Annotated in this window: 42 protein-coding genes and 3 tRNA genes; 19 read left to right on the plus strand and 26 right to left on the minus strand. The window is 66.2% G+C overall.

The window, feature by feature from the left end:
* Positions 1-264 precede the first annotated feature (264 nt).
* Positions 265-3,030 (minus strand): formate dehydrogenase subunit alpha, encoded by a 2,766-nt coding sequence (gene fdhF / locus PVW49_RS21050; protein ID WP_274591511.1) that lies wholly within the window; start codon positions 3,028-3,030, stop codon positions 265-267.
* Between the two features lie 192 nt (positions 3,031-3,222).
* Here fdhF and PVW49_RS21055 point away from each other — a divergent pair, with 192 nt between their 5' ends.
* The 3 genes from PVW49_RS21055 to PVW49_RS21065 are packed head-to-tail and all read left to right on the plus strand — an operon-like array spanning position 3,223 to position 6,070.
* Positions 3,223-3,873: a histidine phosphatase family protein gene (locus tag PVW49_RS21055; protein ID WP_048529038.1), complete on the plus strand. Its 651-nt coding sequence runs from the start codon at positions 3,223-3,225 to the stop codon at positions 3,871-3,873.
* A gap of 10 nt (positions 3,874-3,883) precedes the next feature.
* Positions 3,884-4,939 (plus strand): saccharopine dehydrogenase, encoded by a 1,056-nt coding sequence (locus PVW49_RS21060; RefSeq protein ID WP_274591512.1) that lies wholly within the window; start codon positions 3,884-3,886, stop codon positions 4,937-4,939.
* A gap of 3 nt (positions 4,940-4,942) precedes the next feature.
* On the plus strand, positions 4,943-6,070 hold the full coding sequence (locus PVW49_RS21065; protein WP_274591513.1) for a saccharopine dehydrogenase family protein: 1,128 nt from the start codon (positions 4,943-4,945) through the stop codon (positions 6,068-6,070).
* A gap of 13 nt (positions 6,071-6,083) precedes the next feature.
* Here PVW49_RS21065 and PVW49_RS21070 read toward each other — a convergent pair whose 3' ends face one another.
* The 5 genes from PVW49_RS21070 to PVW49_RS21090 all read right to left on the minus strand — a co-directional run bounded on the left by PVW49_RS21070 (position 6,084) and on the right by PVW49_RS21090 (position 10,924).
* Positions 6,084-6,806 (minus strand): metallophosphoesterase family protein, encoded by a 723-nt coding sequence (locus PVW49_RS21070; protein WP_274591514.1) that lies wholly within the window; start codon positions 6,804-6,806, stop codon positions 6,084-6,086.
* A gap of 58 nt (positions 6,807-6,864) precedes the next feature.
* Positions 6,865-7,509, minus strand: coding sequence for a hypothetical protein (locus PVW49_RS21075; protein ID WP_274591515.1), 645 nt, complete (start codon positions 7,507-7,509; stop codon positions 6,865-6,867).
* A 92-nt stretch (positions 7,510-7,601) separates the two neighbouring features.
* Complete coding sequence (gene serA / locus PVW49_RS21080) at positions 7,602-9,200, minus strand: phosphoglycerate dehydrogenase (RefSeq protein ID WP_048529046.1); 1,599 nt, start codon at positions 9,198-9,200, stop codon at positions 7,602-7,604.
* Positions 9,201-9,284: 84 nt separating this feature from the next.
* Positions 9,285-9,767, minus strand: a complete 483-nt coding sequence (locus tag PVW49_RS21085; RefSeq protein WP_274591516.1) for a hypothetical protein — start codon at positions 9,765-9,767, stop codon at positions 9,285-9,287.
* A 2-nt stretch (positions 9,768-9,769) separates the two neighbouring features.
* Complete coding sequence (locus PVW49_RS21090; RefSeq protein WP_274591517.1) at positions 9,770-10,924, minus strand: phosphoserine transaminase; 1,155 nt, start codon at positions 10,922-10,924, stop codon at positions 9,770-9,772.
* Between the two features lie 299 nt (positions 10,925-11,223).
* On the opposite strand from PVW49_RS21090, the gene PVW49_RS21095 reads away from it, so the two are divergent.
* On the plus strand, positions 11,224-12,843 hold the full coding sequence (locus tag PVW49_RS21095) for an FAD-dependent oxidoreductase (RefSeq protein WP_274591518.1): 1,620 nt from the start codon (positions 11,224-11,226) through the stop codon (positions 12,841-12,843).
* 68 nt (positions 12,844-12,911) lie between these two features.
* On the plus strand, positions 12,912-13,781 hold the full coding sequence (serB, locus tag PVW49_RS21100; RefSeq protein WP_048529053.1) for a phosphoserine phosphatase SerB: 870 nt from the start codon (positions 12,912-12,914) through the stop codon (positions 13,779-13,781).
* A 30-nt stretch (positions 13,782-13,811) separates the two neighbouring features.
* Here serB and PVW49_RS21105 read toward each other — a convergent pair whose 3' ends face one another.
* Together PVW49_RS21105 and PVW49_RS21110 are read right to left on the minus strand one after the other, a co-directional pair.
* On the minus strand, positions 13,812-14,945 hold the full coding sequence (locus tag PVW49_RS21105; RefSeq protein WP_274591519.1) for an alkane 1-monooxygenase: 1,134 nt from the start codon (positions 14,943-14,945) through the stop codon (positions 13,812-13,814).
* Between the two features lie 110 nt (positions 14,946-15,055).
* Positions 15,056-15,733, minus strand: a complete 678-nt coding sequence (locus PVW49_RS21110; RefSeq protein WP_074837463.1) for a GntR family transcriptional regulator — start codon at positions 15,731-15,733, stop codon at positions 15,056-15,058.
* A gap of 202 nt (positions 15,734-15,935) precedes the next feature.
* Here PVW49_RS21110 and PVW49_RS21115 point away from each other — a divergent pair, with 202 nt between their 5' ends.
* Positions 15,936-17,345: an NCS1 family nucleobase:cation symporter-1 gene (locus PVW49_RS21115; protein WP_274591520.1), complete on the plus strand. Its 1,410-nt coding sequence runs from the start codon at positions 15,936-15,938 to the stop codon at positions 17,343-17,345.
* A 161-nt stretch (positions 17,346-17,506) separates the two neighbouring features.
* On the opposite strand, the gene mutY is transcribed toward PVW49_RS21115, so the two are convergent.
* A complete protein-coding gene (mutY, locus tag PVW49_RS21120; RefSeq protein ID WP_274591521.1) occupies positions 17,507-18,547 on the minus strand; it encodes an A/G-specific adenine glycosylase in 1,041 nt (346 codons plus the stop codon).
* A gap of 282 nt (positions 18,548-18,829) precedes the next feature.
* Between mutY and PVW49_RS21125 the strand changes: the two genes are divergently transcribed.
* Genes PVW49_RS21125 through PVW49_RS21135 form a run of 3 tightly spaced genes read left to right on the plus strand, consistent with a single transcriptional unit; the run spans position 18,830 to position 21,140 of the window.
* The gene (locus tag PVW49_RS21125; protein ID WP_274591522.1) at positions 18,830-19,339 is read left to right on the plus strand and encodes a DUF721 domain-containing protein; all 510 of its coding nucleotides are present in this window, start codon (positions 18,830-18,832) and stop codon (positions 19,337-19,339) included.
* Positions 19,340-19,362: 23 nt separating this feature from the next.
* Entirely contained in the window at positions 19,363-20,037 is a 675-nt protein-coding gene (locus PVW49_RS21130; protein ID WP_074837466.1) for a DsbA family protein, read from the plus strand.
* Positions 20,034-21,140 carry a CaiB/BaiF CoA transferase family protein gene (locus PVW49_RS21135; protein WP_274591523.1) on the plus strand — a complete coding sequence of 369 codons (1,107 nt, stop codon included), beginning with the start codon at positions 20,034-20,036 and terminating at the stop codon, positions 21,138-21,140. The genes PVW49_RS21130 and PVW49_RS21135 overlap by 4 nt, the downstream gene beginning before the upstream one ends.
* Here the strand turns inward: PVW49_RS21135 and PVW49_RS21140 are convergent.
* From PVW49_RS21140 to PVW49_RS21160, 5 genes are all read right to left on the minus strand, one after another.
* Positions 21,137-22,030, minus strand: coding sequence for a DUF2189 domain-containing protein (locus tag PVW49_RS21140; RefSeq protein ID WP_274591524.1), 894 nt, complete (start codon positions 22,028-22,030; stop codon positions 21,137-21,139). The genes PVW49_RS21135 and PVW49_RS21140 overlap by 4 nt on opposite strands.
* 190 nt (positions 22,031-22,220) lie before the next feature.
* On the minus strand, positions 22,221-25,118 hold the full coding sequence (locus tag PVW49_RS21145; RefSeq protein WP_274591525.1) for an error-prone DNA polymerase: 2,898 nt from the start codon (positions 25,116-25,118) through the stop codon (positions 22,221-22,223).
* 272 nt (positions 25,119-25,390) lie between these two features.
* On the minus strand, positions 25,391-27,025 hold the full coding sequence (locus PVW49_RS21150; RefSeq protein ID WP_274591526.1) for a thiamine pyrophosphate-binding protein: 1,635 nt from the start codon (positions 27,023-27,025) through the stop codon (positions 25,391-25,393).
* Positions 27,026-27,089: 64 nt separating this feature from the next.
* The gene (locus tag PVW49_RS21155) at positions 27,090-28,328 is read right to left on the minus strand and encodes an aminotransferase class V-fold PLP-dependent enzyme (protein ID WP_274591527.1); all 1,239 of its coding nucleotides are present in this window, start codon (positions 28,326-28,328) and stop codon (positions 27,090-27,092) included.
* 26 nt (positions 28,329-28,354) lie between these two features.
* Positions 28,355-29,782 carry a pyridoxal phosphate-dependent decarboxylase family protein gene (locus PVW49_RS21160; protein WP_274566260.1) on the minus strand — a complete coding sequence of 476 codons (1,428 nt, stop codon included), beginning with the start codon at positions 29,780-29,782 and terminating at the stop codon, positions 28,355-28,357.
* 250 nt (positions 29,783-30,032) lie between these two features.
* On the opposite strand from PVW49_RS21160, the gene PVW49_RS21165 reads away from it, so the two are divergent.
* From PVW49_RS21165 to PVW49_RS21180, 4 genes are read left to right on the plus strand one after another with little or no spacing between them, the layout of a single operon-like run.
* Positions 30,033-30,911, plus strand: a complete 879-nt coding sequence (locus PVW49_RS21165) for a metal ABC transporter substrate-binding protein (RefSeq protein ID WP_048529077.1) — start codon at positions 30,033-30,035, stop codon at positions 30,909-30,911.
* Positions 30,904-31,794, plus strand: a complete 891-nt coding sequence (locus PVW49_RS21170) for a manganese/iron ABC transporter ATP-binding protein (RefSeq protein WP_274566261.1) — start codon at positions 30,904-30,906, stop codon at positions 31,792-31,794. Before PVW49_RS21165 ends, PVW49_RS21170 begins: the two co-directional genes overlap by 8 nt.
* Positions 31,791-32,645, plus strand: a complete 855-nt coding sequence (locus PVW49_RS21175; RefSeq protein WP_048529078.1) for a metal ABC transporter permease — start codon at positions 31,791-31,793, stop codon at positions 32,643-32,645. The genes PVW49_RS21170 and PVW49_RS21175 overlap by 4 nt, the downstream gene beginning before the upstream one ends.
* The gene (locus PVW49_RS21180) at positions 32,642-33,475 is read left to right on the plus strand and encodes a metal ABC transporter permease (RefSeq protein WP_048529080.1); all 834 of its coding nucleotides are present in this window, start codon (positions 32,642-32,644) and stop codon (positions 33,473-33,475) included. Before PVW49_RS21175 ends, PVW49_RS21180 begins: the two co-directional genes overlap by 4 nt.
* Positions 33,476-33,525: 50 nt before the next feature.
* Here PVW49_RS21180 and PVW49_RS21185 read toward each other — a convergent pair whose 3' ends face one another.
* The 4 genes from PVW49_RS21185 to hisA form a co-directional block, all read right to left on the minus strand.
* Positions 33,526-34,854 carry a CoA transferase gene (locus tag PVW49_RS21185; RefSeq protein WP_074837473.1) on the minus strand — a complete coding sequence of 443 codons (1,329 nt, stop codon included), beginning with the start codon at positions 34,852-34,854 and terminating at the stop codon, positions 33,526-33,528.
* A gap of 62 nt (positions 34,855-34,916) precedes the next feature.
* Positions 34,917-35,228, minus strand: a complete 312-nt coding sequence (locus PVW49_RS21190) for a phosphoribosyl-ATP diphosphatase (RefSeq protein ID WP_074837474.1) — start codon at positions 35,226-35,228, stop codon at positions 34,917-34,919.
* Entirely contained in the window at positions 35,225-35,986 is a 762-nt protein-coding gene (hisF, locus tag PVW49_RS21195; RefSeq protein WP_074837475.1) for an imidazole glycerol phosphate synthase subunit HisF, read from the minus strand. Before hisF ends, PVW49_RS21190 begins: the two co-directional genes overlap by 4 nt.
* Positions 35,987-36,160: 174 nt before the next feature.
* Positions 36,161-36,883 (minus strand): 1-(5-phosphoribosyl)-5-[(5-phosphoribosylamino)methylideneamino]imidazole-4-carboxamide isomerase, encoded by a 723-nt coding sequence (gene hisA, locus PVW49_RS21200; RefSeq protein ID WP_274591528.1) that lies wholly within the window; start codon positions 36,881-36,883, stop codon positions 36,161-36,163.
* A 135-nt stretch (positions 36,884-37,018) separates the two neighbouring features.
* Here hisA and PVW49_RS21205 point away from each other — a divergent pair, with 135 nt between their 5' ends.
* Positions 37,019-37,405 carry a DUF2147 domain-containing protein gene (locus tag PVW49_RS21205; protein WP_048529092.1) on the plus strand — a complete coding sequence of 129 codons (387 nt, stop codon included), beginning with the start codon at positions 37,019-37,021 and terminating at the stop codon, positions 37,403-37,405.
* A gap of 60 nt (positions 37,406-37,465) precedes the next feature.
* The gene (locus PVW49_RS21210) at positions 37,466-37,867 is read left to right on the plus strand and encodes a DUF2147 domain-containing protein (protein ID WP_053083300.1); all 402 of its coding nucleotides are present in this window, start codon (positions 37,466-37,468) and stop codon (positions 37,865-37,867) included.
* A gap of 3 nt (positions 37,868-37,870) precedes the next feature.
* Here PVW49_RS21210 and hisH read toward each other — a convergent pair whose 3' ends face one another.
* Positions 37,871-38,509: an imidazole glycerol phosphate synthase subunit HisH gene (hisH, locus tag PVW49_RS21215; protein WP_274566264.1), complete on the minus strand. Its 639-nt coding sequence runs from the start codon at positions 38,507-38,509 to the stop codon at positions 37,871-37,873.
* A 66-nt stretch (positions 38,510-38,575) separates the two neighbouring features.
* Complete coding sequence (locus PVW49_RS21220; RefSeq protein ID WP_048529095.1) at positions 38,576-39,175, minus strand: TetR/AcrR family transcriptional regulator; 600 nt, start codon at positions 39,173-39,175, stop codon at positions 38,576-38,578.
* Between the two features lie 108 nt (positions 39,176-39,283).
* Between PVW49_RS21220 and PVW49_RS21225 the strand changes: the two genes are divergently transcribed.
* A complete protein-coding gene (locus PVW49_RS21225; protein WP_274591529.1) occupies positions 39,284-39,901 on the plus strand; it encodes a DUF2306 domain-containing protein in 618 nt (205 codons plus the stop codon).
* A 9-nt stretch (positions 39,902-39,910) separates the two neighbouring features.
* Here the strand turns inward: PVW49_RS21225 and PVW49_RS21230 are convergent, their stop codons facing one another.
* Positions 39,911-40,393, minus strand: a complete 483-nt coding sequence (locus PVW49_RS21230) for a GFA family protein (RefSeq protein ID WP_274591530.1) — start codon at positions 40,391-40,393, stop codon at positions 39,911-39,913.
* A gap of 141 nt (positions 40,394-40,534) precedes the next feature.
* Positions 40,535-41,122 carry an imidazoleglycerol-phosphate dehydratase HisB gene (gene hisB, locus PVW49_RS21235; RefSeq protein ID WP_074837479.1) on the minus strand — a complete coding sequence of 196 codons (588 nt, stop codon included), beginning with the start codon at positions 41,120-41,122 and terminating at the stop codon, positions 40,535-40,537.
* Between the two features lie 148 nt (positions 41,123-41,270).
* Here hisB and PVW49_RS21240 point away from each other — a divergent pair, with 148 nt between their 5' ends.
* Positions 41,271-41,510, plus strand: a complete 240-nt coding sequence (locus PVW49_RS21240; RefSeq protein WP_048529100.1) for an Lrp/AsnC ligand binding domain-containing protein — start codon at positions 41,271-41,273, stop codon at positions 41,508-41,510.
* 82 nt (positions 41,511-41,592) lie between these two features.
* On the opposite strand, the gene PVW49_RS21245 is transcribed toward PVW49_RS21240, so the two are convergent.
* Both PVW49_RS21245 and PVW49_RS21250 read right to left on the minus strand, forming a co-directional pair.
* Positions 41,593-41,667: transfer RNA gene (locus PVW49_RS21245), tRNA-Gly, on the minus strand.
* A 34-nt stretch (positions 41,668-41,701) separates the two neighbouring features.
* Positions 41,702-41,776: transfer RNA gene (locus PVW49_RS21250), tRNA-Gly, on the minus strand.
* A 221-nt stretch (positions 41,777-41,997) separates the two neighbouring features.
* Here PVW49_RS21250 and PVW49_RS21255 point away from each other — a divergent pair.
* A complete protein-coding gene (locus PVW49_RS21255) occupies positions 41,998-42,885 on the plus strand; it encodes a cation diffusion facilitator family transporter (protein ID WP_274564452.1) in 888 nt (295 codons plus the stop codon).
* Between the two features lie 73 nt (positions 42,886-42,958).
* Here the strand turns inward: PVW49_RS21255 and PVW49_RS21260 are convergent, their stop codons facing one another.
* Positions 42,959-46,405, minus strand: coding sequence for a pyruvate carboxylase (locus tag PVW49_RS21260; RefSeq protein ID WP_048529104.1), 3,447 nt, complete (start codon positions 46,403-46,405; stop codon positions 42,959-42,961).
* 104 nt (positions 46,406-46,509) lie between these two features.
* Positions 46,510-47,391 (minus strand): hypothetical protein, encoded by an 882-nt coding sequence (locus PVW49_RS21265; RefSeq protein ID WP_274591531.1) that lies wholly within the window; start codon positions 47,389-47,391, stop codon positions 46,510-46,512.
* 136 nt (positions 47,392-47,527) lie between these two features.
* On the opposite strand from PVW49_RS21265, the gene PVW49_RS21270 reads away from it, so the two are divergent.
* A tRNA-Thr gene (locus tag PVW49_RS21270) sits at positions 47,528-47,603 on the plus strand.
* Positions 47,604-48,083: the final 480 nt, after the last annotated feature.

The raw sequence follows: 48,083 nt of genomic DNA on the forward strand, positions 1-48,083 counted from the left end.
GGGCTCCGGTCGCGGTTGGATGAAAGTTCCGTGGCAGGTCAAAATGATAGGCTTCTCCCGGGCGATCTTTGTAAATACTTTGTGGGTTTTGAATGAAAACAGCATTTACCATGGCGGCAATAAAGACTGTGTTTCTTCGGTTAGGCAAGAGAAACTCGCGGACTGAGTTTGGAGTTCAAAAACCTCCAGCCTTCACCGTCTGTAGAGACGCGTTAGACAATCCATAGTTTGCCTAACGCATGCGTTCAATGGACGGTACAGCGGCTATTCCGCCGCCAGCGCATCCCCGGCCTTTTCCACCCGCACCGCCGAGAACTTGAACTCGGGGATCTTGCCGTAGGGATCGAGCGCCGGGTTGGTCAGGATATTCGCCGCCGCCTCGACATAGGCGAAGGGCAGGAACACCATGTCCGGCGCGATCGCCCGGTCGGCCCGCGCCATGACGGTGATCGCGCCGCGCTTGGTGGTCAGCCGCACCATGCCGCCGGGCTCCACCCCCAGCTTGCGCAGGGTCGCGGGATGCAGCGAGCAATTCGCCTCCGGCTCCACTGCGTCCAGCACGAGGCTGCGCCGGGTCATCGAACCGGTGTGCCAATGCTCGAGCTGCCGCCCGGTCGTCAGGATCATCGGATAGTCCGCATCGGGCACATCATCCGGCGCCACGATGCTGGCCGGGGTGAACTTGGCCCGGCCCTCGGCGCGCGGGAAGCCGTCGCCAAAGACCACGGGCTGGCCGGGATCGGTTTCGGACAGGGCCGGATACATCACGACATTCTCGGCCTCGAGCCGCTCCCAGGTGATATTGGCCAGCGAGTTCATGTTGAGCTTCATCTCGTCGAACACGTCGCGCGGGCTCTCGTAGTGCCAGTTCAACCCGCAACGTTTCGCCAGCGCGACAGTAATCTCCCAATCCTCGCGGGCCTCACCCGGCGGGGTGACGGCAGGGCGGCCCATCTGCACCTGGCGGTTGGTGTTGGTCACGGTGCCGGTCTTTTCGTAAAACGCCGAGGACGGCAGGATCACATCGGCGTAATTCGCCGTCTCGGTCAGGAAAATATCCTGCACCACCAGATGATCGAGCTTGGCCAGGGCATCGCGGGCATGTTCCACATCCGGGTCCGACATCGCCGGGTTTTCGCCGAGGATGTACATCGCCTTGATCTGGCCGTCGTGCACCGCGTCCATGATCTCGACCACGGTCAGCCCCTTCTGGCCGGAAATCTCGCCATCGCGCCAGACCTCGTGGAAGGCCGAGCGCACGCCGTCATCCTCGACGCTCTGGTAATCCGGCAGGAACATCGGGATCAGCCCTGCATCCGAGGCGCCCTGCACGTTGTTCTGGCCGCGCAGGGGGTGCAGCCCGGTGCCGGGACGGCCGATATGTCCGGTCATCAGCGCCAGCGAAATCAGGCAGCGCGAATTGTCGGTGCCGTGGATGTGCTGGCTGATGCCCATGCCCCAGAAGATCATTGCCGCCTTGGCCCTGGCAAAGGTCCGGGCCACGTCGCGCAGCACCTCGGCCTCGATGCCGCAGACCTCGGCCATCTTCTCGGGCGGGAAATTCGCCAGATGCGCCTTCTCGGCGTCCCAGTTCTCGGTGAAGGCCTCGATATACTGTCGGTCGTAGAGCTCTTCCTGGACGATCACATGCATGATCGCATTCAGCATCGAGACATCGGTGCCGGGGCGGAACTGCAAGCGATGGCTGGCGTGGCGTTTCAGCCCGACGCCACGTGGATCCATCACGATCAGCTTGCCGCCGCGTTTGGTGAACTGCTTGAAGAAGGTGGCGGCGACGGGGTGGTTCTCGACCGGGTTGGCGCCGATGACGATGGCGACATCGGCGTTCTCGATCTCGTTGAACGTGGCCGTCACCGCGCCGGAGCCGACGTTCTCCATCAGCGCCGCGACCGAGGAGGCATGGCAAAGCCGGGTGCAATGGTCGACATTGTTATGGCCGAACCCCTGGCGGATGAACTTCTGGAACAGATAGGCCTCTTCGTTGGTGCATTTGGCCGAGCCGAAGCCCGCCACCTCGCGGCCGCGGCCCTTGAGGCCGTTGGCCGCCGCGTCCAGAGCCTCATCCCAGGTCGCCTCGCGGAAATGCGACGCGAGATCGCCGGGGTCGACATTCAGCCCCTTCGCCGGTGCATCCTCGCGCCGGATCAGCGGCTTGGTCAGCCGGTGGGGATGGTGGATATAGTCGAAGCCGAAGCGGCCCTTGACGCAGAGCCGCCCTTCGTTGGCCGGGCCGTTCACCCCGTCAACGTATTTGACCTTGTTGTCCTTGACCTTGAGCGAGACCTGACAGCCGACGCCGCAGAACGGGCAGACCGAGCGCACCTCTTCGTCGAAATCCTTGCTGTCGCCGACCTGCGCTGCATCGACGACCGAGGCCTCGATCAATGCCCCGGTGGGGCAGGCCTGCACGCATTCGCCGCAGGCGACGCAGGTGCTTTCGCCCATCGGATCGTCGAAATCGAACACCGGATAGGCATCATGGCCGCGCCCGGCCATGCCGATCACGTCATTGACCTGCACTTCGCGGCAGGCGCGGACGCAAAGGTTGCACTGGATGCAGGCATCGAGGTTGACCCGCATCGCCACATGGCTGTCGTCGAGCAGCGGAATGCGCCCGGCCTCCAGCGTGGGCAGGCGGCTTTCGCGGACGCCGGCCTGGTCGGCCATGTCCCAGAGATGCGACGCGCTGTCATGCGCGACATCGCGTTCGGGCTGATCGGCGACCAGCATCTCGATCACCATCTTGCGGGCCGATTTGGCGCGGGCGCTGTCGGTGGTGACCTTCATGCCCTCGGAAGGTTCGCGGATGCAGGAGGCGACCAGCGTGCGCTCGCCCTCGACCTCGACCATGCAGGCGCGGCAATTGCCGTCGGGGCGATAGCCCGGCGCCGGCTTGTGGCACAGGTGCGGAATCACCAGCCCACGGCCATGGGCCACCTCCCAGATGGTTTCGCCGGGCTGCGCCTCGACCTCGCGGCCATCCAGCGTGAATCGGATCGTGTCGGACATGCGTATTCCTCCCGTGTCAGGGTGGAATACACCATGATCGCTGCCTGGGGTCAGGGTCAATCCCGACACCTGCACGGGAATATGCGGCGCCGAGGTTTCCGATAGCGGACGCCTGCCGCCTTTTGCCTCCGGCCGCACTTTCCACCCGCGCCAAGGCTCGGTAACTAGGGGAAAACCGCGAAAAGGCCCCGCATGACCCATATCACCCTCATTCGCCATGGACAGGCCAACACCCACGCCACCACGGCCGAGGATTACGACCGGCTCTCTGAGCTTGGCCAGCAGCAGGCGGCCTGGCTCGGCCAGTACCTGCACGAGACGCAGGCGCAGTTCGATCACGTCTGGGCCGGCGACATGTCGCGCCATCTGGCGACCGCGCGCGGCATGGGCCACGACGCGCCGCAGATCGACGCGCGGCTGAACGAGTTCGACTATTTCACCATCGCCCGGCTGGCCGAGCTGGAAAAGGACCTGCCGGCACCGCAAAGCCCCGAGGAGTTTGCCCGCAACATCCCGCAGCTGATGGAATTCTGGCGCGAGGATGCCTTTGCCGACGCGCCGGAGCGGTTTGCCGATTTCGAGGACCGGGCGCAGGGCGCGGTGGATGACATCCTGCGCGCCGGCGGCCGGTCACTGGTGATCACCTCGGGCGGGCTGATCTCGATGGTGCTGCGTCAGGTGCTGCGGCTGGACATCCCGGAAATGACCCGGCTGATGTTCCTGCTGCGCAATTCATCGGTGACCGAGATCGAATATGTGCACGGCCACCTGATGCTTTCGGTCTACAATGCGGTGCCGCATCTGGCGGCTCCCGACCGCGCCCATGCGCGGACATTCATCTGAGGAAAGCGGCATGACACATCTCTGGGTCCGCGCCGAACAGCGCGCCAACGAGGAACGGGTGGGCCTCACCCCCGACGGCGCGGCGGCATTGCTGGCGGCGGGGGTGCGGGTGACGGTCGAGCAAAGCTCGGTCCGGGCCATTGGCCTCGACGGCTACCGCGCGGCGGGCTGCGAGATCGCGGCCGAAAACAGCTGGGCCGAGGCGCCGGACGACGCCGTGATCTTCGGTCTGAAGGAGCTGCCCGAGGATGGCACGCCGCTGCATCATCATCACATCCTGTTCGGCCATGCCTACAAGGGCCAGCCGGCGGGCCAGGTGCTCTTGCGGCGGTTCAGGGCCGGCGGCGGCACGCTCTATGATCTCGAATACCTGGTTGATGACGCCGGCCGGCGGGTCGCGGCCTTTGGCTATTGGGCGGGCTTTGCCGGAGCGGCGGTGGCGCTGCGCTGCTGGGCGGCGCAGCAGGACGGCGGCATTTGCGGTCCGGTCGCAACCCACCCCTCGGCCGCGCGTCTCAGGGCCGAGTTGGAAGAGAGGCTTTCGGCCACCGGCAGGCCGCGCCCCGATGCCATGGTGATCGGCGCGCTGGGCCGGGTCGGGTCCGGCGCGGCGGATCTCTGCGATGCCATGGGCGTGCGGGTCACCACCTGGGACATGGCGGAAACCGCCCATGGCGGGCCGTTTCCCGAGGTGCTCGACCATGACATCTTTCTCAACTGCATCCTGGCCCGCCCCGGCACGCCGGTCTTTGTACCCGCCAGCGCCCGGACCGCGCCGCGCCGGTTGCGGGTGATCGGCGATATCGCCTGCGATCCCGACAGCGATTTTTCCCCGATCAAGGTCTATGACCGCACCACGACCTGGGACAGACCGGCGCTGCGGGTGCAGGACGCCCCGCCGCTGGATGTCACCGCGATCGACAATCTGCCGTCGATGCTGCCGGTGGAAAGTTCGCAGGATTACGCGGCGCAACTGCTGCCCTCGCTGCTGACGCTGGGCGATCTCGAGGCTGGTGTCTGGGGCCGTGCCAAGGCAGAGTTCGACCGGCATATCAGCGAGGTGTAAGGCATGACGATCCATTGGTGCGGCACCGGCCTCTCGGCCATTCCGGGCCTGCGGCGGCTGATCGAGGCCGGACACGAAGTCACCGTCTGGAACCGCACGGCGGACAAGGCGCAGGATGCGGTGGGCGACCTGACCGACCGGATCAAGACCTTCGATCAGCAGGCTCTCGACGCCGAGGTTCAGCCCGAGGATGTGATCGTCTCGATGCTCCCCGTCGACTGGCATGTGCCGCTGGCCGAGCTGGCGCTGGCCCGGGGCGCGCATTTCGTCTCGTCGAGCTATATTTCGCCGCAGATGCGGGCGCTGCATGCCAAGGCGCAGATCAAGGGGGTGAGCCTTGTGGGCGAGGTCGGCCTCGATCCCGGGATCGATCACCTGATGGCCCATGCGTTGGTTGCCGACTACCGCGCCAGCCCGCGCTGCGACGCCTCCAATGCGCTGAATTTCCACAGCTATTGCGGCGGCGTTCCGAAGCATCCGAACCCCTTCCGCTACAAGTTTTCCTGGTCGCCGCTGGGCGTGCTCAAGGCGCTGAAAAGCCCGTCGAAATCGATCCGCAATTATCGGCCCTACGAGGTCGCGCGGCCCTGGGACGCGCTGGGCCATTACCAGGCGCCGCTGCCCAGCCCCGAGACCTTCGAGGTCTATCCCAACCGCGATTCGCTGCCCTTTGTCGAGGAATACCGGTTTGATCCGACCTGGCGGCTCGAAACCTTCGTGCGCGGCACCCTGCGGCTCAACGGCTGGGCCGACGCTTGGGCGCCGGTGTTCGACGAGATCGAAAGTGCGAGCGAGGCGCGGCTGCGCGAGATGTCGGATGCCTTCTGGGCCGAGAATGCCTATGGCGAGGATGAGCCCGACCGGGTGGTCATGTGCGTCTCGCTCTCGGCCTCGGACAGCTCCGGGTCGGTCTGGCACAAGACCTATGTGATGGACGCCTGGGGCGACGCGCGCGGCAGCGCCATGGCGCGACTGGTCTCGGTGCCGGTGTCACTGGCTGTCGAAGCGGCGCAGGCGGGAGTCTTGCCGGCCGGGGTGCAGGCCGCGCCCTCCGACCCGGTGACCGTGGCGCAATGGTTGGGCGAGATCGACCGGCTGGCGCAGCATCTGGCGGTGGTCGATCACAGCTGATCCTCCCGGGTGGTCAGCTCAGGGCGGCGCGGCCGAATTCGGACAGCGTATAGACCGTATCGCCTTCGAAAACGCCCACGGTGAGCGGCCGGCCATAGCCGGCCCCGGTGTCGAGGTTGACCCGGTTGCCGTAATGCGTGGCGGCCTCGATGGCGGTGTGGCCATGCACCACCAACGCCTCGAAAGGCCGGGTCTCGTTGAGAAAGGTCTCTCGGATCCAGACCAGATCATCCTCGTCCTGCTGATCGACCGGCACCCCGGGGCGCAGGCCGGCATGGACAAAGATCAGCCCGGGCTCGCGGTGCAGCGTCTTGCGGTCGTTCAGAAAGCGGCAGTGAGCCTCCGGTACGCGGGCGCGGGCGTCGGCCAGAATCGCGTCATCCGGCCGGTCCTCGCCGGTCTCGACGCCGTAGGACGCCAGCGTCATCGGCCCGCCAAGGGCCGGATGCAGCCAGCCCCGGCCCGACAGGATGCGGGTGTCATGCCGGGTGCCGTCCTCGAGAAAGCGGCGGAACATGCGGTCGTGATTGCCCAGGAGCGGCACCCAGTCGCGGCCTTCCTCCATGCCCCGGATCAGAAGTTCGATGACGCCAAAGGAATCCGGCCCCCGGTCGACCAGATCGCCGAGAAACACCACGCGGGCCTCGGGCCCGCCATCGGCATCGATCCATTCGAGCGCCTGGCAGAGCATGTCGAATTGTCCGTGTATATCGCCAATGGCATAGATCGGTTTCATCGCGCGCCCCCTTTTCCACGAGGCTTAACAGCTTGCCGGGGGCGCTGCATCCGGCTTTTCAATTGCCGCCGAACCAGGCTATGGCGAGCGGCACCGGGGCAACCGCCAGCATTGTCATGAGCAAAAAGAGCGGCGGCGAGAAAACCCGGCTGAGCCCGGCCATCATGGCGATGCCGCCACCGCCGCCGAGGACGAAATTGCCCGGCATGTTGAGCAACAACGCCAGCGCCAGGTAGCGCTGGCGCAGCAGGACGGCCGCGAAACGGTTGGGCGCGGCCGCCACCAGGGTGGGAAAGACTTCGTCTCGTGGCAGCGCCGCGAAGCGGGTGAGAAACGCCTCGGCGCGGCGCAGGCCGAATTCTCCGGCCAGGCGCGCCAGCACCAGAGGCGGCACAAGCCGACCGGCAACGAAGGCGATGCAGAGGCCGATGACGGTGCAGAGAGAGACCAGATAGCCCATTTCGGGTCCGGCGGCCGCCATCAGCATCAGCCCGATCTCGACGCCCGGAACGAAGGGCAGGGCAAGAGACAGCGCATAAAGCAGTAGCGCGGTGATCGCCAGCCGGCGCAGCATGCGCGGATCGGCCGAGGCGAAATCCTCCTCGAGCATGGCGAAGAAACCTTGCAGGTAGCGGTTGGCCAGTACCAGCAGGGCGATCAGGACAACGAGTCGGATGATCGTGGCAGGACGTGGACGCGGCAAGTGGCCCCCTTTACGGCACCAGAGTAGCAGAGCCCAATGCAAAACGCCGCCCGGAAAGGGCGGCGTCGCGATTTTTTTGCTCGGGTGCCGGCTCAGGCGACGTCGAAGGCCAGCGGTTTGACCTGCCGGAACATGCCGGTGGCGGTCAGCTTGTCGAGCACCGGGCCCGGAACCGCATCATCGACATAGAGCAGCGCGATGGCTTCGCCGCCCTTGTCGTGACGGCCAAGGGTGAAGTTGGCGATGTTGACGCCGTTCTCGCCCATGGTAGCGCCCAGGGTGCCGATGATGCCCGGCATGTCCTCGTTCGAGGTATAGAGCATGTGCTCGCCGATCTCGGCGTCGATGTTGATGCCCTTGATCTGGATGAACCGCGGCTTGCCGTCCGAGAAGACGGTGCCGGCGATCGAGCGCTCGCGCTTGTCGGTCACCACGGTCACCTTGACATAGCCGTCGAAGGCGCCCGACTTGTGCTGGTTGGTGGTCGAGATCTTGACGCCGCGCTCTTCGGCGATCACCGGCGCCGAAACCATGTTCACCTCGGGGTTGGCGCGTTTCATGATGCCGGCGATGGTGGCGCAGTTCAGCGCCGCCAGGTTCATCTCGGCGACCGAGCCGTCGTAGAGGATGTTGATCGCCTTGATCGGCTCGTCCGTCATCTGGCCGATGAACGAACCCAGGTGGCCGGCCAGCTTGACCCAGGGGCCCATGACCTTGGCTTCCTCGGCGGTCACCGACGGCATGTTGAGCGCATTCTCGACCGCGCCGGTCAGCAGATAGTTCGACATCTGCTCGGCCACTTGCAGTGCCACGTTCTCCTGCGCTTCGGTGGTTGCCGCGCCAAGGTGCGGGGTGCAGACCACATTCGGCAGGTTGAACAGCGGGTTTTCCTTGGCCGGCTCTTCCGAAAAGACGTCAAAGGCCGCGCCGGCGACATGGCCGTCCTTGAGCGCATCAGCCAGCGCCTCTTCGTCGACCAGGCCGCCACGGGCACAATTGATGATCCGCACGCCCTTCTTGGTCTTGGCGAGGTTTTCGCGGCTCAGGATGTTGCGGGTGCCATCGGTCAGCGGCACGTGCAGGGTGATGAAATCGGCGCGCTTGAGAAGCTCGTCCAGTTCCACCTTCTCGACACCCATCTTGTCGGCCTTTTCCTGGCTCAGATAGGGGTCGAAGGCCACGACCTTCATTTTCAGGCCGCGGGCGCGGTCGCAGACGATGCCGCCGATGTTGCCGGCGCCGATCACGCCCAGGGTCTTGTTGGTTAGCTCGACACCCATGAACTTGGACTTTTCCCATTTGCCGGCATGGGTCGAATCGCTGGCCTCGGGGATCTGGCGGGCGACGGCGAACATCATCGCAATGGCATGTTCGGCGGTGGTGATCATGTTGCCGAAAGGCGTGTTCATCACGATCACGCCCTTTTTCGAGGCGGCGGGCTTGTCGATATTGTCGGTGCCGATACCGGCGCGGCCGATCACCTTGAGGTTGGTGGCGTTCTCGAGGATTTTCTCGGTCACCTTGGTGGCCGAACGGATGGCGAGGCCGTCATACTGGCCGATCACCTCGGCGAGCTTGTCCTTGTCTTTGCCGAGATCGGGCTGGAAATCGACGTCGATGCCCCGGTCGCGGAAGATCTGGACGGCGGCTTCCGAGAGTTTGTCGGAGATGAGAACTTTGGGTGCGGTCATGGTGTAAACCCTTCTAGGAACCGGCGCTGCCGGTATGTGAGCTGTGTGGTGAAAAGGCCGCCCGGCGGGGCGGGCCGTGATGTCTCAGCGCAACCAGCGATCCATTAGCGGATAGGGCTGCGTGGCGGTGCCGGGTTGCTGGCCATGCGGGTGGGCGGTGACGCCGAACCAGATCAGCAGGGGCAGTCCGGGGCCGGTGCCGTTCGAGAAGGCGGTGATCAGCGCCTCGGCGCCGTCCTGATAGCCATGCTCGTGAAACACCACCTCGACCGGCAGGTTCAGGTGGCGCGCCGCGGCAAAGGACCATGCGGCAGCCGCCATCTCCTCGGCCTTGGTGGGCCTCAGGACCGGCTGCATGCGGCGCTCTTCATCGGCGACTGCGATATGACCGGCCTCGTGGAGAATGTCTCCGGGATAGGCCAGGCGATCGAGATCGACGAGTAATGCGCCGCCCTGGATGTCGAGACCGGGAAGAAAGGTCTCGTGCTCCAGGGTGCAGGTCCGAACCTCGATCCCGATGCTGCGCACGAACTCGAGGAGCCGTGGAACAACGGGACCGACGCCCATGGTCAGGCCGCCTCGGTCTGCGCGGCGAGCGTGTCCTCGTAGGCCCAGGCCAGCCAGGGCAGCATCGCCTCGATGTCCGCTGTCTCGACCGTGCCACCGCACCAGATGCGCAGCCCGGCCGGGGCATCGCGATAGGCGCCGACGTCAAGCGCCACGCCTTCGGCCTCGAGCCGCTTGGCCACGGCCTTGGCGAAGGCCGCGCCGTCGGTGATGCGGTCATCGGTGAACTTCAGGCAGACCGAGGTGTTCGAGCGGGTGGCCGCATCCTCTGCCAGATTGGCGATCCAGTCGTTGGCGTCGCAGAAATCGAAGATCGCCCGGGCATTGGCATCCGCCCGCGCGATGAGCCCCTTGAGCCCGCCGACCGAGCGCGCCCAGTCGAGCGCCACCAGGTAATCTTCGACTGCCAGCATCGACGGGGTGTTGATCGTGGCGCCCTCGAAGATGCCGTCGATCAGCTTGCCGCTCTTGGTCAGGCGGAAAATCTTGGGAAGGGGCCAGGCCGGGGTGTAGCTTTCCAGCCGTTCGACGGCGCGGGGAGACAGGATCAGCATGCCATGCGCCGCTTCGCCGCCCAGTACCTTCTGCCATGAGAAGGTGGTCACATCCAGCTTGTCCCAGGGCAGGTCCTGGGCAAAGGCGGCCGAGGTGGCGTCGCAGATGGTCAGGCCTTCGCGGTCGGCCGGGATCGCATCGCCCGAGGGCATGCGCACGCCCGAGGTGGTGCCGTTCCAGGTAAAGACGACGTCGGTGTCGTAATCCACTGCGGCCATGTCGACGATCTCGCCATAGTCGGCGGTCTTCACCTCGGCGTCGATCTTGAGCTGCTTGACCACATCGGTGACCCAGCCGGCGCCAAAGCTTTCCCAGGCGCACATGGTGGCCTTGCGTGCGCCCAAGAGCGACCACAACGCCATTTCGACGGCGCCGGTGTCAGAGGCGGGCACGATGCCGATCTTGTAGTCGGCCGGAATGCCAAGAATGTCGCGGGTTTCCTCGATGGCGGCTTTCAGCTTCGCCTTGCCCACGGCGGCCCGGTGCGAGCGGCCCAGAGGCGCGTCGGACAGGTTTGCCAGATCGAATGTGGGGATTTTGGCGCAGGGGCCCGAGGAGAAACGCGGATTCGTCGGCCGCGCGGCCGGTTTTTGCATAGCCATGTAGCTACCCTTCCAGATAAGCGCCCCTCGTTGGGGAGGGGTGTCCCGCCGCCGGACATACGGCCAGAAAGATCATCCGGCAACAGGTATTTTGCGCGCATGCGACGGATTCGGTGCCGGAAGCGGCGCGCGGGCGTTCCGATCGGAAACGCGGACCAATGGCATTTAGTTTACGCGCGTAAAAAATTTGTTTTACGAATCGCTGCGGTGCCTGTACATCACGTTAGCGCTATCAATACGTGGCCACGGCCCGGCACCCGGGCCCGGCGCGACCGGCCCCTGACGTGGAGAACGCCCCAATGGCACCGTCCCCGACCCAACGCATTCTCATTCTCGGCGGTGGATTCGCCGGTATGTTCGCGGCACGAGAGCTGTCGCGCAGCCTTGGCAAGGGTGCCGAGATCGAGCTTATCAACGAGGTGAATTTCTTTACCTTTCAGCCGCTTCTGCCAGAGGTGGCGGCCGGCAGCATTTCGGTCAGGGATGCGGTGGCGCCGTTGCGCCGGCTCTTGCCGGGCGTGCGGGTGCGGCAGGCGCAGATCCACGACATCGACACCGCGCGCAAGGTGGTGATCATCTTCCAGGGCTTGCAGCGGCGTTACACCGAGGTGCCCTACGATCACCTCGTACTGGCGCTGGGGCAGGTGTCGGATCTGTCGCGGGTGCCCGGCCTCGCGGCGCATGCGCTGACGATGAAGACGCTGAGCGACGCGCTGACCCTGCGCAACCACGTGATCGACAAGCTCGAGCATGCCGACATCACCGCGTTGCCCGAGGTGAAGAAGGAACTTTTGACCTTTACCGTGATCGGCGGCGGTTTTTCCGGTGTCGAAACCGCAGGCGAGATGCTGGAGCTGATCCACAAGTCGCTGGTGTTCTATCCGAATATCGACAAGCGCGAGATCAACGTGCAGGTCGTCGAATTCGCCGACCGACTGCTGGGCGAATTGCCGGCGTCGCTGGCCGCCTATGCGACGAAACAGCTGCAAAAGCGCGGTGCTCGGGTCCTGCTGAACACCGGCATCACCGAGGCCACGGGCACCGCCATGGTCACCACCTCGGGCGAGGTGATCGGAACCCGCACCATCGTGGCCACCATCGGCAATGCGCCCTCGCCGCTGATCCGGGGGCTGGGCCTGCCGAATGACCGGGGCCGGCTGCGCGTCGACCGAAGGCTGCGCATCGAGGGCCATGAGAATATCTGGTCGCTGGGTGACGCGGCGCAGATTCCGCTGGTCGAGAATGCCCGCGACCGCGCCGATTTTGCCCCGCCCACCGCGCAATTCGCGGTGCGGGAAGCGCGAACGCTGGCACGCAATCTGAAGGCGGCGCTGCACGGCCGCGAGCTGGCGCCCTTTGTCTATCGCTCCAAAGGGGCGCTGGCCTCGCTCGGCGGCCATCGCGGGGTGGCCGAGGTATATGGCCTGCGTTTTGCTGGCCTGCCCGCCTGGCTGTTGTGGCGCGCCTATTACCTCGGTTTCCTGCCCGGGTTCGCCACCAAGGTGCGGGTCGGCATGCAGTGGCTTCTGGATTCCATGGTCGGCCGTTCGACGGTGCAGACCGGCATCCGCCAGGGGCCGGGCACGCGCTATCTGCGCTACCGCGCCGGGGACCGGGTGTTCGAAGAGGGCAACCGCGCGGATGGATTTTATGCCGTGCTCGAAGGCGCTTTCGAGCTTCGGTACCGCAACGACGACGGCACCGAGGCGCTGCACCATATCGCGCCGGGCGGGCATTTCGGCGACCGGGTGCTTTTTGGCAACGGGCTGCGCACCGGCACGGTGCGGGCGCTCGAGGATTCGCTGGTGTTGATGATCGGGGCCGAGGATTTCCGCCGCCTGCACGAAGCGATGCCGCCGGTGCGCGAGTATTTCGAACGCCGCCGGGCCGGGCCCGCACAAGAGGAATCCGCGGCCTGACAGGCGCAAGGGCAGTGGCGTTTCGCCGCGCGCTGGGGTAGGGGCAGGCGCAAGCAAGGAGTGCCGCCATGTATGTCACCACTTTGATCGCCAGACCCGGCCAGCTGGACCCCGCCGCCGCCGAGGCCCTGCGCAATGCCTGGGGGGGCGGCGCGCTGCAATGGCTCGCCCCCGACGAGGCGGCGGAATTCCCGCTCGAGACCCTGCCGGAGAACCGCTGGCAGGTCTGGGAGGACATGCAGGCGCTTGGCATCGACCTGGTGGTCCAGCCCGAAGCGGGGCGGCGCAAGAAGATGCTCCTGGCCGACATGGACAGCACCATGATCCAGCAGGAATGCATCGACGAGCTGGCCGACGAGGCCGGCGTCGGTGCGCGGGTCAAGGAGATCACCGCGCGGGCGATGAACGGCGAGCTGGATTTCGAAGGTGCGCTGACCGAACGGGTCGGCCTTCTGAAAGGTCTGCCCGAGGCGATTATCGCGCAGGTTCTGGACAGCCGGATCACCCTGATGCCCGGCGGCCCGGCGTTGATCGCGACGATGAAGGCCAATGGCGCCTATTGCGCGCTGGTCTCCGGCGGGTTCACCGCCTTCACCGCCCGGGTGGCCGAACAGCTCGGCTTTGATGAGAACCGCGCCAATACGCTGATCGTGGCCGATGCCGCGCTCTCCGGCGAGGTCGGTCGGCCGATCCTCGGCCGCGAGGCCAAGGTCCAGGCGCTGGAAGAGATCACCGCGCGGCTGGAGATTTCCGAGGCGGATGTGATCGCCGTGGGCGACGGCGCCAACGATCTGGGCATGCTGCATCGCGCCGGCGCCGGGGTGGCGCTGCATGCCAAGCCGGTGGTGGCGGCGGAATGCGACATTCGCATCAATCATGGCGATCTGACCGCGCTGCTTTTTGTGCAGGGCTATGCCAAGACAGAGTTTGCCGGCTGAATTGCATCGCCCCAGGAAGCGATCCGCGGCCTAACGCGGGGGCGGGTTGAGCGCCTTGTTGTAGGGGCGCCAGTCCTCGATTTCGGGATAGAAGGTCCGGCGCCAGAGGCGCACGCGGGGGTTCATCACCCGGCGCCAGAGCGGCGGGATCAGGGCGGCGATGGTCATCACCGGATAGCCGTAGGGCAGCTGCGGCGCCTCGTCTTCGCCATAGGTTTGTAGCAGCGGAAATCGCCGGTCGGGCTTGTAGTGGTGGTCCGAATGCCGTTGCAGGTTGATCAGCAGCCAGTTCGACGCCTTCTGCGCCGCGTTCCAGCTGTGGCGGGGCTGGACATGTTCGTATTTGCCCGCGCCCAGATGTTTGCGCGTCAGCCCGTAGTGTTCGACGTAGTTCACCAGTTCGAGCTGCCAGATCGCGGTGAAGGCCTGGAGCACGAAGAGGCCGAGGCCGACCCAGCCGGAGAGCAGCACGGCAAGACCCAGCATCAGCGCTTGCAGCGCCCAGTAGCGCCAGAACGGGTTGGCGCGGTCCTGCCAGGGCTTGCCCTTGCGGGCGAGCATGGCGGCCTCGGCCTTGAAGGCGGATTTCAGCGATTGCCGCAGCACGCGCGGAAAGAAGCGGTGGAAGTTCTCGTTGTAGCGCGCCGTCACCGGGTCGCGCGGGGTGCCGACATAGCGGTGGTGCACCAGCAGATGCTCCGAGCGGAAGTGCGAATAAAGCACCATGGCAAGAAGGATGTCGCCCAGCCAGCGCTCCAGCCGGCTGCGCTGGTGCATCAGTTCGTGGCTGTAGTTGATGCCGATGGTGCCGGTGAGCACGCCGACGCCGACAAAGAGCCCGATCAGCTCGAGCGTGCCCAGGTGGTCGGCGCGGGGGGCATACCAGATCAGCCCGTAGAGGGTGAGAAATTGCACCGGCACCCAGAGCAAGGTGAGGCGCTTGTACCAGCCCAGCGCCGCCTCCGGCGTGGCGGGATCGGCATTGTCGAGGTTCAGCCCGGTGAGCGCGTCGAGCGCCGAGAACAGATACCAGGTGCAGAGCGGCAACAAGAACACCGCCCATCCGCCCCAGAGGGCCGAGACCCAGGCCAGCGGGACCAGCAGAAAAGAGGCCCAGAAGGGCAGGGCGGCACGCAGGCCGGTTGGGGTCTTGGTCGGTGTCATCGGCGCGGTCATCACTGTCGGCGCGGTTCTGTCACGCCATTGCGGCAACTATAGGGCGCCGCCCCCCGCCGGGGCCAGAGCGGCGGGGCCGGCGGCCGGCTTTCGTTGCGTCACGGCTCCACCCCCCACCAGCGCATGGTCTGGTGCAGGTGTTGGCGGATCGCTTCTGTCGCCCGGCCGATGTCGCCGGCCTCGAGCGCGGCGATGATCCGCAGATGTTCCTCCATCGCCGGCACGATCCGGTCGGGCAGAAAGGGGCGGACGTTCTGGATGATGGCGATGCGGCTGCGGTTGTCGGCATAGAGCTGCGTCATCAGCGCCGAATCGAGCCAGCCCGACAGGCGGTCGTGCAACGACAGATCGACGGCGATGGCCTGGCGCGGCAGGCCGTTGGCCAGGCTCTGGCGGGCGCGGGCCAGCATCTCTTCATGCTGCCGGCGCAATTCGGTCAGGTCGGGCGGACCGGCGCACAGCAACCGCCGCCGCGCGCCCTCGGTCTCGAGCACGGCCCGCAGGTCGAGGCATTCGCGGGTGGTGTCGGCGTCGGCCTCCATCACCGCGATGCCGCGTTTCGGCACCACGGTCACCAGGCCCGCTGCCTCGGCTCGTTTGACCGCCTCGCGCACCGCCGCAAGCGGCAGCCCGAGGGTCTCGACCAGCATCGGCATCGACAGGAAGGCGCCGGCACGAAGCCGGCCATCGTGCAGATGCGCACGCAGCGTTTCATGGGCCGCGCGGGTGAGGGCGCCGCTGCCATTGCGGGCCGGGGTCGAAACTGCCGTTTTCATGGGCAGGAGGTCCAGATTCCGAGCGCCGCATTTTCAAACATAGGCTGAAAGTCCCTTCGTGATTGTCATGGTGCCCTTGGGGAAGCATTCTATCTAACATGTTATATGCGGTATTTGCTGAATCAACAGTTTTGCCGAAAGAAAAGTCCGAACAGGGCGACACGGGGTCTCCAGGCCCGGCACAGCAACAGGGAACACGCTGATGGACACAATCGCACACACCGAAATGATCGCCGACGAGGACGCACTGCGCCCGGTCACGGCAGAGGAAAAGAGCTGGGGCTGGTTCGCCATCTTCAACGTCTGGGCCAACGACATCCAGTCGCTGTTCGGCTATTCGCTGGTGGCCTCGCTGTTCATCTCATACGGGGTCAGCGGCTGGACCGCCTTTGCCGCGCTGATCACCGCCGGGCTGATGGTGATGTTCCTCGTCAACCTGTCGGGCGCGGCGGGCGAGAAATACGGCATCCCCTATCCGGTCTTTGCCCGCGCCAGCATGGGCACCCAGGGTGCCAAGCTGCCGGCGGTGCTGCGCGCCGTGGTGGCGGTGTTCTGGTACGGGGTGCAGGTCTATTTCGCCTCGACCGCCCTGGCGCTGCTGATCCGCTCGCTGACCGGGATCACCGGCGGGGCCGAGATGCTGGGGCTGACGGCCGTAGACTGGCTGTCCTTTGTGCTGGTCTGGGGGTTCCACATCGTCATCTTCTGGCGCGGTATGGGCTGGGTCGAAGGTTTCCTGAACATTGCCGGCCCCTTTGTCTATGCGGTGATGATCGGGCTTGTGGTGGTCCTCTGGATCAAGTCCGACGGCCAGCTGCTGAGCCAGGCGCAGACCATTTTCGCCAACCCCGAAGGCACCTGGGGCACCGAGTTCGCGGGCTTTGTCGCCATTGTCGGCACCATGGTGGCCTATTTCGCGGCGGTGATGATCAACTTCTCGGACTTTTCGCGCTATGCCAAGGACAAGCGCGCCATGGTCAAGGGCAACCTCGCCGGGCTGCCGTTCAACATGATCCTGTTTTCGGCGCTGGCCCTGCTGACGACCGCCGGTGCCGCCGTGGTCTATGGCGAGGCGATCATCAACCCGACCGAGATCGTCGGGCGTACCGATAGCGTGATTCTGGGGATCATCGCGGCGGTGACCTTCTTTGCCGCCACCGTGGGCATCAACCTCGTGGCCAACTTCATTCCGGCGGTGAACGGCATTGCCAACCTGGCGCCCGAGACCATCGGGTTCCGCAAGGCCGGGCTCATCACTTCGGGCTTTGCCCTGGTGATCGGCGGGCTCTGGACCGCAGTGATCAGCGAGATCGGCATCTCCGGCTTCGTCAACACCCTGGGCGCGACGCTGGCACCGCTCTATGGCATCCTGGTGGTCGACTACTACCTGATCCGCCGGCAGAAGCTGAACCGCGACGAACTCTACAACATGTCGGGTGGTGCCTATCACTACGGCAACGGCTGGCATGACAATGCGCTGGTGGCCTTTGGCATCGGCGCGGTGTTCTCGGTGGCCACGGTCTGGGTGCCGGCGCTGGGTGCGCTCACCGGCTATGCCTGGATCATCGGCGCGGCGCTGGGCGGTGCGATCTACTGGTGGCGCTGCAAGTAAGCCGCCTGACGTGAATTGAAATCCGGGCCCTCGCGAGGCATCGCGGGGGCCTTTTCGTTTCGGGTCCGAGCGGCCCTTTGCAGAGCTTCAAGCGCGCGAGCGCGGCCGAAGGCCGCCACGCATCGCCGCTCGAGGAGCATTTCACAGCTCTCCCGGATGCCTCACTTCTGCGCCAGATCAAAGGCCTTGCGCATGACGGTTGGCAGGTCGCCGGGCCGAAACTCTTCGTGAAACTCGCCGCGGGCCGGGGCGCGGTCCATCGGCACCAGCGCGGTCTTGACCGTCAGGCGCAGGTGGAAATGGGTGAAGGTATGGCGCGCCTCGGTGTTGAGCGCCTTCCACTCGGCGCGGATCGGCGGGTCTTCGCCCGGGGCTTCGTTCCAGTCCGATCCCGGCCAGCCGAGCATTCCGCCCAGAAGGCCGCTGTCGGGGCGGCGTTCGAGCAGATAGGCACCATCGACGCGGCGGGCGATATAGGCGATGCCGTGGCGGATGGGCTTGGGTTTTTTCGGGGTCTTTTTCGGCAGGTCGGTGGCGCTGCCCGCCAACCGCCCGGCGCAATCGTCGCGCCAGGGGCAGAGGCCGCAGGCCGGATTGCGCGGCGTGCAAATGGTGGCGCCGAGGTCCATGATCGCCTGCGCGTAATCGCCGGGCCGGGCCTGCGGCGTGAGGGTCCGGGCCAGCGCGGTGATCTCGAGCTTGGCCTGAGGCAGCGGCGTGTGAACGTCGTGCAGCCGCGTGATGACCCGCTCGACATTGCCGTCCACCACGGTTTCCGGCAGGTCAAAGGCGATGGCGGCGACGGCGGCGGCGGTATAGGGGCCGACGCCGGGCAGCGCGAGCAGGGCGGCGTGATCGGCCGGAAACCGTCCGTCATGTTCGGCAACGACGGCGCGGGCGCATTTCAGCAGGTTGCGGGCGCGGGCGTAATATCCGAGACCGGCCCATTCCGCCATCACATCGGCGTCCGCGGCGGCGGCCAGATCGGTGACCTCGGGCCAGCGCGCTGTGAAACGGTGGAAATAGTCGCGCACCGCGGCAACGGTGGTCTGTTGCAGCATGACCTCGGAGAGCCAGACGCGATAGGGATCGGGCCGGGTGCCGGCCTGGCGCGCGGCGGGGGGCACGCGCCAGGGCATGGCGCGGGCATGACGGTCGTACCAGGAAAGCAGTTCGGCGCTCAGGGTCGCGGGATCACGCATGGCGGGCACCCGATCCCCGGCGGCCTTTTCCGGCCAGGGAAGCGCGGCCTCCCGCAGGGATTGCAGGCATCTTCGCGCAAAGCGATTGCGACGACCTGTGCCGCTTGGCGGCACCACCCGTCCGAGGTCGGGCCGGGCGCTTGCGCGCCTCGTGCCGGGGCGCGGGGCATTGACGGAGAGGGCGGCTGTTCACGAATATCTCAGGAAGCTGTGCATAAGTCGGGTTTTGCTGGCGCAGGGCGCGCGGGACACTAGAATAGCCCCAGCGAGAGGGAGTCAATCGTGCCGCAGCGAAGAGCGACGACAAGGGGCTTTGCCCGCACATCCAAGCTTTTGAGCCAGCGTATCCAGCGCGCCAGCGAAAGCCGGGGCTTTGCCGAAACCCGGCTGCTCACGCATTGGCCCGAGGTCGCCGGCGCGGATATCGCGAAAATCGCCCGGCCGGTGAATGTCTCTTTCGGGCGCGGCGGCATCGGCGCCACGCTGACCCTGCTGACCACCGGCGCCAATGCGCCGATGCTCGAGATGCAGAAAGACCGGCTGCGCGAGCGGGTCAATGCGGTCTATGGCTACAACGCCATCGCGCGCATCAAGATCACCCAGACCGCGCCCACCGGATTTGCCGAGGGGCAGGCGCAGTTCACCTATGGCGAGCCGGCCAAGACGCCGCCGCCGCCGGACCCGAAAATCGCCGCCGCAGCGCAGTCCTATGCCGAAAATGTGACCGACGAAGGCCTTCGCGGGGCGCTTGAAGCCCTCGCCCGGAACGTTCTATCCAAGGCCAAGACATGAAAGATCCCGAGAGGAAACAAGATATGAAGCGTATGATCCCTGCCTCCCTTCTGGCGCTTGTGCTGCTGGCCGGTGGCGGCTGGTGGCTGCTCAATCAGGGCGCTGGCAGCACGGCCATCCCGGCCGGTGCGCTCGACGCGCAGGAAGCCTCCGAGGATGTCGATACCTCGACCATCAAGGAGATGGTGCTGGGGGCCGAGGATGCGCCGGTGACGGTGATCGAATATGCCAGCTACACCTGCCCGCATTGCGCCAATTTCCACGCCGGCCCCTACAAGAACCTCAAGGCCGATTACATCGACACCGGCAAGATCAAGTTCGTCTACCGCGAGGTCTATTTCGACCGCTACGGGCTCTGGGCCTCGATGGTGGCGCGCTGCGGCGGTGAAGAGCGGTTCTTCGGTATCACCGATCTGATCTACAAGGGACAGAGCGATTGGGTGGCTTCGGGCGATCCTGCGACCATCGTCGGCGAGCTGCGCAAGATCGGCCGCCTGGCCGGGCTGAACGACGAGGCGCTGGAAAGCTGTCTTCAGGACGGCGACAAGGCCCGCACCCTGGTGGCCTGGTTCGAAGAGAACGCCAAGGCGGATGACATCAGCAGCACTCCCTCTTTCGTGATCGACGGCGAGCTTTACACCAACATGCCCTATTCCGAGTTCCAGGCGATCCTGGACGAGAAACTGGGCGACGCATGAGCCCACTTGCCGGGCTCAAGGTCATCGAGCTTGCACGCATTCTGGCCGGCCCCTGGGCCGGTCAGACCCTTGCCGATCTCGGTGCCGAGGTGCTCAAGCTGGAAAGCCCCGAGGGCGACGACACCCGCCGCTGGGGCCCGCCCTTCATCGAGCGCGACGGCGAAAGATCGGCGGCCTATTTCCACGCCTGCAATCGCGGCAAGACCAGCGAGATCGTCGATTTCCGCACCGAAGAGGGCCAGGCCCGGGTGCGCGAGCTCGTGGCCGAAGCCGATATCGTCATCGAGAACTTCAAGGTCGGCGGGCTGAAGAAATACGGGCTGGATTATGAGGCGCTGCGGGCGGTCAATCCCGGCCTGATCTACTGTTCGATCACTGGTTTCGGGCAGGATGGGCCGTATGCCCATCGGGCCGGGTATGACTACATCATCCAGGGCATGTCCGGGCTGATGTCGATCACCGGCGAAAAGGGCGGCCAGCCGCAAAAGACCGGGGTGGCGATCACCGATATCTTCACCGGCGTCTATGCCACCACCGCCATTCTGGCGGCGCTGCACCAGCGCGGGCAGACCGGCGCGGGCCAGTGGATCGACATGAGCCTGCTGGATTGCGCGGTGGCGGTGACGGCCAATCAGGCGATGAACTACCTCAGCACCGGCCGGGCGCCGGGGCTGATGGGCAACGCGCATGTGAACCTGGCGCCCTATCAAGTGTTTGACTGCGCCGACGACTATATCATCATCGCCACCGGCAATGACGCGCAATACCGCCGGCTCTGCGATCTGCTGGCGCTGCCCGAGCTGGGGCCCGACCCGCGCTTTGCCACCAATGCCGACCGGCTCGATCATCGCGAAACCCTGACCGCACTTCTGGGCGCCGCGACGGCGCGCTGGGCCAAGGCCGATCTTCTGGCCGCCTGCGAAGCGCAGGGCGTGCCGGCCGGGCCGATCAATGACATGGCGGAGGTCATGGCCGACCCGCAGGTTCAGGCCCGCGGCATGCAGATCGAGGCGGATGGCGTGCCGGGTGTACGCTCGCCGTTCCGGTTCTCCGGCGCGGACCTCGCGCTGGGCAAGGGCGCGCCGAAGCTGGGCGAGAGCTAGGCCTCGGAGACCGGCGCCTTGGCGGCGGGTTCCGGCGGCGCCACCGCCCGGCGATAGAGATGCCAGGTGGCGTGGCCGAGGATCGGCAGCACGAAGATCAGCCCGACGAAGAGGGTGACAAAGCCCAGCGTCAGGAGCGCCGCGACGATCATGCCCCAGACGGCGACCGTGATCGGATTGCGCCAGGCCACTTCGACCGAGGTGGCGACCGCCAGCGGCAGGCCGACCCGCCGGTCAACCAGCATCGGAAAGGAGATCAGTGCGGTGATCAGCACCAGGGCGGCAAAGACAAACCCCAGCGCCAGGCCAAAGCCCAGCATCTGAAGCCCTGCCGTGGTCGTGAATACATCCGTGACGAAGGCGCTGGCAGAGGTTGGTGCCGCCGGCCCGAGCGTCGCGTTGTACAGCACCAGCGCGGTCATCATCCAGGCGACGAAAAGCGCCATCAGATAGCCGCCCAGCACCACCATGGGCGCCGCGGCAGGGGAAAAGGCGACACCGAAGCCGTCGCGCCAGCGCGGCGTCATCCCGGCCTCGCGCCGCCGGCTCATCTCGTAGAGTCCGACGCCGGCCACCGGGCCGAGCAGCGCAAAGCCCGACACCAGCGGGAAGAGCAGCGGCAGAAGGCTCTCGCTCGCGGCGAACCACGCCAGGACAAAGCCCATCACCGGATAGACCAGCACGATCCACATCACATCCGTGCGCATGGCGAGGAAATCCTCGTACCCCTTGGACAAGGCGATGCGCAGGTCGCCAATGTCGATATCGCGGATCACGATGGGGCTCGTTTCGTGTGGATGCAGCTCCTCGACGATCTCGCCGGTCGATGTGAGGCCCTTGCCAAGGGCCTGGGCCGACCAGGAGAGCGGGTTGCCGATTGTCTCAGTCATGATGTCGTCCTTCCGCCAGTTGCTAACAGGAGGGTCCGGACAGGGTGGTTTCGGTGTCCGAAACCCTGAGGCAGATTCAGTGTAGCAGCTTCGCGGGCACTTGTCCGGTGTTTAGGCTGAGGTCACAAAGGTTTGCATGGCTGTGTGCTGGCGGCGCCCGGACCGGAGGCGCGGCCCGCCGCTGGCCGGCTCAGCCGGCAGGCGGCGTCAGCCGGTCGCGCAGCAGCGCCAGGGGGTGGGCGCGCAGGGTCAGGCGCAGGGCGACGTAATCCTCCACCACCTCCTCGCCCAGGGTCATCGCCGGCAGGCGGGCCTCGGGCTCGTCGATCGCCTCGCCGTCGAGATCGCCGTCGAACAGCGGCAGCGCCTTGGCGGCGGTCAGCGCCTTGGCCTCCCAGAGCGCCTCGCGCCGGCGCATCAGCTCGGCAAAACAATCCGCCTCGGCCAACCGCGCCAGCACCGGCGCGGTCAGCCCGGCGCGGCGCCAGACATCGCGCACCGACCGATACCCATTGCCGCGTGCGGCGGTGATCCAGCCGGCATCCTCCTCGGCCAGCCCCTTGATCTGGCGAAACCCCAGCCGCAGTGCCAACCCGCCGCGGCCGTCGGGTTCCATCACGTTGTCCCAGTAGCTCGACTGGATGCAGACCGGCCGCACCACCACCCCGTGTTCGCGGGCATCGCGGACGATCTGCGATGGCGCATAGAACCCCATCGGCTGGGAGTTGAGCAGGGCGCAGGCAAAGATGCCGGGGTGGTGGCACTTGATCCAGGCCGAGGCATAGACCAGCAGCGCGAAACTGGCGGCATGGCTTTCGGGGAAACCGTAAGAGCCGAAGCCCTCGATCTGGGAAAAGCAGCGTTCGGAGAAATCCGCGTCATAGCCGTTCCGCTTCATGCCGCGCATGAAGCGGCTGCGGAAATCGCCGACATTGCCGTTCTTCTTGAAGGTGGCGAGCGCCCGGCGCAGCCGGTCGGCCTCTTCCGGGGTAAACCCGGCGCCGACGATGGCGATCTGCATCGCCTGCTCCTGAAACAGCGGCACGCCCAGCGTCTTGCCCAGCACCTCGCCCAGGGCGTCGGAGGGGAAGGAGACGGTTTCCTCGCCGTTCCTGCGGCGGATGTAGGGATGCACCATGTCGCCCTGGATCGGCCCCGGGCGGATAATCGCCACCTCGATCACCAGGTCGTAGAAACAGCGCGGTTTCATCCGCGGCAGAAAGTTCATCTGCGCCCGGCTTTCCACCTGAAAGACGCCGATGCTGTCGGCGCGGCAGAGCATGTCGTAGACCCTGGAATCCTCGGGCGGCAGGGTGGCGAGCTCCCAGCCCTGCCCCGTGTGGGTCTGCAACAGGTCGAAGGCCTTGCGGATGCAGGTGAGCATGCCGAGGCTGAGCACGTCGACCTTGAGGATGCCGAGGCTGTCGATATCGTCCTTGTCCCAGCAGATGACGGTGCGGTCCTCCATGCTGGCGTTCTCGATCGGCACCAGCTCGTCGAGCCGCCCCTCGGTGACGATGAAGCCGCCGACATGCTGGCTCAGATGCCGGGGAAAGCCGATGATTTCCTGCATCAGCGAGAGGGTCAGGCGGATCTGCGGATCGGTCGGATCGAGCCCGATCTCGCGCAGCCGCTGGTCCTGCAAGCCATCGGCGCCCCAGAACCCCCAGAGCTGCGAGGACATGGCGCCGATGGTGTCCTGGCTGAGCCCCATGGCGGCGCCGACCTCGCGGATGGCGCGTTTGCCACGATAGTGGATCACGGTGGCGCAGAGCCCGGCGCGGTGGTGGCCGTAACGGTCGTAGATGTGCTGGATCACCTCTTCGCGGCGCTCATGCTCGAAATCGACGTCGATGTCGGGCGGCTCGTCGCGCGCCTCGGAGACAAACCGCTCGAAGACCATGGTGCCGATCTCGGGGCTGACCGAGGTGATGCCGAGACAGAAGCAGACCACGGAATTGGCGGCGGAACCGCGGCCCTGGCAGAGGATGTTTCGTTCGCGGGCGAAGGCCACGATGTCGCGGACGGTGAGGAAATAGGGCGCGTAGTTCAGTTTCGAGATCAGCTGAAGTTCGTGCGACAGCATGGTCCGCACCTTGTCGGGCGCGCCTTCGGGATAGCGCCAGCGCAGCCCCTGGTGGGCCAGCCGCGACAGCCGCCCGGCCGGGGTTTCACCCGCGGCGATCTCTGACGGATATTCATAGCGCAGCGCGTCGAGCGAGAAGGTGCAGGCCGCCGCCAGCCGGCCGGCGCGGGCGACGGCGGCCTCATGGCCGCGGAACAGCCGCAGCATCTCGGCTTCCGAGCGCAGCCGGCGTTCGCCGTTGGGCTGGGCGCGGGCGCCGAGCGCCTCGACCGTGGTGCCTTCGCGGATCGCGCTGAGCACATCGGCCAGCCGGCGGCGCGGCCCGGCATGCATCAGCGGCGTGGCAGAGGCGAGCGTGGGCAGGCCCAGTTCCGCGGCGAGGCTGGCGAGATGGTCGAAGCGGGCGGCATCGGCGCCGTCATAGGCCGGCGCCATCAGCAGCGACATCTGCCCGCCGAAGCGGCGCGTCAGCTGCTCCGCCTGTGGCCACCACGCGCCCGCGCCGGGCGGCGCGACCTGCGCCCCTGGCGGGCCATGGAGCGCCAGGTGGAGACCTTCTGCGCCCATCTCCAGCAGGTCGGCCAGACGCAGGATGCAGCTGCCCTTTTCCGCCCTGAGCCGGCCGCGCGAGAGCAGCCGGCAGAGCCCGGCCCAGCCCCGGCGGCTCTGCACCAGGGCGGTGATCGACGGGGCATCGGTAAAGACCAGCCGCGCGGCGGGGATTAGTCGCGGCAGGGCGTGGCGCAACGGGTCTGGCGGGGCCGGTTCGGGCGCCGGCGGGCCGATCAGGCCGTGGGCGGCGTCGAAGGCCTGGCGTTGCCTGACCGCGCGGGCGATCTCGCGCGCCTCGGTATGGGCGCGGACGATGCCGGCGACGGAATTGTCATCGGCGATGGCAATCGCCGAGAGCGCGCAGCGCGCGGCACGCTGCATGAACTCCTCGGGGTGGGATGCCCCGGTGAGAAAGGTGAAATTCGAAGTGATCGACAGCTCGGCGAACATGGGATGGGGCGAATCTTTGGCAGGCTGGCAGTATATTCACCTTTTGTTCCTGGGTGGAGTCCAGAATGCCCCGGGGTCGCGCCGTTTAATTCGGGGTCGGAGGTTGCGTGCGGGCGCGGGCCCATCCCGGGGGGTGCCTGGCGCCGGGCCGGCGGTGGGGGGCTCTGCCCCCGTCCTTGCAGGACTCCCCCGGCGGTATTTGTGAAAAGAAGAAGCTGCGGGGGAGGGCGTGTGGCTTATGCCGGGGGCCCTGGCCCGGCGCGGGATCGCGATCAGAGGTCGCGCAGGATGAGCCTAGTCGAGAGCGCGCGCGGGTCGGTCCTGAGCTCGATCAGCGCCGGGGTGTCGGCGGCCAGGGCCTGCGCCATGGCCGCGGGGAAACCGGCATCCTCGGTCACGGTCAGGCCCAGGGCGCCGTAGCTCCGGGCCCAGGCGGCGAAATCGGGGTTTTTCAGCCGGGTGCCGGAGACCCGGCCGGGATATTTGGCCTGCTGGTGCATGCGGATAGTGCCATACATGCCGTTGTTGACCAGCAGGACGATCACCTTGGCGCCATGGTCGCAGGCGGTGCCGAATTCCTGCGCCGTCATCTGGAAACAGCCGTCGCCGGCGAAACAGATCACCGGGCGGTCGGGGTGATGCAGCGCGGCGGCCACCGCGGCGGGCAATCCGTAGCCCATCGAGCCCGAGGTCGGCGCCAGCTGGGTGCGGAAGCGGTGCCAGCGGTAGTAGCGGTGCAGCCAGCCGCAGTAATTGCCGGCGCCATTGGTCAGGATCGCGGTGTCGGGCAGGGTGTCGCGCAGATGCACCAGGACCTGTTCCATATGCAGGTCGCCGGGGGTGTCCTCGGGCGCCTGCCAGTCCTGATAGGCGGCATGGGCCTCGGCGACCAGCGCGCCGCGGCCCCGCGCCGGGGCCTCTGCCGCGGCAGCCAGTTGCCGGGCAACCTGGCCGGCCTGGGCGGCGACGGCCAGCGCCGGATGGTAGACATGGCCGGGCTCGCTCGGGTCGGGGTGGACGTGAAGGAGCTTTTGTTCCGGCACCGGCGGGGTGACCAGCGTGTAACCGGCGGTTGTCATCTCGCCCAGACGGGCGCCGAGGCAGAGCAGCACATCGGCCGCGCGCAGACGCTCGGCCAGCGCCGGATTGGCGGCGATGCCCATGTCGCCGGCGTAATTGGGGTGACTGTTGTCGAAATAATCCTGGCAGCGCAGCGAGGTGGCGACGGGGATCTGCGCCGTTTCGGCAAAGTCTTGCAGCGCAAGCCGGGCCTCTTCGGACCAGAGCGGGCCGCCTGCGAGGATCAGCGGCCGTTCCGCCCCGTTCAGCGCCGCGAGAATGGCGGCGATGTCGCTGTCGGCGGCGCGGCCCGAGGGCGGGTTGGCGGCGGGCACCACGGCGGCCTCGCAGGCGGCCGAGAGCATGTCTTCCGGCAGGGCGAGCACGACCGGGCCGGGGCGGCCCGATTGCGCCACGTGGAAGGCGCGCGAGATATATTCCGGGATGCGCTCGGTGCGGTCGATCTCGGCCACCCATTTCGCCAGCGGCGCGAACATGGCGCGGTAGTCGACCTCCTGAAAGGCCTCGCGGTCACGCTGGTCGCTGGCGACCTGGCCGATGAAGAGCACCATCGGCGTGCTGTCCTGCATCGCCACATGCACGCCGGCGCTGGCATTGGTGGCGCCGGGGCCGCGGGTGACAAAGCAGATGCCGGGGGTGCCGGTGAGCTTGCCATGGGCCTCGGCCATCATCGCCGCGCCGCCTTCCTGGCGGGCGACCACGGTGTCGATGCCCGACAGATAGAGGCCGTCGAGCGCGGCGAGATAGCTTTCGCCGGGGACGCAGAAGACGCGGGTGGTGCCCTGGGCCTTGAGGGCGTCGACGAGGATTTGGCCGCCGTGGGGCATGGGGGGCTCCTTGGGATGTGCTGCGGAAGGGCCGGGGCGAACCCGGGCCTGCCGGGGGTGCGGGTTACATGTCTTTCATGGCGGCGAGGAAGGCGGCGACCTCGGCGAGGCTGTTGTAGTGGCACATGGAGACCCGGATGCAGGAGGGCTGGCCCAGCGGGTCGAGGATGTTGCCGGAATAATGGTCGGCCTTGCGGGTGTGGGTGCGGATGCCCTGGGCGTTCAGCGCGGCGACGATCTCTTCCGAGGGCACGCCTTCGCGCCAGAAGCTGACCAGGCCTTCGCGCGCCGGGTTGTCCACGCCACCGACGATCTCGACGCCGGGCAGTTCCGCCAGGCCGGGCAGGTTGCCGGTGCCGTGAAGCATTGCCCGGGTCAGCGCCTGTTCGTGGTCGTGGATGGCCTGGCCGGCGGCGAGGACGCGGGCGCGGCGATCGGTTGCGTCGGAGACCTGAGCGCCGAGCCAGTCGAAATAGCCCACCACGTCGGAGAAGGTGGCATAGGCGCCGGTGTCGCGGGTACCGAATTCCCAGTTCTCTTCGGGCCCGCCTTGCAGCCCTTCGAGGCGGAGCCTGGAGAACCGGTCGGACACCCAGGCGATGCCGTAGCCATGCCGCGAGAAGACCTTGTAAGGCGAGATCACATAACCGTCGATGTCATAGCTTTCGATGTCGATGCGTCCGTGGCTGGCGTGCTGGATGCCGTCGACGAAGATCAGGCAATCGGGCGATTTGGCGCGGATGGCGCGGGTGATCGCCGGCAGGTCCATCGCCATGCCGGTCACCGGCGAGGTGTGCAGGATCGTGGCGACGGCGGTGTCGGCGGTGATCTGCGCGGCATAGGCTTCGGCGGTGACCAGGCCGGTGGCATCGTCATGCGCCACGGCGATATAGTCACGGCCCGCCACATGCGCCCATTTGCGCGCCGCCGAGCGCGAGGCCGGGTGTTCGACGGTGGCGCCGATAACCGGACCGGGCCGCGCGCCGAGGATCATCGCCCGCAGCAGGCGAAAGGTCAGCTCGGTGCCCGACTCGCCGACAAAAAACTGCCCCGACCCGGCGCCGAAGAAGGTGGCCATGTCGGATTTGGCGGTGTCGATCGCCGCCACAAGCGCATGGGCGGCGGGGTTGTCGCGGCCCTGATTGTCGGGAATGGCTGCGAATTTCGTCGAAGTCTCGACCACCGAGTTCAGCGTCAGCGCGCCGCCGGCGTTTTCAAAGAACACGCGGGGGCCCTGGAAGGGGCAGCTTTCGACATGGGCAAAGCGGGCGCGGATGTCGGTCAGGAGGGGATCGGAAAACATGGGGCCTCGATAACTGGGAATGGGGCTCAGGCAGCCTGGGTGAGAGCGTCGGCCCGGGCAGCGACGGCAGCGATGGCGGCGTCGATGTCCTCGGGTGTGGTGCGGTGATTGGCAATGGCGGCCCGCAGGCAGGTGATGCCCCGGGCCTCGGTGGTGGAAAAGACGGCGGTGCCGTCGAGTTGCAGGCTGGCGGCAATGGCCTTGTTGAGCGCGGTCTGCGCCTTGGGCGGCAGGCTGGCGTCGGCGGTAAAGACGCAGAGGTTGGAAATCACCGGGGCCATGAGCGCCATGGCCGGCCGGGCAGTGACGGCCGCGCCCATGCGGGCGGCGGCCCGGCAATTGCCGGTGATGGCGGCGCCGAGCCCGGCGGCGCCATAGCTCTCGACCGCGCACCAGACCTTGAGCGCCCGGGCGCCGCGCGACAGGTCGGTGCCGAAATCGCAGAACCAGGGGTCTCCGCCCGACAGCCCCTCGCCGTGGCTGGCAAGATAGGCGGGGCGGGCGGCGAAGGTGGCGAAATGCTCGTCACCGTTGCGGATCAGGCAGAGGCCGCAGTCATAAGGCACATACATCCACTTGTGGAAGTCGCAGGCCAGGCTGTCGGCGCGTTCGATGCCGTCGGTGAGCGCCCGCCAGGGGGCGTCGGCAAGCCGGGCCCAGGCCCCGAAGGCGCCATCGATATGCAGCCAGAGCGCTTCGTCACGGGCGATGTCGGCCAGCGCGTTCAGATCGTCGAAACGGCCGAAATCGACCGATCCGGCGGTGCCGACGATGACAAAGGGCGTGGCACCCTGGGCGCGGTCCTCGGCGACGGCGGCGCGCAGGGCATCGCAATCCATGCCGCGATCGTCTTCGGGGATGCGGCGCAGGTTGTCGGCGCCGATGCCCAGCAGTTCGATCGCCTTGCGGGTGGCATTGTGCACGCCCGCGCCGGCATAGGCGGTGAGACGGCCCCGCACGCCCGTGCTGCGCACCGCGGGCCCCAGCGCGCGCTGGCGGGCGGTGGCCAGCGCCAGGACGGTGGCCTGGGAGGTGCCGGTGACCAGCACACCCGAGGCGGTCTCGGGGAAGCCCATGATGCGGCGCGACCAGTCGATCACCGCGCGTTCGACGTGGATCATGCCGTGATCGCGGCCGCCGCAATTGGCGTTCACCGTCGCCGCTGCCATTTCCGACAGCAGCCCTGAGGCCAGCCCGGTGCCATGCACCCAGCCCCAGAATCGCGGATGGGTGTTGCCGGTGCCGAAGGGCAGTACGTCGTCGATCAACCGTTGCGCGGTGGCGGCCTCGCCCCGGGCGGTGCCGTCAAGCGCATAGCTCTGGCGGGTCGCCTCTGGCAGTGGCTGCCAGGGATGGGCGCGGGCCTCGGCCAGCCGGTCGATGCAGGCATCGAGCAGCACATGCGCGGTCTTGCGGAAATCGTCCCAGTCCTCGGGGTCGAGCGTATCGGTCATTGTGTCGTCTCGTGGTTTCCTGCGGAGCATAGGGCCGCCGCCGCGCCGTGCAAGCCGGGATCCGGGAACCCATGGCAAAGCACGAGGCGGGAGCGGCCCCGGATCAGGGTCCGGGGCGCAATGCGCCGGGTTCGCCGGGGTGGGGCGCGAAAGAAGGGGTGATCTAAAATGAGAATGGTTCTCAATTTCATTGACATCCGGTCAAGGGCGCGCATATTGGCGCAAAGACACGTCAATTCAGGAGGACTGCATGCTGCGAGGGATAATGGCCGCGATGGCGCTGGCCGCCGCAGGGCCGGTGGCGGCCCAGGAGTTCAAGGTTGTCACCACCTTTACCGTGATTGCCGACATGGCACAGAACGTGGCCGGCGAGGCGGCCGAGGTGGTCTCGGTCACCAAGCCGGGGGCGGAAATCCATGGCTACGAGCCGACGCCGCGCGATCTGGTCAATGCGGTGGATGCCGATCTGGTGTTGTGGAACGGAATGAACCTCGAGCTCTGGTTCGAACAATTCCTCGCCAACCTCGGCGAGAAACCCTCGGCGGTGGTCAGCACCGGTGTGGCCGAGATCCCGATTTCCGAAGGCGCCTATGAAGGCAAGCCCAATCCCCATGCCTGGATGTCGCTGGACAACGCGCTGATCTATGTCGACAACATCCGCGACGCCCTGTCCGCGCACGACCCGGAAAATGCCGAGACCTATGCCGCCAATGCCGAGCGCTACAAGGCGGAGATCTCCGCCGCCATCGGTCCGCTGCGCGATCTCATCGACGAGGTGCCCGAGGGCCAGCGCTGGCTGGCGACCTGCGAGGGGGCGTTTTCCTATCTGGCGCGGGATTTCGGGCTGCAAGAGGTCTATCTCTGGCCGATGAACGCCGATCAGACCGGCACGCCGCAGCAGGTGCGGCGGATGATCGACACCATCCGCGACCGCGAAATTCCGGTGGTGTTCTGCGAAAGCACGGTGAACACCGACCCCGCAAAACAGGTCGCCCGTGAAACCGGCGTGCGCTATGGCGGCGAGCTCTATGTGGATTCGCTGTCCGAGGCGGAGGGGCCGGTGCCGACCTATCTCGATCTGCTGCGGGTCACCACCGAGACCGTGGTCGAGGGCTTGACCGGTGGCTAGAATCGGCATCAAGGAATTCGACACGGCCGGGCTTTGGGTGCGCGATCTGGCGGTGACCTATCGCAACGGTGTCACCGCGTTGAAATCGGCCAGTTTCGCCGTGCCCAAAGGCTCTATCGCTGCCCTGGTGGGGGTGAACGGCGCCGGAAAATCCACCCTGTTCAAGGCGATCATGGGGTTTCTGCCCGCCGCGAAAGGCGAGATCGGCATTCTGGGGCAGGGGGTGAAAGCCTCTTTGAAACAGGGGCTTGTGGCCTATGTGCCGCAGGCCGAAGAGGTCGACTGGAGCTTTCCTGTCCTGGTCGAGGACGTGGTGATGATGGGCCGCTTCGGCCGCATGGGCCTGTTGCGCATCCCCTCGGCCGGAGACAAGGCGGCGGTTCAGGCGGCGCTGGAGCGGGTGGGCATGCAATCCTATCGCAAGCGCCAGATCGGCGAGTTGTCCGGTGGCCAGCGCAAGCGGGTCTTCCTCGCCCGGGCGCTGGCACAGGAGGGCCAGGTGATCCTGCTCGACGAGCCATTCACCGGCGTCGACGTGCAGACCGAAGAGGCAATCATCGCCCTGCTGCACGAGCTGCGCGAGGAGGGCAAGGTGATGCTGGTCTCGACCCACAATCTCGGTTCGGTGCCCGAGTTCTGCGATCAGGTGGTGCTGGTCAAGGGCACCGTGCTGAACTACGGCCCGACCAAAGAGGTCTTTACCCAGAGGAATCTCGAAGCCGCCTTTGGCGGTGTGCTGCGGCACTTCGTGCTGGGCGGCGCCGATCTGCATGACGACGAGGACGAGCGGGCGGTGACAATCCTGTCCGACGACGAGCGGCCCTTTGTCATGTACGACGATCAGGCCCGCACCGTCGGGCCGCGCAGCGAGGAGGAAGAATGAGCCTGCTGCTCGAACCCTTTTCCTATGGCTACATGACCAACGCCATGTGGGTCAGCGCCCTGGTCGGCGCGGTCTGTGCCTTTCTCTCGGCCTATCTGATGCTCAAGGGCTGGTCGCTGATCGGCGATGCGCTGAGCCATTCCATCGTGCCGGGGGTCGCCGGCGCCTATATGCTGGGGCTGCCCTTCGCGCTGGGCGCCTTCCTGTCGGGCGGGCTGGCGGCCGGGGCGATGCTGTTTCTCAATCAGCGCACCGGCCTCAAGGAAGACGCGATCATCGGCATCATCTTCACCAGCTTCTTCGGGCTGGGGCTGTTCATGGTTTCGGTCTCGCCGGTCTCGGTCGATGTGCAGACCATCATCCTTGGCAATGTGCTGGCGATCACGCCGGAGGACACCTTGCAGCTTGCGGTGATCGGCTTTGTCTCGCTGGCGGTGCTGCTGGTGAAGTGGAAGGACTTGATGGTCGCCTTCTTCGACGAAAACCACGCCCGCTCGATCGGGTTGAAGCCCGAGCAGCTGCGCTTTGTCTTCTTCGTGCTGCTCTCGGCCTCCTGCGTGGCGGCCTTGCAGACCGTCGGGGCGTTTCTGGTGATTGCCATGGTGGTGACGCCCGGGGCGACCGCCTATCTGCTGGCCGACCGCTTTCCCGTGTTGCTGGTGATCAGCGTCACCATCGGCGCGGTGACCTCCTTTGTCGGCGCCTATGTCTCCTATTTCCTCGATGGCGCCACCGGCGGCATCATCATCACCTTGCAGACAACGGTCTTCCTGCTGGCCTTCTTCTTTGCGCCCAAACACGGGCTGCGCGCGGCACGGGCCCGGGCGGCCGAAGCGCTGAGGGAGGCATGATGGACACGCTGCTTGCGCCCTTCCTCTTTCCTTTCATGCAGAACGCCTTTCTGGCGGCGCTGCTGCTGGCCGCGCCGACCGCGATCCTGAGCTGCTTTCTGGTGCTCAAGGGCTGGTCGCTTATGGGCGACGCGGTGAGCCATGCGGTGCTGCCGGGCGTGGTGCTGGCTTATATCCTGAACATTCCGCTGATCATCGGGGCCTTTGCGGCGGGGATGACCTGTGCGCTGGCCACCGGGTATCTGAATGCCAATTCCCGGATCAAGCAGGACACCGTGATGGGGGTGGTGTTTTCGGGCATGTTCGGCCTTGGTATGGTGCTCTATGTCAAGGTGCAGACCAATGTGCACCTCGATCACATCCTGTTCGGCAACATGCTGGGTGTCGGCGCGGCGGATCTCTGGACTGCGGGGATTGTCGGCGCCTTTGTCACCGCGGTGCTGGTGTTGAAATGGAAGGACCTGCTGCTGCATGCCTTCGATCCGGCGCAGGCGCAGGCCATCGGGCTGCCGGTGGGCTGGCTGCATTACGGCATGTTGGCGATCCTGTCGCTGACCATCGTCGCAGTGCTGAGCGCGGTGGGGCTGATCCTCGCCATCGGGCTGTTGATCGCGCCGGGGGCGATCGCTTTCCTGCTGACGCGGGAGTTCCGGCACATGCTGATGGTGGCGGTGGCGGTGAACCTGAGCGCGATGCTTGGCGGGGTCTACGCCAGCTTCTGGCTCGACAGCGCGCCGGCACCGACAGTGATCCTGATGCTGACCGGCTGGTTCGTCCTGGCGTTCCTCTGGCGGCAATGGCGGAATGCGCGGCGCGAAAGCGCGGTTTGAGGTTTGGGGAGAGGTCGCGGGTCAAGCCCGGGACGGCGTTTGGCGTGGGGTCAGGCGGTCCAAGTCGCCGGATGGCGGCGCACGGGGCCTGAAGGCAGATGCCATATCGGGGGCTGGCCGTTCACCGTGAGCGGCGGCGACATGCGCTGCGCCGGGCCCCAGCCGGTCTCTTCGATGCTGTCGGTGTAGTCCGCGTCAGTGGCGGTGATCGGCGTCTGCGGCGTCAGGCTTCCCGTGGCGGACATCAGGCACTCGGCGGTGCGCGCCAGCGACAGCTCGGCGCGGGTGGTCTGGCCGCCGGCGCGCCGGGCGAGGCCGCGCAGCGCGGTGGCAGCCATCAGATAGCCGGTGCCGTGATCGAGCGCCTGCACCGGCAAGGGCAGCGGCCGGTCGAGACCGGCCTGCCGCATGCCTTCGGCGGCAATGCCGCAGGACATCTGCACCAGCGAATCAAAGCCGCGCCTGTCGCCCCAGGGCCCGCTGCGCCCATAGGCCGAGAGACTGACATCGATCAGCCCGGGATTGAGCGCGCGCCGTGCCTCCGGCCCATAGCCCAGCCCCTCGAGCGCGCCGGGGCGATAGCCGTGCAGCAGGATATCGGCCGAAGCGAGAAGCCGCTCAAAGGTCTTGCGATCCTCGGCCCGGTGCAGGTCGAGCCCGGCGCAGCGCTTGCCGAGATTGACTTCGGCCTCGGCGGCGGGTTCCGACCAATGCGGCGGGTCGATGCGCAAGACCTGGGCGCCGAAGCCGGCCAGAAACCGCGTCGCGACCGGCCCGGCCAGCACCCGCGTCAGATCGAGCACCCGGCAGCCGGCGAGCGAGGCCTTGCCCGGCGCGCAATCCTCGGCGTCCTGCCAGCGCACCAGAGGTTCGGCCCCGACGGCGCGGCCCTGCGGATGGCGCTGCCACGCCTCGGCGCTGCGCATGGCGGCGGCGCAGCCTCCGGCGGCAACGATCGCGCTTTCCAGCGCCTCGGCCTGCCAGGTGGCGACCGCCGCCTGCACCTCGGCCGGCACGGCGGCACAACCCAGCACCGAGAGCGCGGCGTCGCGGTGATGCGGGGCATTGGTATGCAGGCGGATGAAGCCGTCGCCGGCGGCGTAATTTCCGGCAATCGGATCCCAGACCGAGGGCATCTCCCAGCCTTGCGGGCGCAGGGTGAAATCGAACCAGAGCGAGGCAAGGCGCCGGTCGATGCTCACCGCCTCGGCACTCTTTCCATCAAGCGCGGCCAGCGCGGTTCCGGCGGCGGCGATGGTGGCCGAGGCGAAATCGCTGACCGCATGGATCGAGGGCAGGGCGCCGCGCCCGACCTCGCGAAACGGCGTGGCATCGAGGTCCAACGCCTGCGTGATCTGCGGCCAGTAGGAATGGGTCATCTCGCTCTCCGGTTGGGGCTGGCGCAGCCTAGGCGTCGGCGCGCCCGAAGGGCAAGGCGTGCCTAGCTGCGGGTGGCTTTCTCGGCGATGCCCGAGGTGCCCTGGCGGCGGGCCAGTTCGGTGAGCACGGCGTCAAGCGGGATGTCCCGCGCGGCCAGCATGACCAGCAGGTGATAGAGCACGTCGGCGGCCTCGTAGGTGAGGTTCTCGGCGTCGCCCTTGGCTGCGGCAATGATCGCCTCGATCGCCTCTTCCCCGAATTTCTCGGCGCATTTCTCCGGCCCCTTGGCCAGCAGCTTGGCGGTCCAGGAGCTGTCGGGATCAGCGCCCTTGCGCGCCGCGATCACCGCTTCGAGATCGTGCAACACGCTCATGTCAGCCTCATCGCGATGCCGGCGGCGGCCATATGGGCCTTGGCCTCGGCGATGGTGTGATCGCCAAAATGAAAGATCGAGGCGGCCAGCACCGCCGAGGCGCCGCCCTCGGTCACGCCCTCGACCAGATGGTCGAGCGTGCCGACGCCGCCCGAGGCGATCACCGGCACGGAAACCGCATCCGAGATCGCCCGAGTCAGCGGAAGGTTGAAGCCGGCGCGGGTGCCGTCCCGGTCCATCGAGGTCAGCAGGATCTCTCCGGCGCCCTTCTCGGTGACCAGTTGCGCGAATTCCACCGCGTCGATGCCGGTGGGCTTGCGGCCGCCATGGGTGAAAATCTCCCATTTGCCGGGCGACACGGTCTTGGCGTCGATGGCGCAGACGATGCACTGGCTGCCGAACTGGTCGGCGGCCTCGGCGATCACATCGGGGTTGGCCACGGCGGCGGAATTGAAGCTCACCTTGTCGGCCCCGGCGAGCAGCAGCTTGCGCACGTCCGCCGCGGTGCGGACGCCGCCGCCGACGGTGAGCGGGATGAAGCATTGTTCGGCGGTGCGCTGCACCACATCCATCATCACGCCGCGATTTTCATGCGTCGCGTGGATGTCGAGAAAGCAGAGCTCGTCGGCGCCGGCGAGGTCATAGGCGCGAGCCGATTCCACCGGGTCGCCGGCATCGCGGAGATCGACGAAGTTCACGCCCTTGACGACGCGGCCATCGGCGACGTCCAGGCAGGGGATGATGCGGGTCTTGAGCATGGGGGTCTCTTACGGCGTGGCGCCGGGCGGGGCAAGCTGGCTGTTGCCGCAGCGGGTCGGGCACGCGGGCGCGGCGCCAGCGACGAGCGTGCTGTTGACCGCCAGCCCGTCGCCATCCGCCGGGATCGGGACCGGGCGCGTCAGGGAAAGCGTGGTCGCGGGAAGGGGCGGGCCTCAGCCTGCCATCACCGAGAGCGCCTCACGCAGGTCGAAGGCCCCGTCATAGAGTGCCCGGCCCGAGATCGCGCCGTTGAGCGGCGCGCCGCAGTTGCGCAACGCCTTGAGGTCGTCGAGCGAGGACACGCCGCCGGAGGCGATCACCGGAATCGAGACGGCGTTGGCCAGCGCCGCGGTGGCCTCGACGTTCGGGCCCTGCATCGCGCCGTCGCGATTGATGTCGGTATAGATGATTGCGGCGACGCCGGCATCCTCGAAGCTCTGCGCCAGCTCGGTGCCCTCGACATCGGTCTCTTCGGCCCAGCCCTTGGTGGCGACCATGCCGTTGCGGGCATCGATGCCGACGGCGACCTGACCGGGAAAGGCGCCGGCCGCTTCGCGCACCAGCTTGGGGTCTTCGACTGCGGCGGTGCCGAGGATGACCCGCGCCAACCCCTTGTTGAGCCAGCTCTCGATCGTTTTCATGTCGCGGATGCCACCGCCCAGCTGGGTCGGCACGGCGGTTGCGGCGAGGATCGCCTCGACCGCGCCGGCATTGACCGGGCCGCCGACAAAGGCACCGTTTAGATCGACCAGATGCAGCCATTCACAGCCCGCCTCGACAAAGGACCGCGCCTGATCGGCGGGGTCGTCGTTGAAGACGGTGGCCTTGTCCATGTCGCCGCGCAGCAGACGCACGGCCTTGCCGTCCTTGAGGTCGATGGCAGGGTAGAGGATCATTGTCGCAAATACCTTCGGTCGCAGTTCGGCGGCGTGTGGCACGTCACGTCGCGGAATGCAATGGACCCGACGTCACAGTTGCGCGGGAGGGCGCAAGGGTCGCAGGCTCGAGGCGCACTCAGGGAGGAGACCGAGATGAAAAGACTTGCACTGACCGTTGCCGCGCTGACGCTGGCGGCGGGGGCGGCCCTGGCCGATCCGGCCGAGGGCGTCTGGCAGACCCAGCCGGATGACGGGGCCTATGCCCATGTGACAATTGCCCCTTGCGGCCAGAGGCTTTGCGGCACGATCAGTCGCACCTTCAAGGGCAGTTCCGAATACAATTCGCCGAACAAGGGCAAACAGCTGGTGATGGGGATGACGCCGCAGGGCAACGGCAAATACACCGGCAAGGTCTGGCGGCCGTCGAACGGCAAGATCTACAACGGCAAGATGCAGGTGAGCGGAAAGACGCTCAAAATGTCCGGCTGCATCGCCGGCGGCCTGCTGTGCAGCTCTCAGGTCTGGACTCGACTCAAGTGACCGGCATCATGAAGCAGGGGCGCGATCGGCGCGCCCCACGCTTCTGACAGGAGACCGGCCATGGGCCGAGGTCTGAAACGCGCCGTTTGTCTTGGCGCTGTCATATGCACCCTGGCGGCTGCCGTTGGCGCCGATCCGCTGGTCGGGCTCTGGGCCTCGCCACCGGACGGCAAGGGCCAGACCGGCATCGTCCAGATCAAACCCTGCGGCGACGCCTATTGCGGCACGCTGATCAAGGCCTTCGATCCGAACGGCAAGCAGATCGTCACCAAGAACGTCGGCAAACGCCTGCTCTGGGGGATGAAACCCATGGGCGGCGGCCTCTATGGCGAGGGGCGGGTCTTCGTGCCGATCTTTGGCCGGGATTATCCGGCCGAGGTCACGCTTTCGGGGACGCGGATGACCGTGAAAGGCTGTGCCGCGCTGGTCTGCAAGGCGCAGAAATGGCGGCGCGCGCAATAGGCGTCACGGGGCCCAGCGCAGGAAGTTGGCAATCATGCGCAGCCCGTTGCCCTGGCTTTTCTCGGGGTGGAACTGCATGCCGACCATGGTGTCGCGACCGATGACGGCGGTGACATCGCTGCCGTAATCCACATGCGCTATCCGTTCGCCGGGCTCGGTGACGCGGACGTGGTAGGAATGGACGAAATAGGCATGGGCGCCGGTCTCGATCCCGTCGAGCACCGGGTGCGGGCTGTCGACCACCAGGTCGTTCCAGCCCATATGCGGCACCTTGAGCGCGGGATCGGTGGGGGCGATCCTGACCACCTCGCCGCCGATCCAGCCAAGGCCCGGCGTGTCCTCGTATTCGCGGCCCATCGTGGCCATCAACTGCATGCCGACGCAGATGCCGAGAAACGGGCGGCCCTGCACCTCGACCGCCTCGACCATGGCGTCATACAGCCCGGAATGGCCTTTCAGTTCGCGCATGCAGGCGGGAAAGGCGCCATCGCCGGGCAGGACGATGCGGTCGGCCCGGGCGACGACATCGGCATCGCCGGTCACTACCACCTCGCCACCGCCGACCTCGCCCGCCATGCGCTGAAAGGCCTTCTCGGCAGAGTGAAGGTTGCCGGATTCGTAGTCGATGATTGCCGTGAGCATGGGCCAGGTCCTTCGGATGGAACGGCGTGAGGGGTCGCGCAAATCGCCCGCGGGGTCAAGGGGCGGTCACCTGTCCGGTTCTGGCGGCGTGCCGATCCGGTCGAGCAGGGCCAGCACCGCGTCCTCGGGCGCGGGGCCGGGGCCGAAGCGCCCGGTCAGGATCAGCAGCGCAAACCCGTGAACCAGCGACCAGACCTGGGTCTCGATGATCAGGGGGTCGGTGCCCGGCGGCACGAATGGCGCGCAGGCGTCGCGCAGGACCTGATAGGAGGGTGTGGAGCTCTCCCGCATGTCGGTGATCTTTTTGGAATGGGCGCGGAAGCTGAAGATCAGGTCATAAAGCGCCGGCTCTTCGCGGGCAAAGGCGAGATAGCCCTTGCAGATGCCGTGCAGCCGTCCGCGCGGCGTCTGCGGCCCGGCATCGGCGAAATCGAGCATGCGATGACGGAACCGGACAAAGCCCTCCTGCGCGATGGCCACCCGCAACCCGTCGATCCCGTCGAAGTGATGCGCCGGCGCGGCATGGGACACGCCAGCCCGCGCCGCGCATTTGCGCAGGGTCAGCGCGTCGAGCCCGCCCTCCGTCAACAATTCTATGCCGGCTTCGATCAGCGCCTGGCGCAGGTTGCCGTGATGGTGGCTGGCCTTGTCTTTGGTGTCGCTCATGCAGGCCGGATAAGCGGCTGGGTTGACAGCGTCAAGCGACTCGCATAATTGACAGTGTAAAGTTTACACCGTCAAGCTACACGACGATCTGCATGAGGAGGCCCTGCAATGCCCACCACCTGGACGACAAGAGCCCGCATTTTTCTGTTCTGGTTTCTGCCGCTCGCGGTGGCGCTGGTGTCCTGGCGGTTCATCCCGCTGGGGGTGGAGGCCTCGATGAACTTCATGGCACATCACCTGGAGGGCCGGGCGCTGGCGCTCTATGCGCATATCGGGATCGCGCCGCTGGTGCTGGCACTGGTGCCCTTTCAGGTCAGCCCTCGTCTGCGGGCCTGGTGGCCCGCGTTGCATCGCTGGACCGGCCGGGCCTATGCGCTGGGCGTGCTGGTGTCTGGGGTGGCCGCGCTGTCGCTGGCGGCGCATTCGTCGGCCGGGCGCGTTGCCGGACTGGGCTTTGGCCTGCTGGGCCTGCTCTGGATCGCGATCACCGCCCAGGCGGTGCGGCTGGCGATGTTGCGCCGGATCGCCGCGCACCGGGTCTGGATGATCCGGTCGGCGGCGCTGACTCTGGCCGCCGTCACGCTACGGCTGGAGTTGCCGATCCTGGTGGGAGTGCTAGGCTTCGAACAGGGATATCCGATTGTCGCATGGTCCTGCTGGGTGCCGAACCTGATCGTCGCGGAATGGATCATCCGACGGCAGCAGAAGGGAGCGCTGCGCGCCTGATCGCGGCGCTTAGCGCAGGTGGAAGATGTGGTCGAAGATCTCGGGTTCGAGCGGCGTGCCGTCAACGGTGGCGGCATGCTGGCGGAAGGCCTTGAAGCCGGCCGGCACAAAGGCGGCAAAGGTGGCGCTGTCGAGAAAGATGTATTTGCTGTTCTCGGGGGTGAACTCGAACCAGCCGGGATCATCGAAGGTCCCGGCATAGACGCCCAGCCTGTCCGGCCAGCGCGAAAAGGTCAGGTGGGTCTTGGTGCCGCAGGTGTCGCAGAAATGCACCTGAACATCCTGGCCACTGCCCTCGGAGACATGGGTATAGACCTTGGGGCTGCCCCGGGTGATCGCAAAGACGGGCAAATCAAAGATCGGCTCCACCATGCCGGATGTCCCGGTGGCGCGCTGGCAGAAATGGCAGAAACAGGCCGTGACCCAGAGCGGGGGCGCGGTGACGTGATAGCGCAGCGCGCCACAAAGGCAGCCGCCCGGTTGATCGGTCATGGTGTCTCGCCTTTTCGATGACGGTCCCGCCGCCAGACTGGCATGCGCCATGCGGCTGTGACAACCGGTATCACCCGGCCCGTGCCGCACGGGATCGCCCGCCCCGGCGGCCTCGCGGCGGACCGCGACCGTTTGCCCTGGCTAAAGCGCGCCTTTGGTCGAGGGGATCGCATCGGCCTTGCGCGGGTCGAGTTCGACCGCCTCGCGCAGGGCGCGGGCGACGGATTTGAAGGCGGCTTCGGTGATGTGGTGGCTGTTGAGCCCGTGCAGCGCATCGATGTGCAGCGTGATGCCGCCATGGGTCGACAGCGCCTGAAAGAATTCACGCACCAGTTCGGTGTCGAAAGTGCCGATCTTGGGGCTGGGCAGGTCGACATTCCAGATCAGGAAGGGCCGTGCCGACAGGTCCAGCGCCGCACGCACCAGCGCATCGTCCATCGGCAGAAGGCAGGCGCCATAGCGGCGAATGCCGGTCTTGTTGCCCAGCGCCTGAACCAGCGCCTGACCGATGGCGATGCCGGTGTCCTCGACGGTGTGGTGATCGTCGATATGCAGGTCGCCTTCGGCGCGGATCGTCATGTCGATCAGCGAGTGCCGCGACAATTGGTCGAGCATGTGGTCGAAGAACCCCACGCCGGTCTGGTTGTCATAGGCCCCGGTGCCGTCGAGATCGAGGGTGACGGAAATGCTGGTTTCGGCGGTCTGGCGGGTGATCGTGGCTGTGCGCATCTGGCTCGTCCTTCAAAGTCAGCGCCTTATAGGCCGGGGCGGGCAGGGCTCCAAGAGGGCCGTCACCGGTTTTCGCCGCTTGTGCGCGCCGGGCCACTGTGCCAGCCTCTGGCCTGCCGAGCACGGCGCGAACCAGTGAGGAATGCCGATGACCACCTGCGTCTTTGTCCAGTTGCGTTGCAAGCCGGGGACCACCTACAAGGTGGCCGAGGAGATCGTGCTGCGGGAAATCCACTCGGAACTCTATTCCACCAGCGGCGATTTCGACCTGATGCTCAAGCTCTACATCCCCGAAAGCGAGGATGTCGGCAAATACATCAACGATCACCTGCTCGACATTGCCGGCATCGAACGCTCGCGCACCACGCTGACCTTCAAGGCGTTCTGAGGCGGCGCGGCCGCGACTGGAGCGGAAAACAGCGGTTACCTGGCCCCGTAGGGCAATTCTTTTTGATCTGATCGAGTGAGTTTGGAGCGGGCGAGGCGATTCGAACGCCCGACCCTAACCTTGGCAAGGTTATGCTCTACCCCTGAGCTACGCCCGCATCCGTTTGGCCATCTCTGGCCTGGGGTTCCCTATGGAGCGGGCGAGGCGATTCGAACGCCCGACCCTAACCTTGGCAAGGTTATGCTCTACCCCTGAGCTACGCCCGCATATCCATGGGTGTGGCGGATTTATAAACTGTTGGCGCGGCCTGCAAGCGGAAAATGCCGGCGCGGGGCAAAAAAGCGCCGAAACCGGGACCGGGGCGAATATATGGCGCCGCGCGCCGTGCCGGATGCGGCTTTCTTATCCGGGGTCGATCGGGTAGCTGCGGGCGAAAATGCGACGGCGGCAGCGGCGCCGGGAATTGGCAAGGCAAAAGAGGGGCATCATGGTGGAGCAGACCGCGCGACGGCGCCTCAACAAGGCTGCGGGGCTGGCCTCGGTTGGTGTGGCCGGGGTTCTCGTGCTGGCCAAGCTATGGGCCTTTGCCGCCACCGGATCATTGGCGATCGCCGCCTCGGCTGCGGACAGCGCGCTGGATCTGCTGGTGTCCGCCACTGCCTTCATGGCGATTCTCTATGCGGCGCGGCCGCCCGATGCCGATCATGCCTTTGGCCACAGCTCGGCCGAAGACCTCGCGGCGCTGGCCCAGTCGGTCGCGATCTCGGTGGCCGGCGTGGCCATCGGGCTTTCGGCCTTTGCCCGGTTTTCGGCAGGCGCGCCGCCGGTGCTGCGGGCCGAGGGGCTGGGGCTGGCCATCATGGGCGGGTCGGTCGCTCTGACCCTGGCGCTGGTGTTGTTTCAGCGCTGGGTGGCGCGGCGTACCGGCAATCGCATCGTCGCGGCCGACAGCTTGCATTATCTCGGCGACCTGATTCCCAATCTCGGCGCCATCCTCTCATTGCTCGCGGCGCGCTATCTCGGCGTGGTCATCGTCGACACGCTTGTCGCGCTTCTGGCGGCGGCGCTGATGATCATCGGCGCCGCGCGGATCGCGAAGCAGGCCGTCGATTCGCTGATGGACCGCAAGGCGCCCGATGCCATCGAGGGGATCATCGCGGCGCTGGCACGCGATCACCCCGGCGTGCGCGATTTTCACGACCTCAAGACGCGGATGGCCGGCTCTCAGATCTTTGTCGTGCTGCATATCGAGTTGGACGGCGATCAATCGCTGCGCGAGGCGCATGACATCGGCGCCGATCTCCGCCAGAAAATCCTCGCCGCCTGCCCGAATGCCGATGTCACCATCCACAAGGACGTCTGGCAGGGCGGATGAGCTGACGCCGAAACCATGAAAAACGCCCCCGCAGAGTGCTGCGGGGGCGTCGTTTTCGGGATATAGGGGGCCGTCAGTCCAGCTCGACCAGCAGGTCCTTGGCGTCGATCTGGCCGCCGGGCTGAACGTGGACCGCCGTGACAATGGCGGCCCGCTCGGCGTGGATGCCGGTTTCCATCTTCATCGCCTCGATGGTCAGCAGCAGATCGCCTTCCTTGACCTTGTCGCCCGGTTTGACGGCCACCGTCGCCACGACGCCCGGCATCGGCGCGCCGATGTGCTTGTCGTTGCCCAGCTCGGCCTTGGGCCGTGCGGCGGAAGAGGCGGCGGCCTTGCGGTCGGGCACGCGGATCACGCGCGGCTGGCCGTTGAGTTCGAAGAACACCTTCACCTCGCCGTCCTCGCCGGTCTCGCCAACCGCCTGAAGCCGGATTTCCAGCGTCTTGCCGGGGTCGATTTCCGCCGTGATCTCTTCGCCGGGCTGCATGCCGTAGAAGAAGGTATGCGTTGGCAGCGCGCGCACCGGGCCATAGCTGCGATGACGGCCCATGTAGTCGAGGAAGACCTTGGGATACATCAGGTAGCCATTCAGATCCTCGTCATCCACCTCATAGCCATTGAGTTCTTCCGACACCTGCTTGCGGGTCGCCTCGATATCGACCGGCTTGAGATGCTTGCCGGGGCGCTCGAGGTTGGGTTTCTCGCCCTTGAGCACCTTCTTCAGGATGCTCGCGGGGAAGCCGCCCGGCGGCTGGCCGAGGTTGCCCTTCATCATGTCGATTACCGAATCCGGGAAGGCCACGTCGGTGTCGGGGTCTTCCACCTGCGCCCGGCTCAGACCCTGCGACACCATCATCAGCGCCATGTCGCCCACCACTTTCGATGACGGCGTGACCTTGACGATATCGCCGAACATCATGTTGACGTCGGCATAGGCCTGCGCCACCTCGTGCCAGCGCTCCTCAAGCCCGAGCGAACGGGCCTGGGTCTTGAGGTTGGTGAACTGGCCGCCGGGCATCTCGTGCAGATAGACCTCCGAAGCCGGAGCCTGCATGCTCGATTCAAAGGCGGCGTACTGGCCGCGCACCGCTTCCCAGTAGTTCGAAATCTCGCGGATCGCGGCAATGTCGAGCCCGGTGTCACGCTCGGTAAAGCGCAGCGCCTCGACGATCGACCCCAACGTCGGCTGCGAGGTGTTGCCCGAGAGCGCATCCATCGCGCCATCGACGGCATCGACCCCGGCTTCGGCCGCAGCCATGATCGTGCCGATGCCGGCGCCCGAGGTGTCGTGGGTGTGGAAATGGATCGGCAGGCCGACCTCTTCCTTCAGCGTCTTGATCAGCGCGCCGGCGGCCGAAGGTTTCAGCAGCCCGGCCATGTCCTTGAGGCCCAGCACATGCGCGCCACCGTCGCGCAGCTGCTGGCCCATCTCGACATAATACTTCAGGTCGTATTTCGACCGGTCCGGATCGCGGAAATCGCCGGTGTAGCAGATCGTGCCTTCGCAGACCTTGCCCGCCTCCTGCACCGCGTCCATCGCCACGCGCATGTTCTCGACCCAGTTCAGGCTGTCGAAGACGCGGAAGACGTCGACGCCGGATTCCGCCGCCTGTTTGACAAAGAACTGCACCACGTTGTCTGGGTAGTTGGTATAGCCCACCCCGTTCGAGGCGCGCAGCAGCATCTGCGTCATCACGTTGGGCATCGCCGCGCGGATGTCGCGCAGCCGCTGCCAGGGGCATTCCTGAAGGAAGCGGTAGGCGACGTCGAAGGTCGCGCCGCCCCAGCATTCCACCGAAAACAGCTGCGGCAGCTTGGCGGCATAAGCAGGCGCCACCTTGATCATGTCGATCGAGCGCATCCGGGTCGCCAGAAGCGACTGGTGCCCGTCGCGCATCGCGGTGTCGGTGATCAGAACCTGCTTCTGCGCGGCCATCCAGTCGGCTACCGCCTGCGGGCCCTTTTCTTCGAGCAGGTTGCGGGTGCCGTAGGCAGGTTTCTCGCCAAAGGGCACCTGCGGCGGCTTGGCCGGTTTCAGCTCGGGGTGCGGCTTGGGACGGCCCTGCACCTCGGGATGACCGTTCACCGTGATGTCGGCGATATAGGTCAGAACCTTGGTGCCCCGGTCGCGGCGCTTCTTGAAATCGAAAAGCTCGGGCGTCTCGTCGATGAACTTGGTGTGGTACTGGTTGTTGAGAAAGGTCGGGTGCTTGAGCAGGTTCTCGACAAAGGCGATGTTGGTGCTGACGCCGCGCACGCGGAATTCGCGCAGCGCACGGTCCATGCGCGAAATCGCCTTTTCCGGTGTCTGCGCCCAGGCGGTGACCTTGGTCAGAAGGCTGTCATAGTAGCGGGTGATGACGCCGCCGGCATAGGCTGTGCCGCCATCGAGCCGGATGCCCATGCCGGTGGCCGAGCGATAGGCGGTGATCCGGCCATAATCGGGGATGAAGTTGTTCTGCGGATCCTCGGTGGTGACCCGGGTTTGCAGCGCGTGACCGTTGAGGCGGATGTCGTACTGGCTGGCCTTGCCGGTGGCCTCGGCCAGCGACTTGCCCTCGGCAATCAGGATCTGCGCCTGCACGATGTCGATGCCGGTCACTTCCTCGGTGACGGTGTGCTCCACCTGCACCCGCGGGTTGACCTCGATGAAATAGAACTTGCCGGTCTCCATATCCATCAGGAATTCGACGGTGCCGGCGCATTCATAGTTCACATGGGCGCAGATCTTGCGGCCGAGCTCACAGATTTCCTCGCGCTGTGCTTCGCTCAGATAGGGCGCGGGCGCGCGTTCCACGACCTTCTGGTTGCGCCTCTGGACCGAGCAGTCGCGTTCGTAGAGGTGGTAGATGTTGCCCTGCTTGTCGCCGAGGATCTGCACCTCGACGTGGCGGGCGCGGGTGATCATCTTTTCCAGATAGCCCTCGCCGTTGCCAAAGGCGGCCTCGGCCTCGCGCCGGCCTTCGAGCACCTTCTCCTCGAGCTCGTCCTCGGAAGAGATCGGCCGCATGCCACGACCGCCGCCGCCCCAGGAGGCCTTGAGCATCAGCGGATAGCCCACTTCGGCGGCCTGTTTCTTGATCTTGGCCATGTCATCGCCCAGCACCTCGGTCGCCGGGATCACCGGCACCTCGGCCTCGATCGCCACGCGCCGCGCGCTGGCCTTGTCGCCAAGGGCGCGCATGGTCTCGGCCTTGGGGCCGATAAAGGTGATGCCGGCGGCGTCGCAGGCATCCACGAAATCGGGGTTCTCCGACAACAGGCCATAGCCCGGGTGGATCGCATCGGCGCCCGACATCTTGGCAACGCGGATGATCTCCTCGATGCTCAGATACGCCGCAACCGGCCCCAGACCCTCGCCAATGCGATACGCTTCGTCCGCCTTGAACCGGTGCAGGCCGAGTTTGTCTTCCTCGGCGTAGACCGCGACGGTCCGTTTGCCCATCTCGTTGGCGGCGCGCATGATGCGAATGGCGATCTCGCCACGGTTGGCGATGAGGATCTTCTGAAAGTCAGGCATGGCAGGCTTTCCATTTGTTGCATTGCAGCATGCTTAAACGGTCGGCTCCGGTAGGTAAACATGTCTGACAGGTTCAAAAGTGGCCTCAAACCGCTTTCAAGGCGTCATGCTGCGATCAGGGTCACGTTCCTCATGTTGGCGATGATCTCGATATCGCGTTCGTAAAGGTCGGTCAGCGCGTCGACATATTCGTCCGTCCAGCCGGGAATATCGAGCTCTTCCTCGACCGCCTCGTCAAGCGCATATTTGTCGAGAAAGGCGATCATGACCTTGCGTTTGTGCGGCTCGGAGATGCCGGGATGTTCGTGCAGGAAGGCGCGAAACCGGCTCATCCCCTCCTCCGACATGATCCTGGACAAGAGGTCGAAGGCGCCGGCGATCTTGGCGCCCGAGGGCAGCCCGGCCATGGCGCGCAGGATCTCGCCCCAGATCAGCGGGCTGTCCTCGTTGCACCAGACGGTGATCGGCAGGTCGGGCAGGGCGATCTGGATGCGCTCGATCACCTCGGACCAGCGCAGGTAAGCGGGTTCGGTGCCATTGAGAAAGCTGTCAAAGCTCTGGTGCGGCGTCTCGGCATAGACCGCCGGCAGCCAGGTGGCCGGATTGCGGATGCCGATGAAAAGCTCGATCTGGTCGGTCTCGAAGAGCCGCGCGGCATTGCGCATCCGCTCGTCGGCGCGTGGATACATCCGGCCGCTGCCAAGCGCGATCTTGGGCACGCAGAACAGGTGGTCGTGGCTCAGGATGATGCGGCCGAAGCTGTCGGGGTCTTCGCTGAGGATGTTCTCGAGCAGGATGTCGCGCGCGTCGGGCGCGGGATCGGCCTTGTCGAGCGCATTGAGGCTGCCGCTGAGCAATTGCCGGTAGCGGCTTGGCCCCGGCACGGCCACTGCGCGGGCCCGCAGGTCATCGGCATTGCGCAGCAGGCATCGCAGAAGCTTGCCGCCGTCGGTGGCATGTGCGCCGGCATGGAGAATGACTTTCATGGGGGGCCTTTGTGCTGCGCTCGCGCGCACTATACAAAAGCCTGCCGCCGGGGAAAGCCCGCAGCGGCGCCGCCCCGCCGGCGCGCCAGATTTCCTCTTGCCCCGCCGGCGGCGACGATTTAGACGATTGCGACGTGCCCCTATAGCTCAGCTGGTAGAGCAACTGATTTGTAATCAGTAGGTCCGCGGTTCGAGTCCGTGTGGGGGCACCATTGAAATAATCAATTCTATTAGTGACTTAGGCTATGCAGTGCTTAGCTGCGCATAGACTGCTAAGTTCGGCTCGCCCTGATTGGGGGACAATTGGGCAAAAAATCGGAGGCGCACCTCCTGCATAATTGCGAGCCAAGACCCGGCTGGCTGACGGATGACACCGCGCAGGTATAGTGCGAGGGGCGCAGGAAGCTGACGCAATGGTTTTTTGCCGAGGCGGGCATCAACGGCATACGCTCTAATTCCGCCGACTTGGATTTATACCGGGCATTGAGTGCGTTCCAGCGCGGCACCGCAATACTACCCAGCCTCGTACACCAGAAATGCGGGGTAGGGCACCTCCAGCTCGTGCGAGAACGTGCTGGAGGCGCATAGAGGGGTGCGCGCGGGTTGGGGGATCAGTTTTAGTGTGCGGTTGACCTGCCACGGGATTTTTTATAGCGCGACAATCAGGGTGAGATCAGCGCGACAATCAGGAT

This window comes from Marinovum sp. PR37 (assembly GCF_028807375.1).
Taxonomy (GTDB): Bacteria; Pseudomonadota; Alphaproteobacteria; order Rhodobacterales; family Rhodobacteraceae; genus Marinovum; species Marinovum algicola.

Coding starts and splice junctions, on each gene's coding strand:
- fdhF (WP_274591511.1), bottom strand. CDS start 3,030: ATGTCCGACACGATCCGATTCACGCTGGATGGCCGCGAGGTCGAGGCG.
- PVW49_RS21055 (WP_048529038.1), top strand. CDS start 3,223: ATGACCCATATCACCCTCATTCGCCATGGACAGGCCAACACCCACGCC.
- PVW49_RS21060 (WP_274591512.1), top strand. CDS start 3,884: ATGACACATCTCTGGGTCCGCGCCGAACAGCGCGCCAACGAGGAACGG.
- PVW49_RS21065 (WP_274591513.1), top strand. CDS start 4,943: ATGACGATCCATTGGTGCGGCACCGGCCTCTCGGCCATTCCGGGCCTG.
- PVW49_RS21070 (WP_274591514.1), bottom strand. CDS start 6,806: ATGAAACCGATCTATGCCATTGGCGATATACACGGACAATTCGACATG.
- serA (WP_048529046.1), bottom strand. CDS start 9,200: ATGACCGCACCCAAAGTTCTCATCTCCGACAAACTCTCGGAAGCCGCC.
- PVW49_RS21085 (WP_274591516.1), bottom strand. CDS start 9,767: ATGGGCGTCGGTCCCGTTGTTCCACGGCTCCTCGAGTTCGTGCGCAGC.
- PVW49_RS21090 (WP_274591517.1), bottom strand. CDS start 10,924: ATGGCTATGCAAAAACCGGCCGCGCGGCCGACGAATCCGCGTTTCTCC.
- PVW49_RS21095 (WP_274591518.1), top strand. CDS start 11,224: ATGGCACCGTCCCCGACCCAACGCATTCTCATTCTCGGCGGTGGATTC.
- serB (WP_048529053.1), top strand. CDS start 12,912: ATGTATGTCACCACTTTGATCGCCAGACCCGGCCAGCTGGACCCCGCC.
- PVW49_RS21105 (WP_274591519.1), bottom strand. CDS start 14,945: ATGACACCGACCAAGACCCCAACCGGCCTGCGTGCCGCCCTGCCCTTC.
- PVW49_RS21110 (WP_074837463.1), bottom strand. CDS start 15,733: ATGAAAACGGCAGTTTCGACCCCGGCCCGCAATGGCAGCGGCGCCCTC.
- PVW49_RS21115 (WP_274591520.1), top strand. CDS start 15,936: ATGGACACAATCGCACACACCGAAATGATCGCCGACGAGGACGCACTG.
- mutY (WP_274591521.1), bottom strand. CDS start 18,547: ATGCGTGATCCCGCGACCCTGAGCGCCGAACTGCTTTCCTGGTACGAC.
- PVW49_RS21130 (WP_074837466.1), top strand. CDS start 19,363: ATGAAGCGTATGATCCCTGCCTCCCTTCTGGCGCTTGTGCTGCTGGCC.
- PVW49_RS21135 (WP_274591523.1), top strand. CDS start 20,034: ATGAGCCCACTTGCCGGGCTCAAGGTCATCGAGCTTGCACGCATTCTG.
- PVW49_RS21140 (WP_274591524.1), bottom strand. CDS start 22,030: ATGACTGAGACAATCGGCAACCCGCTCTCCTGGTCGGCCCAGGCCCTT.
- PVW49_RS21145 (WP_274591525.1), bottom strand. CDS start 25,118: ATGTTCGCCGAGCTGTCGATCACTTCGAATTTCACCTTTCTCACCGGG.
- PVW49_RS21150 (WP_274591526.1), bottom strand. CDS start 27,025: ATGCCCCACGGCGGCCAAATCCTCGTCGACGCCCTCAAGGCCCAGGGC.
- PVW49_RS21155 (WP_274591527.1), bottom strand. CDS start 28,328: ATGTTTTCCGATCCCCTCCTGACCGACATCCGCGCCCGCTTTGCCCAT.
- PVW49_RS21160 (WP_274566260.1), bottom strand. CDS start 29,782: ATGACCGATACGCTCGACCCCGAGGACTGGGACGATTTCCGCAAGACC.
- PVW49_RS21165 (WP_048529077.1), top strand. CDS start 30,033: ATGCTGCGAGGGATAATGGCCGCGATGGCGCTGGCCGCCGCAGGGCCG.
- PVW49_RS21175 (WP_048529078.1), top strand. CDS start 31,791: ATGAGCCTGCTGCTCGAACCCTTTTCCTATGGCTACATGACCAACGCC.
- PVW49_RS21180 (WP_048529080.1), top strand. CDS start 32,642: ATGATGGACACGCTGCTTGCGCCCTTCCTCTTTCCTTTCATGCAGAAC.
- PVW49_RS21185 (WP_074837473.1), bottom strand. CDS start 34,854: ATGACCCATTCCTACTGGCCGCAGATCACGCAGGCGTTGGACCTCGAT.
- PVW49_RS21190 (WP_074837474.1), bottom strand. CDS start 35,228: ATGAGCGTGTTGCACGATCTCGAAGCGGTGATCGCGGCGCGCAAGGGC.
- hisF (WP_074837475.1), bottom strand. CDS start 35,986: ATGCTCAAGACCCGCATCATCCCCTGCCTGGACGTCGCCGATGGCCGC.
- hisA (WP_274591528.1), bottom strand. CDS start 36,883: ATGATCCTCTACCCTGCCATCGACCTCAAGGACGGCAAGGCCGTGCGT.
- PVW49_RS21205 (WP_048529092.1), top strand. CDS start 37,019: ATGAAAAGACTTGCACTGACCGTTGCCGCGCTGACGCTGGCGGCGGGG.
- PVW49_RS21210 (WP_053083300.1), top strand. CDS start 37,466: ATGGGCCGAGGTCTGAAACGCGCCGTTTGTCTTGGCGCTGTCATATGC.
- hisH (WP_274566264.1), bottom strand. CDS start 38,509: ATGCTCACGGCAATCATCGACTACGAATCCGGCAACCTTCACTCTGCC.
- PVW49_RS21220 (WP_048529095.1), bottom strand. CDS start 39,175: ATGAGCGACACCAAAGACAAGGCCAGCCACCATCACGGCAACCTGCGC.
- PVW49_RS21225 (WP_274591529.1), top strand. CDS start 39,284: ATGCCCACCACCTGGACGACAAGAGCCCGCATTTTTCTGTTCTGGTTT.
- PVW49_RS21230 (WP_274591530.1), bottom strand. CDS start 40,393: ATGACCGATCAACCGGGCGGCTGCCTTTGTGGCGCGCTGCGCTATCAC.
- hisB (WP_074837479.1), bottom strand. CDS start 41,122: ATGCGCACAGCCACGATCACCCGCCAGACCGCCGAAACCAGCATTTCC.
- PVW49_RS21240 (WP_048529100.1), top strand. CDS start 41,271: ATGACCACCTGCGTCTTTGTCCAGTTGCGTTGCAAGCCGGGGACCACC.
- PVW49_RS21255 (WP_274564452.1), top strand. CDS start 41,998: ATGGTGGAGCAGACCGCGCGACGGCGCCTCAACAAGGCTGCGGGGCTG.
- PVW49_RS21260 (WP_048529104.1), bottom strand. CDS start 46,405: ATGCCTGACTTTCAGAAGATCCTCATCGCCAACCGTGGCGAGATCGCC.
- PVW49_RS21265 (WP_274591531.1), bottom strand. CDS start 47,391: ATGAAAGTCATTCTCCATGCCGGCGCACATGCCACCGACGGCGGCAAG.